We start from the raw sequence: 55,944 nt of genomic DNA, 5'->3' as shown, positions 1-55,944 counted from the left end.
TAGAGCTGCGTCGAGGTGCCGCGCGCGACCTCCGCCCACCAGGGCAGGAGTTTCGCGTAGTCGGCGGCGGCGAACCCGATGTTCCAGTAGAGCTGCGGGACGATGTAGTCGATCCAGCTCTCGCGCACCCACGTGCGCGTGTCCGCGTGCAGGTCGTCGTACGTCTGCACACCCGCCCGCGTGTCCGAGCCGAGCGGGTCGGTCGCGGCGTTGCGCCACACGCCGAAGGGGCTGATGCCGAAGCGGGCGCCCGGCCGGACCTCCTTGATGCGGGCCGCCGTCTCCCGCACCAGCCGGTCGATGTTGTCCCGCCGCCAGGCGGCCCGGTCCGGGAAGCCGGAGCCGTGCTCCTCGTAGGCCGCGTCGTCGTCGAAGCTCTGGCCCGCCACGGGGTAGGGGTAGAAGTAGTCGTCGAAGTGGACGCCGTCGACGGGGTACTTCGCCACCGCGTCGAGCATCGCGTCCTGCACGAACACCCGGACCTCGGGCAGCCCCGGGTTGTAGTAGAGCTTCCCGCCGTACGCCACCACCCACTCGGGGTTCTTCCGGGCGGGGTGCGAGGCGGCGAGCCGGGTCGGGTCGGTGTGCGCGGCGACCCGGTACGGATTGAACCAGGCGTGCAGGTGCAGGCCACGGGCGTGGGCCTCCTCGACGGCCGTGCCCAGCGGGTCCCAGCCCGGGTCCTTGCCCTGGGTGCCGGTGAGGTACTGCGACCACGGCTCGTACGGGGAGGGCCACAGGGCGTCCGCTGCGGGCCGGACCTGGAAGAACACGGTGTTGAGCCGACTGCGGACGGCCGTGTCGAGGTGGGTGAGGAGTTCGGAGCGCTGCTGCGCCGCGGTCAGCCCCGGCTTCGAGGGCCAGTCCCGGTTGGCCACGGTCGCGAGCCAGACGCCCCGCATCTGCGCGACCGGCGCCCCGCCCCGGTGCCCGGAGGCGGCCGACGCCGGAGGCATCATCGTGAAAGCCGACAGCGCCGCCACCGCGAACGCCCTGCGTGAGACTCGTCCCATCCGCATGCCCCAAAAAGCCGCGGATCCGCCCGGTCGCGGATCGCTCCGGGCCCAGCATGCCCGACGCGGACCCGACCCCCGCGATCGATCATCGATACTTGGGAGTAACGTGCACGAACGGAGCAGGCACCGGGATCCGGCGGACCTGCCCGGTCGTGGATCAGCAGCGAAAGGGACGATGTGACGGACATCCCAGCGGGAGACATTGCACGCGTCGGAGTCGTGGGCTGCGGTCAGATGGGCGCGGGGATCGCCGAGGTGTGCGCCCGGGCCGGCCTGGACGTCATGGTCGCCGAGACCACCGGCGAAGCCCTGGAGATCGGCCGCACCCGGCTGTTCAACTCCCTGGCCAAGGCCACCGAGCGCGGCAAGATCACCGAGGAGGAGCTCGAGGCCACGCAGGCCCGGCTGAGCTTCACCACGGACCTCGGCGAGTTCGCCGACCGTGACCTGGTGATCGAGGCCGTCGTCGAGAACGAGCAGGTCAAGACCGAGATCTTCCAGGTGCTCGACCAGGTCGTGACCCGGCCGGACGCGATCCTGGCCTCCAACACCTCCTCCATCCCGCTGGTGAAGCTGGCGGTGGCGACCGCGCGGCCCGACCAGGTCATCGGCATCCACTTCTTCAACCCGGCCCCGGTACAGAAGCTCGTCGAGCTGATCCCGGCGCTCACCACGTCCGAGGGCACGATCAGCCGCGCCCAGCTGTTCACGGAGAAGCTGCTGGGCAAGCACGCGATCCGCGCCCAGGACCGCTCCGGCTTCGTGGTCAACGCGCTGCTGATCCCGTACCTGCTCTCCGCGATCCGCATGTTCGAGACCGGCATCGCCAGCCGCGAGGACATCGACAACGGCGTGGAGATGGGCTGCGCCCACCCGATGGGCCCGCTGAAGCTGTCCGACCTGATCGGCCTGGACACGGTCGCCTCGGTCGCGCAGTCGATGTACGAGGAGTACAAGGAGCCCCTGTACGCCGCTCCCCCGCTGCTCCAGCGCATGGTCGACGCGGGCCGCCTGGGCCGCAAGACGGGCTCGGGCTTCTACACGTACGGCTGACCGCCCGGGTCGCACCCCGCCTCAGCGCCGCCGCTCCTCCGGCCACGGCCGGAACCGGCGGCGCCCCCATTCCGCCGCCTGCTCGTTGAGCCGGCGGCGCAGCCATCCCATCCACAGGGCGAGCGGAGTGGCCACGAGAGCGATGAGCAGCGCCGTGCCCCATCCCATGCCGCCGGAGGCGTACCGGAACACCACGACCAGCAGCGCGTAGAGCGCCAGCGCGTACGCCGCGTTCTTCTGCCCCTTCGTCATGCGGCCCGAGTACCCCCGCAGGCCGGTTACGGTGGGTCAGGTTTCGGCCAACCGGCGGGCCCGGCACCGGATCGGGTGCCGGGCCCGCGGCATTCACACACCGTGTGCGCGGCGGGCTCGCATATGCCCTCCGCACACTCTCCCCAGGCGCCCACCAGGCGAGTTGACTCCTCAGCGCATGCAAGGGATGTGCAACGACTACGGAAAGGAACGGACTCGTGACCGTCGATCCCGAGCATCCGGTCGTTCATGGAGAACTCGCAGAGTTACGACGCCGCCTCGATGTGGCGTACGCCCGCGTCGAGGGCGGCCTGGCGCTGCTCCGTCACCGCACCGAGGAGACCGCCAAGGAGATCGAGGAACTCAATACCCGGATCCACACGCTGGAGCACGCGCGCTGGCCGCTGCCCGCGGTCGCCGCCCTCACCGCCGTGGGTGCCCTCGTCGTCGCGATCTGGCAGGCGCTGGGACACTAGTTCAGGGCAATGTGTCCTGACCGAGCCTGAGATGGTGCAGCAGAAGTAACGCGGCCGCCATGTTGGCGGCCGGGACCTCCCCGCGGGCGACCATGTCGGGGACGAGCTTGAGGGGCACCCATTCCCGGCGGTCCGACTCGAAGTCGTCCACGGGGTGCCCGACGTACTCGCCCTCGTCGGCCCAGTACACGTGGTGCCGGGCGTCGGTGAGCCCGTTGGACGGCTCCACGCTCATGAGGTGGTGCAGGGGTCCCGGCCGCCAGCCGGTCTCCTCCTCCAGTTCCCTGGCGGCCGCGCGGGCGACGTCCTCGCCGTCCTCGACCACTCCGGCCGCGAGTTCCCACCCCCAGCTGTCCGTGATGAAGCGGTGCCGCCAGAGCAGCAGCACCTCGTTGGCCTCGTTCACCACCGTGGCCACGGCGACCGGCCGCAGCCGTATGAGGAAGTGGTCGAGGTGCCGGCCGTCCGGCAGTTCGACATCCGCGAGATTGACGCTGAACCAGCGGTTTGAGTACACACTTTGTTCGTTGTGTTTCGTCCACTGCACGGTTCTGCCACCTTCCGTCGAGTAAGGGGCAATATCGCAGCAGGGACGTAGGGACAGCAGGCGCACAGGAGGCGGCTCGGGATCAGGCGGACGCCGCCGTTCCCGTCTACAACGGTACGCGCAGTGCTCCGTCGATGAGTTCGGCGGCCTCGGCCGTACCCGCGCACCCGCTGCGCACGAGGTGCTCGCGCACCGCGCGCAGGCGGTCGCGCAACCGCTGGGACTCCATGCCACGGGCCTGCTCGGCCATCTGCACGGCGATGGCGACCGCCTTGTCGGCGTTGCCCTGCCGCAGCTCGATGGTGCTGAGCATCGCGAGCCGGTGCACACGCCCCCGGTCGTGCGCCGGGTTGTCGACGGCGGCCGCGGCATGCTCGCCGGCGGCCGCGATCTCCCCGAGGCTGAGCAGCGCCTCGGCCACCTGGACGTTGACCAGGCCCGGCTGGACATAGCCGGTCTCGTCGGGTTCGTAGCCGCGCCGGATGCGCTCGGCGGCCTGCTCGGCCCGGCGGATGCAGGACAGGGCGCTGCTGCCGTCGCCGAGATGCGCGTACGCCTTGGCCTGCATCGCGTAGAGGTCGGAGGCGAGCGCCGGGGTGATGTGCTTGCCGGCGGCCCGCAGCGCGGCCTCCGCGAAGGCCACGGCCTGCCGGTACTCCCGCATGAACAGCGACTGGTTGACCAGCAGGGCGATGACGTACGCCCCGAGCCCCCGGTCGCCGCTGGCCTTGGCGAGGCGCAGCGCCTGGTGGAAGTAGCGCTGGGCGAGCCCGTGCGCGTCGGAGTCGTAGGCGCAGATGCCGGCGACCGCCACCAGCCCGCCGGTGGCCCGGTGCAGTTGGCGGCCGGTCTCGTCGGTGTAGCTGCCGCGCAGCAGCGGGGCGGCCTCGGCGTTGAGGAAGCCGACGATCCGGGAGCGCGTCGCGATGCCCCCGGCCTTGCGGTACATCTGCTCGTAGTGGGTGCGGGCGGCCCGCAGCATCTCCAGGTCGCCCGGGGTGACCCGGTGTCTGCCGCCGCGGGAGACGTCGACGTCCTCGGGCGGGTTCTCCCACTCCCACACCGGCATCACGGCGGGCGTGCCGGTGAGCGCGGGGGCGCCCAGGATGTGCGGGCGCTGCTGCTGGTCGGAGCGCCACAGGGCGGTGGCCCGTTCGACGAACCCGGAGAGCGAGCCGGTGTGCGGTGCGGCCGGCTCGCCGGGCACGCCGAGGCCGATGTCGTCGAGGGTGACGTGCCGTTGCAGCCGGGCCGCGAGCACCTCGCAGATCAGGTCGGGCACTTGGCCCCGGGGACGCTGCCCTTTCAACCACCGGGCTACGGCGGTGTGTTCGTACCGCAGGGACAGGCCTCGCGCCCGTCCCGCCTGATTGACGTGTGCGGCCAGCCCCGCGTGCGAGATCCCCGCCTCGTCCAGGATCGCGTCGAGCAGAGTGTTGGGCTGCATGTGGGCCCCCCGGGTGGCTCGGTGCGGCCAGGTTAGTGGTTCCGGGTTCACACGGGGTGTGAACGGAGTGCCCGAATCCGCACTGTGTGCGCACTGTCGCTCTGTGTCGCCGACCGGTTGACTGAAATGCCTCGCAAGAGGCCGGCCGGGCCGCCGGCTCCCCCTCGTACAGTGCGGCGGCCCGTTCCCGCCGTCCGCCCGGCCGCCTGCCCGACACTCCGTGGCGGGGCGGACGGCTCGGCCGGGCGCGTCATCGCCGGTGGGTCAGGTGTACGTCGTCGCCTGCGGGTGCGTCGTGGCTGGTCGCGCAGTTCCCCGCGCCCCTGAGGCACGTACAGCGGCTGTTCGTGAAGACCATCAGGGCGATGTCGTCCGCAGGTGCGCCCCGCGTGTGGTGCCGGAGGGCAGCGCACACACAGTTCAGAACCGTCTGCGAGGAGAACGGCTGGTCCCGTACCGCACGCGTCAGGACGTCCGGCAGGGGAAAGAACCGGCCACGGGCGTCCCTCGCGTCCTGGGCACCGTCCGTGTAGAGGAACAGCGCGTCGCCGTGCTTCAGGTACCCCAGGCTCACGGCGGACAGCTCGGTCGGCAGCGGGAACAGGCCCAGTGGCGGGTACGGATCGGCCGGGGCGAGCTGGTCGGCGCCCGTGCCGCTCAGCCGGTACGGCCACGGGTGCCCGCAGTTCAGCGCGAGCAGCTCGCCGTCGGGCCGGATTTCCACGAGCAGCAGGGTCACGAACTCCTCGGTGTCGCCGGCCGGATGCTCCTGGCGCAGATGCCGGTCCAGGGCGCGTTCCAGCCGGCGCAGCACCGCGCCGAGGTCCTGCTCGTCGTGCGCGGCCTCGCGGAAGCAGCCGAGCACGGCGGCGACGGTCCCGAAGGCACCGATGCCGTGCCCGCGTACGTCACCCATCACGGACCGCACGCCGTACTCGGTGGCGACGACCTCGTACAGGTCGCCGCCGACCGCGGCCCCGCGCTCCGCCGTCACCTGGGCGGCGGCCACGTCCAGTCCGTCGACCCGCGCGGGCAGCGGCCGCAGCAGCGCGTCCTGCGCGGCCCCCGCGACCCGGCGCAGCTGACGCAGCTCCCGCAGCAGCGTCTGCCGCACATGGAGGACGAGCCCGGTCCCGACCGCGAAGAACACGGCGCTGGTGACGAGCCGCGCCTCCAGGTGGGTCTCCTGGGCGAGCGGACAGGCGAGCTTGTACGTGACGGCCGCCGCGCCCCACACCGTCGGCAGTCCGAGGCTGCGCACCCGGCCCTTGATGCGGATCATGCCGATGGCCCCCCAATAGGCCCTGACACACAGAATCGGACCGGCCCAGAAAGGCCGGTCCGATTCTGTTGGACAGTTCACCCGAAAAGGCAGGATCACCCACCATTACCACTCGAACGAGTGAGGTGACCCGCTCCGCAAGGGGCGCGCGGAACTGCGCGACCAGCCACGACGAACCCGCAGCCGAAGTCACCGCACAGCCCCCACGGCGCTAACTCCGCAACTCGGCCCCCACCCGCTCACCGGCGAGAGCGACGGCCGCGTCGCGAGCTGCCGACGCCTCGTCCACGGTCAGCGTCCGATCGGCCGCCCGGAACCGCAACGCGTACGCGAGCGACTTCCGTCCCTCGCCCAACTGCTCGGCGTTCTCGTACACGTCGAACAGCCGAATGGACTCCAGCAGCTCACCGGCCCCCTCGCGCAGGGCCTCCTCGACCTCCGCCGCCGGAACAACGGCGTCGACGACCAGGGCGACATCCTGCGTGGCCACGGGGAACGTGGAGATCCGCGGCGCCGCCACCGTGGCGTCCCCGGCGGTCTCCACCGCGTCCAGGTCGAGCTCCATCGCGCAGGTCCGCGCGGGCAGCCCCAGCGCCTTCACGACACGGGGATGCAGCTCACCGGCGTGGCCCACGACCCGCTCGGCACCGTCGACGGCGACGACCAGTTCGGCGCACCGCCCCGGGTGCCACGGCCCGTACTGCCCCTTGCGGATCACCAGCTCGGCACCGGCCTCACGGGCGACGGACCGCGCCGCCTCGACCGCGTCGGCCCAGTCCGCCGGACGGCCCTTGCCCCACCAGCCGGCCTGCTCGCGCGCACCGGCGAGGACGACGGCGACGTGCCGCGGCTGCTCGGGCAGGGCCGCGTTCAGCTCGGCGAGTTCCTCGTCGGTGGGGCGGCGGTCGACGGGGAGCACGGCGGCGACGCGCTGCTCCTCGCGCGGCCGGAAGACCAGGCCGGTCTCGAACAGCGCGAGGTCGTGCGAGCCCCGGCCGTCGTTGCGGCGCAGCGCGGCGAGCAGGCCCGGCAGCAGCGTCGTGCGCAGCGCGGGCTCCTCGTCGCTCAGCGGGTTGCTGAGCTTCACGACGCGGCGGGCCGGGTCGTCCTTCTCCAGGCCGAGCTGGTCGAAGACCTGCTCGCCGATGAAGGGGTAGTTCAGCGCCTCGACGTACCCGGCGCCGACCAGGGCGCGGCCGACGCGGCGGTGCAGCCGCTGCCGGTCGGTCAGGCCGAGACCGGCCGGCGGCTTGGGCAGCGTGGAGGGCAGGTTCTCGTAGCCCTCCAGGCGGATGACCTCTTCGGCCAGGTCGTTCGGGTCGGTGAGGTCGGGCCGCCAGGACGGCACGGTGACGATCAGCTCGTCCTGCCCGTACACGTCGCAGCCGATCTCCTGCAGCCGCCGGACGACGGTCTCGCGGCCGTAGGCGACGCCCGCGACCTTGTCCGGGTGGTCGGCCGGGATGGTGATGGTGCGCGGCGCGCTAGGCGCGATGACCTCGGTGACGCCGGCTTCGGCGGTACCGCCCGCGAGGAGGACCAGCAGGTCGACCGTGCGCTGCGCGGCAGCGGCGGCGGCCTGCGGGTCGACGCCGCGCTCGAAGCGGCGGGACGCCTCGGAGGACAGCTTGTGCCGGCGGGCCGTGCGCGCGATCGACACCGCGTCGAAGTGCGCCGCCTCGATGACGACGTCGGCCGTGGCGTTCTCCGCGTCGTCGTGGTCGGCGATCTCCGTGTCGGCGCCGCCCATGACACCGGCGAGCCCGATGGGGCCGCGGTCGTCGGTGATCACCAGGTCCTCGGCGTCCAGCGTGCGCTCGACGCCGTCGAGGGTGGTGAGCTTCTCGCCCGGCTCGGCCCGGCGCACGCCGATGGTGCCCTGGACCAGGGAGCGGTCGTAGGCGTGCAGCGGCTGGCCGAGCTCCATCATCACGTAGTTGGTGACGTCGACGGCGAGGGAGATCGGGCGCATGCCGACCTTCTGCAGTCGGCGCTGGAGCCAGATCGGCGAGCGGGCCTCGGCGCTCAGGCCGGTGACCGTGCGGGCCGTGAAGCGGTCGCAGCCGGTGGGGTCGGAGATCCGCACCGGGTGGCCGTAGGCGTTCGGGCCGGGCACGTCGATCAGCGCCGGGTCGCGCAGCGGCAGACCGTAGGCGATGGCGGTCTCGCGGGCGACGCCGCGGATGGACAGGCAGTAGCCGCGGTCGGGCGTGACGGCGATGTCGAGGACCTCGTCGACCAGCTCCAGCAGCTCGACGGCGTCCTTGCCGACCTCGGTCTCCGGGGGCAGCACGATGATGCCCTTGGTGCCGTCGTCGCCCATGTTCAGCTCGTCGCTGGAGCAGATCATGCCGCGGGAGATCCGGCCGTAGGTCTTGCGCTCGGCGATCTGGAAGTCACCGGGCAGGACGGCGCCGGGCAGGGCGACGACGACCTTGTCGCCGACGGCGAAGTTGCGGGCGCCGCAGATGATCTCCTGGGGCTCACCGGTGCCGTTGGCCTGGCCGACGTCGACGGTGCAGAAGCGGATCGGCTTCTTGAACTCCGTCAGCTCCTCGATGGTGGCCACCTGGCCCACGACCAGCGGGCCCTTGAGGTCGGCGCCGAGCTGCTCGACGGTCTCGACCTCGAGCCCGGCCGAGACGAGCTTCTCCTGGACGTCGCGGCCGGATTCCGTCGCCGGCAGGTCGACGTACTCCCGCAGCCAAGAAAGCGGGACCCGCATCAGATCTCCATCCCGAACGGCCGGGTGAACCGGACGTCACCCTCGACCATGTCTCGCATGTCCTCGACGTTGTGGCGGAACATCAGCATCCGCTCGATGCCGAACCCGAAGGCGAAGCCGCTGTACTTCTCGGGGTCGACGCCGCAGGCCGTGAGGACCCGCGGGTTGACCATGCCGCAGCCGCCGAGCTCGATCCAGCCCTCGGAGGAGCAGGTGCGGCAGGGGCGGTCGGGGTTGCCGACGGACTCGCCCTTGCAGACGTAGCAGAGCATGTCCATCTCGGCGCTCGGCTCGGTGAAGGGGAAGTAGTTCGGCCGCAGCCGGGTCTTCATGTCCTCGCCGAACAGGGCCTGGACCATGTGGTCGAGGGTGCCCTTGAGATCGGCCATCGTCAGGCCCTCGTCCACCGCGAGCAGCTCGATCTGGTGGAAGACGGGCGTGTGCGTGGCGTCCAGCTCGTCGGTGCGGAACACCCGGCCGGGGCAGACGATGTAGACCGGCAGCTCACGGTCGAGCAGGGCGCGCGCCTGCACCGGGGAGGTGTGGGTGCGCAGGACGACGCCGGAGCCGGACTCCTCGGTGCCCTTGGGACCCTGCACGAAGAAGGTGTCCTGCATCTGCCGGGCCGGGTGGTCGGGCAGGAAGTTCAGGGCGTCGAAGTTGAACCACTCCGCCTCGGCCTCGGGGCCCTCGGCGACCTCGTAGCCCATGGCCACGAAGACGTCCGCGACCCGCTCCATCATCGTGGTGAGCGGGTGCCGGGCGCCGGACGGGACGCGGTCGTACGGCAGCGTGACGTCCACCGCCTCCTCGACCAGCACCCGCGCGTCCCGCTCGGCCTCCAGCTCGGCCTGCCGGGCGGCGAGGCCCTTGTTCACGGCACCTCGGGCCTGGCCGACGCGCTTGCCGGCCTCGGCCTTGGCGTGCGGGGGCAGGGCGCCGATCTCGCGGTTGGCGAGGGCCAGCGGGGAGGCGGGGCCGGTGTGGGCGACCTTGGCCTCGTGGAGCGCGTCGAGGGAATCCGCGGCGGCGAAGGCGGCGAGCGCCTCGTCCCGCATGCGCTCGATCTCTTCCGGTTTCAACGTCTCGACCTCTACAGGGTCGTACGACTTATTCGGTGCCGACATCTCTTCCCGTGCTTCCGATTGGCTGGCTGAAGGTCCCCGTCACCGACTCCGACGGCCGTCTGCGGGACACAAAGGTGCCAATGGCCGAGTCTAACGGGGTGGAGGTGTACGAATGCGCCCGCGGGCTGCTCAGGCGAGATAGGCCGGAGCGCTCACGGGCAACGTAAATCGGAACTCGGCGCCGGCGCCGGGGGCGCGGCCGACCGTGATGGTGCCGCCGTGGGCCTCGACGATGCCCTTGACGATGTAGAGCCCGAGGCCCGTGCCGCCGCGCTTGCTGCCCCGCCAGAAGCGGGTGAAGACGCGGTTCATGGACTCCTCCGGGATGCCGGGCCCCTCGTCGCTCACCGTGACCGACGTGCCGGTGTCCTCGCCCTCGCGGGGGGACGCCGTGGCCGTGACGTCGATCGTGACAGTTCCCTCACCGTGCCGCACGGCGTTTTCCAGGAGGTTGCTGAGCACCTGGTCGATCTTGTCGGGGTCGGCCCACAGGTCGGGCAGCGGCTGCTGGACGCGCAGCAGGAACCGGTCGGCGGGCTGTCCGGCGGCGACGTAGGCCTGGATGTGCCGGCCGACGGCGGCGCCGATGTCGACGGGCTGGCGGCGCACCTCCAGGCGGCCGGAGTCGATCCGTGAGATGTCGAGCAGCTCGGCGATGAGCCGGGTGACGCGGTCGGCGTCGGCGTCGACGGTCTCCAGCATCAGCCGCTTCTGGTCGTCGGTGAACCGTTCCCACTTGGCGAGCAGCGTGGCGGTGAAGCCCTTGACGGAGGTGAGCGGGGAGCGCAGCTCGTGGGCGACGGTGGCGATCAGCTCGGCGTGGCTGCGCTCGGTGCGGCGGCGGGCCTCGGTGTCGCGCAGGGTGACGACCAGGCGGCGGACGGGTCCGGTGGGCCGGGTGCGGACGTAGCGCGCGGAGACCAGCACCTCGCGCCCGCCGGGCAGCAGCAGGTTGCGCTCCGGCTGTCCGACGCGGATGGCGAGACCGCCGTACGGGTCGGTCAGCTGCCACCAGCGGCGCCCTTCGAGGTCCTCTAATGGCAGGGCCTTCTCCAGCCGCTGCCCGAGGGCGTCGCGGGCGCGGACGGCGGTGATGCGCTCGGCCGCGGCGTTGAAACAGATGACGCGGCCCTGCTCGTCGGCGACGACGAGCCCGTCGGGCAGCTGGTCGGGGTCGATGCCGAGGCAGGCGGGATCACCGGGCGGCCGGGCCGCGGCAGGCGGGCTCCCGGCGTCCTGGGCTCCCGCGGCGCTGCTCGTGCCGACGCTCATCGCCGTACCCCACCTCCAAGGCTCCGCAGAGGGGTCCCTGAGCTGGTCACCCTACTAGTTCCCGGTGACGGAGCGGCACCCTCCGGAGGCGCGCTGTGCACGCGCCGACGCATAGAGACATACGGCGGCGGCGGTGGCGAGGTTCAGGCTCTCGGCCTTCCCGTGGATCGGGACGCGCACGACGGCGTCGGTGAGGGCGCGGGTCTCCTCCGGGAGGCCCCAGGCCTCGTTGCCGAAGACCCAGGCGGTCGGGCCGCCCATGGTGCCCTTGTCGAGCTCGTCGTCGAGGTCGCGGTCGCCGGCCCCGTCGGCGGCGAGGACGCGGACACCGGCGGCCCGCAGCGCTTCGACCGCGTGCTCGACGGGGACGCCGACGGCGACGGGCAGGTGGAACAGGGAGCCGACGGAGGCGCGGACGGCCTTGGGGTTGTACACGTCGACGGAGGCGTCGGTCAGCACGACGGCCTCGGCGCCGGCGGCGTCGGCGCAGCGCAGCACGGTGCCGGCGTTTCCGGGGTCCCGCACGTTCGCGAGCAGGGCGACCAGCCTGGGCCGGGCCTTCAGGACGTCCTCGAAGGGCGTGTCCAGGAAGCGGCAGACGCCGACGAGGCCCTGCGGGGTGACGGTGGTGGAGATGTCGGCGATGACCTGCTCGGAGGCGAGGTGGACCCGGGCTCCGGCGTCGCGGGCCGCCCCCACGATGTCGGCGTACCGCTCGGCGGCCTCCAGCGTGGCGAACAGTTCCACGAGCGTGGCCGAGCCCCCGGCGCGGTGCCCGGCCGCCTCCCGCACGGCCTGCGGTCCCTCCGCGAGGAACAGCCGCTCCTTCCCCCGGAAGTTCCGCTTGGCCAGCCGGCGTGCGGCGAGGACGCGGGCGGAGCGGGGGGAGATGAGCTCGGGGGTGGCAGGGGACATCCTGTTCGCTTTCTCAGTAGCTGCACAGCAGGACCCGCAGGCCATCCGGCCTGCGGGTCCTGTCAGTCACATCGGCTCGGAGCCGGCGTCAGGCCGCCTTGGGGGCGTTGACGTCGCTCGGCAGCGCCTTCTGGGCGACCTCGACGAGCGCGGCGAACGCACCGGCGTCGTTGACGGCCAGCTCGGCCAGGATCTTGCGGTCGACCTCGATGTTCGCGGCCTTCAGACCCTGGATGAAGCGGTTGTAGGTCATGCCGTTGGCGCGGGCAGCGGCGTTGATGCGCTGGATCCACAGCTGACGGAAGTCGCCCTTGCGCTTCTTGCGGTCGTTGTAGTTGTAGACCAGCGAGTGGGTGACCTGCTCCTTGGCCTTGCGGTACAGGCGCGAACGCTGACCGCGGTAGCCGGAGGCCTGCTCGAGGATCGCCCGGCGCTTCTTGTGGGCGTTCACTGCCCGCTTGACGCGTGCCACTTCTTAACTCCTTGTAGCGGGGCCGTGGGGGTCCTCACACGGCCCGAAATCGATTGGGTCCCGGTCCTGACGTGCGGCGCTCTCGCGCCGGGGCGTCACTTGCCGAGAAGCTTCTTGATCTTCTTGGCGTCGCCCGGGGCCATCTCGGCGTTGCCGGTGAGGCGGCGCGTCAGGCGCGACGTCTTGTGCTCGAGGTAGTGGCGCTTGCCGGCGCGCTCACGAAGCACCTTGCCGGAGCCGGTGATCTTGAAGCGCTTGCTGGAACCGCTGTGCGTCTTGTTCTTCGGCATAGCGCCGTTCTCTCCTCGTCGGTGGCGCTCCGGTGCCCGGTTGCGAGAACCGGGCACGGTGGAGCGTCGTCTTGTTTCGGTTGCTTCCTGGGACTGGCGTCCCGGGGGGTCACGCCTCGGCGGGCTCCTCAGCCGGCGCCTCGGCGTCCGCGGCGTTCTGCGACTTGCCGGGGTTGGCCTTCGCTTCCGCCTTGCGGGCTTCCTGCGCCTGGCGAGCCTCGGCCATCGCCTCGGTCTTCTTCTTGTGCGGACCGAGGACCATGATCATGTTCCGGCCGTCCTGCTTCGGGTTCGACTCGACGAAACCGAGGTCCTGGACGTCCTCCGCGAGACGCTGCAGCAGTCGGTAGCCCAGCTCGGGCCGGGACTGCTCGCGACCACGGAACATGATCGTGATCTTGACCTTGTCGCCCTGCTTGAGGAACCGGACGACGTGACCCTTCTTGGTGTCATAGTCGTGCGGGTCGATCTTCGGCCGGAGCTTCATCTCCTTGATGACCGTGTGCGCCTGGTTCTTGCGCGCCTCACGGGCCTTCATGGCCGACTCGTACTTGAACTTCCCGTAGTCCATGAGCTTGCACACGGGCGGACGGGCGTTCGCCGCGACCTCGACCAGGTCCAGGTCGTACTCCTGCGCAAGCTCCAGTGCCTTGGCCAGGGGGACGATGCCCACCTGCTCGCCACTGGGACCGACAAGTCGCACCTCGGGAACGCGAATCCGGTCGTTGATGCGGGGCTCGGCGCTGATGGATCCTCCTCGGTAGCACCACGCGACGGTCTGGCGGACGGCCGCGTAACGTCTCTTTTCGATAGACCTAACCGCGCCGAAGCACAAAAAATGCCCCGGACGATTCCCAGGCGGGGCTCCTCGAACTACCGGAGCACCGTCGCGGGGAAGCCGCGGGGCGCGCTTTCGGACGGATCGCCGCCGCTGGGACGGGACCGTCTGACCGGTGACCCGACGCCCTGAGGGCGGTCAGGTGGGAGTTCGAAAGCCTCCACTTGTGGGTCGGGCTCGCGGGCTGTGAGGCATACGGGTCCGACCGGTCGTTACACGAGGTTACCAGCAATGGCCAGGAAGGGCTAATTGGGGCGCGTCGGGGCCTGGTGCGGCGCGGCTCCGTCCTGCGCCTATCGTGTGGGGCATGAGTGAGACCCCTCCTGAGTCCCCCGACTTCGACGCCATGGCCCGCGACATCGCCGAGGTCCCGGCGGTCGAGGTGATCGTGACGGTCGCCGTCAACCTGATGAGCGCGGCCGCCGTGAAGCTCGGTCTGACCGAGGAGGGCGAGAAGCACAAGGACCTGGACGAGGCCCGCAAGCTGGTGCACGCGCTGGCCGGTCTGCTGGACGCGTCCGCGACCGAGATCAGCTCGTTCCACGCGGCGCCCCTGCGCGACGGCCTGAAGTCGCTGCAGCTGGCGTTCCGCGAGGCCTCCCTGGTCCCGGACGAGCCCGGTCAGGGCCCGGGTGAGAAGTACACGGGCCCGGTCTACGGCTAGTTCATCCGCGTACGTACAAGGGCTCGCCCGGGGGCGTCGCCCCGGCCGGCAGCAGTGCCAGGTCGAGGCCGCGCACCAGGCGGGCCCTCAGTGTTTCGTCGGCGGCCAGGCGCTCGGCGACGGCCCGGGCGGCTTCGGCGGGGGCCGCGGACGGGTCCAGGACCAGGGCCAGGGTGCCGTCGGCCTGGCCGGGGCCGAGGTGGGCGCGCAGGACGGCGGGCTCGGCGGCCACGGCCTCGCGCACGGCGTCGACGACGGCCGGGTCGGCGAGCGGGTCGGCGCTGGCGCGGCCCTCGGCGAGGGCGAGCAGGGCGGGGCCGGTCAGCTCGAACGGCACCGGTCCGGCCAGGTCCAGCACGACCGTGTCCGCCTTCTCGTGCGCGGCGGCCTGGAGGGCCTGGTGCAGGGGTACGGCGACGGGGCGGGCGGCCGGGTCCCAGCGGGCGAGGGAGTCCGTGGAGGTGAAGGCGGGCAGGGCGGTGCGGTTCCCGGCCTTCAGGGTCGGTACGGCCATGTCGCTGGTCTTCTCGCGGCGCAGTCCCCGCTCGTCCTCCTCGACCTCGCCGAGCACGGCGACGACGGGGACGAGCAGCCGGGCGCCCTTGAGCGCCTCCAGCACGGGTCCGACGGCGGTGCGGTCCTCGGACCAGGCGGCGAGGGCCGCGCTCAGCCGGGGGTCGGCGGAGCCGTCGTCGTCGGAGAAGCCGGGGTCGGGGATGTTCTTGTTCGCCACGGTCATCGACCCTATCGGCCGGGTGGCGCGCCCCGGGCGGCGGCTCAGAAGTCCTGGTCGCTCGTGCGCCGGCCGCACCACAGGACGACCGCCGCGACCAGCAGCACGCCGCCGGCGCCGCCCGCGAGGGGGGCGGCCCAGTCGGCGGTGCCGTCGCCGGAGGAGGCGGCGTCCGGGCCGCTGCCGAAGTACTTCTGGCCGTAGGACGCCGACTGGAGGCCCTCGGGCTTCAGTCGGGCGGCGGCCTTGATGGCGGCGGCCGGGTCGACGAAGCCGAAGCCGCGGGAGTCGTCGCGGCCGTCGACGGGGGCGTCGCGGGCGGTGTCCTCCAGGAGTTTCTTGATCTGGGCCGGGGTCAGGCCGGGGTGGGCGGCCTTGACCAGGGCGGCGGCGCCGGAGACGAAGGCGGCGGCGGCGCTGGTGCCCCAGCCCTCGTAGTACTTGTGGTCCGGGTCGGCGATGACGACGTCGACGCCGGGGGCGCTGACGGTGGCGTACCAGCGGCGGGTGGAGAAGGAGGCGCGGGTTCCGGCGCGGTCGACGGCGGTGGCGGCGATGACGCCCGGGTAGGCGGCCGGGTAGGAGATGCGGTCGCCCTTCTCGCCGCCGTTCCCGGCGGAGGCGACGACGACCACGCCCTTCTTCAGGGCGTACTGGATCGCCTGGTCCTCGCTGGGTTCGGGGTGGGCGGAGGCGGAGTCGTCGCCGAGGGAGAGGTTGATGACGTCGGCGCCGTGGTCGGCGGCCCAGCGGATGCCCTCGGCGAGGGCGTTGCCGCGGGTGCTGCGGGCCTTGGCGCGGGAGGGGTCGCCGTCCTCCAGGATCACGCGCACGGGGAGGATCTTCGCCTCGGGGGCGATGCCCATGACGCCGTCGGCGTTGCCCGGGCCGTGTCCGTGGCCGGCGATGATGCCGGCCATGGCGGTGCCGTGGCGGGCCCAGGCGCGGTCGCCGGGTTCGGCGCCGAAGCGGACCAGGTCCTTGCCGGGCAGGACGTTGCCGACCAGGTCGGGGTGGTCCGCCTCGACGCCGGTGTCCAGGACCGCGACGGTGACGCCCGCGCCCTTCGTGGTCTGCCAGGCCTCCTGCGTGTGCATGGCGTCCAGGGCCCACTGCTGGGCGCGGATGCCGTCCGCGTGGGCGGTGGCGGAGGGGACCAGGACGAGGCCGGCGGCGAGGAGGACGCTCAGGAACCCGCCCGCACGGGACGCGACGGCTTTCACGACGGCTGCTCCGTGTTTCACGACGGCTGCTCCGTGGCCGAGCGGACGTTCTTGCGGAGGCCGCGTTCGACGCGGTCGGCGAGGCCCTTCGCCTCGTAGCCGAGGCCGGCCTGGGCGGGGGCGGTAGTGGCGCCCGACTCCATGGCGTCCCCGGCGGGCTGGGGGTCGTCGACCGTACGGCCGTCGGCCCAGCCGGAGACGGCGTAGACGACGACCGGGGCCTCGGTGAGCACGGAGACCGTCCAGGCGGCGCGCTGCCTGGCCCCGAACTGCGCGGCGGGGGTGCCCTGCGCGGCGTAGGGCAGGGGCATGAGGTCGCTGCGGCGGTCCAGGCGCTCCTTGCGGAAACGGTTCGCGAGGGAGGCCATGCCGGGGGCGTCGGCCGTGGTGAAGAGCAGGCCGACGGTGGTCACGTAGCTCTCGGTGGCGTCGGTGTAGGTGGCGCGCAGGAGGCGTTCGCAGCCGACGGGGGCGAGGGCCTTGCGGAGCAGGGGGTCGAAGGCGTCCTTGCAGCCGCTGTCCGGGGCGACGGCGATCCGGGTCCAGGTGCGGTCGGCGCCGCCGGGGCCGGCGCCCTGGCCCTGCACGGTGGGCGGGAACAGCTGGTCGACCGGGACGCTGTGCCAGAGGCCGCCGGCCGCGGTGAAGGTGCTGCGCGAGCCCTCGCCGCCGGAGTCCCCGACCAGCCAGCTGCCGGTGACCGCGCCGGAGATGAGTCCGAGCCCGAGCACCAGGCAGACGGCGGCCGCGACGGCCTGCGACCTGCCGCGCCGCCCGAGCGGACGGGGCCGGGCGTCGCCGTCGTACCCCTCGGGCTCCCCGAACGAGACGACGGGCCGCGTGGCACCGGGCGTACCGCCGGGGGCCAGCGGGGCGCTCCAGGAGAGTGCCGGGTCGGGTGCGACGGGGGTGGTCTCCGGGGCGGGGCGGGGGGAAGGGGGGTTCGGCGAGACGTGCGGGGGCGACGGCGGGGCGGTGTGGGACTGCCGGTCGGCGGGGGACGGCGGGGCGAGGTGGGGCTGCCGGTCGGCGGGGGACGGCGGGGCGAGGTGGGGCTGCCGGTCGGCGGGGGACGGCGGGGCGTTGTGGGACTGCCGCTCGTGCGGAGGCGGCGGGGCGGTGTGGGACTGCCGGTCGGCAGGGGACGGCGGGGCGAGGTGGGGCTGCCGGTCGCGCGCAGACGACTGGGCACCGTGGGACTGCCGCTCGTGCGGAGACGGCGGGGCGATGTGGGGCTGCCGGCCGGGAGTCGACGGCAGGCGTATCCCGCGCCCGGCGGTCGAAGCGGCAGCGTCGGGACCGGAGCCGGCGGCAGCACCGGTCTGCGGCTCGCGCGTGGGGCGCGGCGGTGCGCCTGGCCGTACGGCCCCGGGTCGGCTTGCCGACGACATGGCCGACGTCCCCGGCGCACCAGGGATGTCGGGGCGGCCGAAGGATTCAGCGGTCTCGGCGGGTGACGGTTCCGCGGGGATTGGGCGCAGGCGAGCGGTCGTCTCGGACGCGTTCTCGTCCGGGGCGCCGGTACGGCGTGGCGTGGACAGGCGGAAGGGCCGCCCGACCGTCTCGGACGAGCCCCCGGCCTGGGTGTCCGCCCGGCCGGGCGCGGTGAGACGGTACGGCCGGTTCGTCCCCGCCGAGCCTTCGTCCGACGCCCCGGAGCCGCGCACGCGGCCGGACGAGCCCGACGACGTCCCCGACTGGGAGTCCGAGCGGTCGCGGATGACGCTGGGCGGCGTGTCCGGGAAACGGGCGGAGGCGGGGGGCGGGGGCAGGGTCGTGGAGTCGCTGCGCTGTGGGGCGGTGGTGCCGAAGCTCGGGAAGCGAGGGCGGCCGGAAGGGCCACCGGCCTGCCCGGAGGGCGCCGCACCGCTCCGAGTCGCCTGCCCCTGGTCCGGGCCGGCCCCGGTCGACGCGCCGCTCGGGCCGAAGCGTCCACCGGACGCCTCCCGGCCCTCGGCCGCGGACACGGACAGGGACGAGGCCGTGTCACGGTCCGAGGACGGCCGCGGCGCACCGGCCGCCGAACCCACACGGGCACTCGCATCCGAGCCGGAACCCGCACGGGGCCCGACGCCCGAACCGGAACCCGCACGGGACCCGACGCCCGAACCGGAACCCGCACGGGATCCAGCGCCCGAACCGGACTCCACACGGAACCCGACATCCGAACGGGACTCCGCACGGGATCCAGCGCCCGAACCGGACTCCACACGGAACCCGACATCCGAACGGGACTCCGCACGGGATCCAGTGTCCGAACCGGACTCCGCACGGAACCCGGCGTCCGAGCCGTCCGCGTTCGAAGTCCCGCGTCCGTCCGGCACCGGGGCGGAAGGGGCGGCGGTGCGCCCGTCCGCGTTGGTCGCCTCGGGTGGGTGGGGCGGGCGGGGTGGGGCGGAAGGGCGGGGAGGTGTCGAGGGGCGCGGGGGGAAGGAGGCGCGTTGCGCTTCCGTGCTCATGCACCCCCCGTTTCCTCGTACCCGGGCCGCTCGTTCTCGCGCGGGCCGGTGCTGTCCTGCCCGAGGCCCGGCACCGATTCGTCCCGGGCACACATACCCGTACGAACGGAGCGTCATCCCGGCACGGCTTTCCGGCCGGCGTCGTTCCGCCGTACGTGCGCGTCACTCTACGGCTTGTCCCTGGGCGAACGGGAACCAGTCCACGAGCCCGGGGCATCTGCCCGGAACGTCCCCCTACCCTGCGGTAATCCGGTCTGGCAGGCTGCGTTCATGACTGCGCGCGCCGCCGACCGGGCCCGTTACGACCGGGCCACCGCCCATCTCGACGCCCCTCTCGCGATCGTGGACCTGGAGGCTTTCGACGCCAACGCCGCCGACCTGGTCCGCCGCGCCGGGGGCAAGCCGATCCGCGTCGCCAGCAAATCCGTGCGGTGCCGGGCGCTGCTGGAACGCGTCCTGGCCCGGGACGGTTTCGCGGGGATCATGTCGTTCACCCTGGCCGAGTCGCTGTGGCTGGCCCGGTCGGGGTTCGAGGACGTGCTGCTCGCCTACCCGTCCGCCGACCGTGCCGCGTACGCGGAACTCGCCGGTGATCCCAAGCTCGCCGCCGCCGTCACCGTGATGGTCGACGACGTCGCCCAGCTCGATCTCATCGACGCCTCGCGGGGCGGCGGGCGTGAAGTCGTCCGCGTGTGCCTGGAGTTGGACACGTCCTTGAGGCTGCTCGGCGGGCGGGTGCGGGTCGGGGCCCGGCGTTCGCCGCTGCACTCCCCCGCCGAGGTCGCCGACGTGGCCCGGGCGGTGGCCCGGCGGCCGGGCTTCGAGGTCGTGGGGATCATGGCCTACGAGGGTCACATCGCGGGTGTCGGGGACGCGGTGGCGGGGCGGCCGCTGCGGTCCCGTGCCGTACGGCTGATGCAGGCGGCCGCCAAGCGTGAACTCGCCGAGCGGCGCGCCGAGGTGGTGCGCGCGGTGCGGGCCGTCGTGCCGGGGCTGGAGTTCGTCAACGGCGGGGGCACCGGCTCGGTGCAGCACACGGCGGCCGAGGACGCGGTGACCGAGATCGCCGCCGGGTCGGGGCTGTATGTGCCGCGGCTGTTCGACAACTACACGTCGTTCCGCGGCCGTCCGGCGGCCCTTTTCGCGCAGCCCGTCGTGCGGCGGCCGGGTGTCGGCGTCGTGACGGTCCTCGGCGGCGGGTATCCCGCCTCCGGTGCGGCCGGGCCCGACCGGTCGCCCGTGCCGTATCTGCCCGAGGGGCTGCGCTACGACCCGCAGGAGGGGGCCGGTGAGGTGCAGACGCCGCTGCTCGGCTCGCCCGCCGACGACCTGCTGATCGGTGACAAGGTGTGGTTCCGGCACGCCAAGGCCGGTGAGCTGTGCGAGCGGTTCGAAGCGCTGCACCTGGTCGAGGGGGAGGCGGTGACGGCGACCGTGCCGACGTACCGGGGCGAGGGCCACACGTTCCTGTAGCCCCGCGGTCGGTGCCGTTCAGTCCGACGGGCCGATGCTGCTGCCCACGCCGCCGCCCGTGTCCGCGTCGCCGAACGGCCGGATGCCCTTGGTGATGCGGTCCATGTCGGCGAGCGGCGGCCCGTCCTCGCCGGCGTCGAAGACGTAGCGGACGAGGACCGGTGACTCGGTGCCGACGCTGGAGGGGAAGACGAGCGACTGGACGTAGCCGCCCGGGCCCTTGGCGGTGTGCACGCGCCAGCGCACGAGGTACCCGGCGCGGCCGGCCACCGCGACCGGCCCGGACTTGACGACCTGGTGCGACTCGATGCCCCCGTGGAGTTCGCGGCCGAGTCTGTCGCGGTCGTAGGCCTCGTCCGCCGCGTCCTTGATGTCCGCCTCGGCGAGGGCCTCGGGGGACTTCTCGTCGTTCTCGGTCACGGTGCGGGAGAGGACGAGGCCGTGGCGGCAGAGGCCGACGCCGCCGGGGCAGTCGTAGGTGCCGTCCGTCGTCATCACGACGTCGTCCTGGGCGATGTGCTGCGGGCGGACCCAGCCGTCGAGCAGGGGGAAGGTGACGCCGTTGAGCTGGTCCTCGACGACGGCCGGGCCGGCGTCGGCGGATGTCTCGGAGGCGGACGCCCCGGGGGCCGGTTCCGGCGGGCCGGTCGGGGACGTGGACGCGGGGGCCGTCGGGGCGGACCTCGCGTCCGTGCCGCCGTCGCCGTCGAAGGCGACGGCCGCGGTGACGATCGCCGCGACGAGGACGGCTCCCGCGGCGGTGACCGCGACGGCCTTCGCCCGCCCGGTGCCGCCGCCCGGGGGCGGGGGCACCGGGCCGCCGGGGGCCTCGGGCGCGCGGCGGTGCTCGGTCCAGGCCGTGCCGTCCCACCAGCGCTGAAGGTGCGGTGCGTGGGGGTCGGGGTACCAGCCGGGCTGCGGCGTCATGCTCATCCCGGCACTGTAGGGCGAGTCACCGGCCGCACGGGTACGCCTTACAGGGGTGTGACGTACGCCCCCGCGATGCCGCCGTCCACCAGGAAGTCGGTGGCGTTGACGAAGGAGGAGTCGTCGCTGGCGAGGAAGGCGACGGCGGCGGCGATCTCCTCGGCCTCGGCGAAGCGGCCCAGCGGGATGTGCACCAGGCGGCGCGCGGCCCGCTCGGGGTCCTTGGCGAACAGCTCCTGCAGCAGCGGGGTGTTGACCGGCCCGGGGCACAGGGCGTTGACGCGGATGCCCTCGCGGGCGAACTGCACGCCCAGTTCCCGGGACATGGCGAGGACGCCGCCCTTGGAGGCGGTGTAGGAGATCTGCGAGGTGGCCGCGCCCATCCTGGCCACGAAGGAGGCCGTGTTGATGATCGAGCCCTTGCCCTGGCGCCGCATGTAGGGGATGGCGGCCTTGCAGCACAGGTAGACGGAGGTGAGGTTGACCTCCTGGACGCGCTTCCAGGCCTCCAGGCCGGTCTCCAGGATGGAGTCGTCGTCGGGCGGGGAGATGCCGGCGTTGTTGAAGGCGATGTCGACGCTGCCGTAGGTGTCGTAGGCGGTCCTGAAGAGGGCCTCGACCTCCTCGGGGTCGGTGACGTCGACCTTCACGAAGGTGCCGCCGGTCTCTTCTGCTGCGGCCTTGCCGCGGGTCTCGTCGACGTCGCCGCAGACGACGTGGGCCCCCTCGGAGGCGAGGCGGCGGGCGGCGGCGAGTCCGATGCCGCTGCCGGCTCCGGTGACGACGGCGGTACGGCCGACCAGGCGGCGGCAGATGCTTTCCTGAGCGGTCACTGTGCGGGGCCCTCCGTGCTGATGAAGACGTTCTTGGTTTCGGTGAAGGCGGCCAGGGCGTCGGGGCCGAGTTCGCGGCCGACGCCGGACTGCTTGTAGCCGCCGAACGGGGTCCAGTAGCGGACGCTGGCGTGGGAGTTGACGGACAGGTTGCCGGCGCGGACGGCCCGGGAGACGCGCAGGGCGCGGCCGACGTCCCGGGTCCAGATGGAGCCGGAGAGGCCGTAGGGGGTGTCGTTGGCGAGGCGGATCGCGTCCTCCTCGTCGGTGAAGGGCAGGAGGACGGCGACCGGGCCGAAGATCTCCTCGCAGGCCGCGGGCGAGTCGGGGCTCTCCTCGGTGAGGACGGTCGGCGGGAACCAGAAGCCGGGTCCCTCGGGGGCGCTGCCGCGCAGGGCCGGGGCGTCGTCGGGCACGAAGCTCCGGACGCGGTCCAGTTGCTGCCGGGAGATCAGCGGGCCCATCTGGGTCTTCTCGTCGGCCGGGTCGCCCACCACCACGGCGGACAGGGCGTCGGCGAGCAGGTCGCGGACCTCGTCGTAGACGGACTCCTGGACGAGGACGCGGGTGCGGGCGCAGCAGTCCTGGCCGGAGTTGTCGAGGAAGGAGAAGGGGTCGACGGCGGTCTTGAGGTCGGCGTCGGCGAAGACGATGTTGGGGCTCTTGCCGCCGAGTTCGAGGGTGACCGGCTTGACCTGCTCGGCGCCGAGCGCGGCGACGCGCGTGCCGGTGCGGGTGGAGCCGGTGAAGACGATCTTGGCTACTCCGGGGTGCCGGACGAGCGCGTCGCCGGTGATGTCGCCGCGTCCGGGCAGGACCTGGAAGAGGTGCTCGGGGAGACCGGCCTCCAGAGCGAGTTCCGCGAGGCGCAGGGCGGTGAGCGGGGTGGTCTCGGCGGGCTTGAGGATGACCGCGTTGCCCGCCGCGAGGGCCGGGGCGGTGCCCCAGGCGGCGATCGGCATCGGGAAGTTCCAGGGGGCGATCACGCCGACCACGCCGAGCGGTTCGAGGATGGTCACGTCCAGGCCGCCGGGCACGGGGATCTGCCGGCCGGTGAGCCGCTCCACTCCCCCGGCCGCGTAGTCCAGCAGGTCGCGGACGTTGCCGGCCTCCCAGCGGGCGTTGCCGATCAGGTGGCCGGCCTCGCGGACCTCCAGGCGGGCCAGTTCCTCCAGGTGCTGGTCGACGGTGGCGGCGAAGCGGCGCAGCAGCCGGGCGCGGTCCGCGGGGGCAAGAGCGGCCCAGATCCGCTGTGCCCTGGCGGCGTGGGTGACGGCCGCGTCGACGTCGGCCGGGCTCGCGCCGGCGACGGCGGCGACGACCTCCTCGGTGGCGGGGTTCAGTACGTCCAGAAGGTGCTCGGAAGACAACGGGGGCCTCACAGACGTTCGAAGGAGCGGCGCAGCTCCCAGTCGGTCACCGCGGCGTCGAAGGCGTCCAGTTCGACGCGCGCCATGTTGCGGTAGTGCGCGACGACCTCGTCCCCGAAGGCCGCCTTGGCGATGGCGCTGTGCTCCCAGAGTTCGGCGGCCTCGCGCAGGGTGGTCGGGACGTGGTCGAAGTCGGCGGTGTAGGCGTTTCCGGGGCAGGGCTCGGGCAGTTCCAGCTTCTGCTCGATGCCGTGCAGTCCGGCCGCGACCAGTCCGGCGACGGCGAGGTAGGGGTTGACGTCGCCGCCGGGCAGGCGGTTCTCGAAGCGCATCGAGCGGCCGTGGCCGACCACGCGCAGCGCGCAGGTGCGGTTGTCGTGGCCCCAGGCGACGGCGGTCGGGGCGAAGGAGCCGGGCTGGAACCGCTTGTAGGAGTTGATGTTGGGGGCGTAGAGCAGGGAGAACTCGCGCAGGGCGGCGAGCTGGCCGGCGAGGAAGTGCCGCATGACGTCGGACATGCCGCCGTGGTCGTCGGAGGATCCGGCCATGGCGTTGTTGCCGTCCGCGTCGGCGAGTGAGAGGTGGATGTGGCAGGAGTTGCCCTCGCGCTCGTTGTACTTGGCCATGAAGGTGATCGACATGCCCTCCTGGGCGGCGATCTCCTTGGCGCCGGTCTTGTAGACGCTGTGCTGGTCGCAGGTGACCAGGGCCTCGTCGTAGCGGAAGGCGATCTCGTGCTGGCCGGGGTTGCACTCGCCCTTGGCGGACTCGACGGTGAGGCCGGCCGCCGCCATCTCGTTGCGGATGCGGCGCAGCAGGGGCTCGATGCGGCCGGTGCCGAGGACCGAGTAGTCGATGTTGTACTGGTTGGCCGGGGTCAGGCCTCTGTAGCCCGCGTCCCAGGCCTGTTCGTAGGTGTCCTTGAAGACGATGAACTCCAGCTCCGTGCCGACCTGGGCGGTGTAGCCGAGTTCGGCCAGGCGCTCCAGCTGGCGGCGCAGGATCTGGCGCGGGGCGGCGACGACCGGGGAGCCGTCGTTCCAGGCGAGGTCGGCGTGGAGCATGGCCGTGCCCTCGTTCCAGGGGACGCGGCGCAGGGTGGTCAGGTCCGGGTGCATGGCGAAGTCGCCGTAGCCGCGGTCCCAGGAGGACATGGCGTAGCCGTCGACGGTGTTCATCTCGGTGTCGACGGCGAGCAGGTAGTTGCAGCCCTCGGTGCCGTGCCGGAGCACTTCGTCGAGGAAGAAGCGTGCGGCGAACCGCTTGCCCTGGAGCCGCCCTTGCATGTCGGGGAAGGCCAGGACGACAGTGTCGATCTCACCGCCGGCGACGAGGGCGTGCAGCTCCTCGACGCTCAGCGGGGGTGTGCGGTCTGCCACGGGAGAGCCTCCTTCGGCTACTTTCGGCGAGCCGGGAGCCATAAGGTATTGCGGAGAACCATTGCTTGGGAAGGGGGTACGGCCACATGCCGGAGAGAGCGGGCGGCGAGGTGCGGGACCGGCTGGCGCCGGTGCTGCGGCCGGTACGCGCGGGCAACGGCTTCGAGGAGGCCCTGGAGCAGATCCTCCAGATCCTGCGGCTGGGCCTGGTGGCGGGGGGCGAGCGGCTGCCGGCGGAGCGGGAGCTGGCGGAGCGGCTGGGCATCAGCCGGGTGACGCTGCGCGAGGTGCTGAAGGTGCTCCAGGACCAGGGGCTCGTCGAGTCGCGGCGCGGCCGCTACGGCGGGACGTTCGTGCTGCCGCGCACGGACGCCGGCGGCGAGGACGAACTGCGGCGGCGGGTCGCCGAGACCGACATAGAGGACGTGCTGCGCTTCCGGGAGGTACTGGAGGTCGGCGCGGCCGGGCTGTGCGCGGCGCACGGACTGGACGGGGAGCGGGCGGACCGGCTCCGCGAGGCGTTGGCGCGCACGCACGACGCGCCGCTCACCGAGTACCGCCGCCTGGACACGCTGCTGCACCTGACGCTCGCCGAGCTGTCCGGCTCCCCCACCCTCACGGCCCAGTACGCGGCCGTCCGCGCGACCGTCAACGACCTGCTCGACTGCATCCCGCTGCTCGTGCGCAACCTGGAGCACTCCCAGCAGCAGCACACCGCCCTGGTGGAGGCCGTGATCGAGGGCGACGCCGACCAGGCGCGGGAGATCATGCGCGAGCACTGCGGGGGCACGGCGGCACTGCTGCGGGGCTTCCTCGGCTGAACCGGGACGGTGAGCCGGGACGGGTCCCGGCGGGCCGAGGATTTACTGGCGATTAACGCACGGGTCTTGCCTTCCCCCGGTCGGCACCGCAAAGGTATGGCTCCATTCCATTGAGTCGTGCCCCGCTCGACCCCGTGACCGTCGCCGCCCGTGGGGAGAATGCCCATGTCCCAGGAACCGACCAGTACACCCGCCCCGGAGGGCGACGACTACCTGGAGCGCAGAGCGCTCCGCCGCGGCAGCGCCGGCTGGGTGCTGCTGACCGGCCTCGGCGTCGCCTACGTCGTCTCCGGTGACTACTCGGGCTGGAACTTCGGCCTGGCCGAGGGCGGCTTCGGAGGCCTGGCCATCGCCATGGTCCTCATGGGCGCGATGTACGCGTGCATGGTCTTCGCCCTCGCCGAGCTGTCCTCGATCCTGCCGACCGCGGGCGGCGGCTACGGCTTCGCCCGCCGGGCGCTCGGCCCCTGGGGCGGCTTCCTGACCGGTACGGCGATCCTCATCGAGTACGTCCTCGCGCCCGCCGCGATCGTCATCTTCATCGGCGACTACGTCGAGTCGCTGGGCCTGTTCGGCCTGGAGTCCGGCTGGCCGATGTACCTGGTCTGCTTCGCGATCTTCCTCGGCATCCATCTGTGGGGCGTGGGCGAGGCGCTGCGGTTCAGTTTCGTCGTCACCGGCATCGCGGTGGCCGCCCTGGTCGTGTTCGCGCTGGCCGCGCTGCCGGACTTCTCCTTCGCCGCGCTGGACGACATCCCGGTCGACGCCTCGGCCGCCGGGTCGAACTCCTGGCTGCCGTTCGGGCTGCTCGGCATCTGGGCGGCGTTCCCCTTCGGCATGTGGTTCTTCCTGGGCGTCGAGGGCGTGCCGCTGGCCGCCGAGGAGACGCGGGACCCGGCCCGTACGCTGCCCAAGGCGATCCGCTGGTCGATGGGCATCCTGGTGGTGCTGGCGGTGGTGACGTTCGTCGCGGCGGCGGGGGCGCGCGGCTCGGCCGCGATCCAGGAGGCGGGCAACCCGCTGGTCGAGGCGCTCCAGCCGGACGGCGAGGCCACGACCCTGAGCCGGATCGTGAACTACGCGGGCCTGGCCGGCCTGGTGGCGTCGTTCTTCTCCCTGATCTACGCGGGCTCGCGCCAGCTGTTCGCCCTGTCCCGCGCGGGTTACCTGCCCCGCTTCCTGTCCCTCACCAGCCGCCGCAAGGCGCCGTACCTGGGCCTGCTGGTGCCCGGCACGATCGGCTTCCTGCTGGCGGCGGTGTCGGGCGACGGCGCGCGCATGCTCAACATCGCCGTCTTCGGCGCGACCATCTCCTACGCGCTGATGTCGCTGTCCCACATCGTGCTGCGCCGCCGCGAGCCGGAGCTGCCGCGGCCGTACCGGACGCCGGGCGGGGTGCTGACCTCCTCGGTCGCCCTGGTGCTGGCCTGTGCGGCGCTGGTGGCGACGTTCCTGGTGGACGTGACGGCGGCGCTCATCGCGCTCGCGGTGTACGTGGTGGCCGTCGGGTACTTCGGTCTGTACAGCCGCAAGCGGCTGGTGGCGAAGGCGCCGGAGGAGGAGTTCGCGGCACTGGCGGCGGCCGAGGCAGAGTTGGCACGGGACTGAACGTCGACCGGGAGGGAGTCGCTGTGGCCAGGCCGTTGATCGGGGTCAGCACGTATCTGGAGGCCGGTGCCCGCTGGGGCGTGTGGGAGCTGGAGGCCGCCCTGCTGCCGGTCGGCTATCCCCGGCTGGTGCAGCGGGCGGGCGGCCTGGCCGCGATGCTGCCGCCGGACGCACCGGAGCGGGCCGTCGAGACCGTGGCCCGGCTGGACGCACTGGTCATCGCGGGCGGGCCCGATGTGGATCCGGTCCGCTACGGCGCCGAGCGCGAGCCCCGGACGGGGCCCCCGGCGCCGGAGCGGGACGCGTGGGAGCTGGCGCTGATCGACGCGGCGCTGGCGGCGGGTGTGCCGCTGCTGGGGATCTGCCGGGGCATGCAGCTGCTGAACGTCGCGCTGGGCGGCACGCTCGTGCAGCACCTCGACGGGCACGCGGAGGTCGTGGGCGTGTTCGGCGGGCACCCCGTCAAGCCGGTGCCGGGCACGCGGTACGCCGCGATCGTGCCGGAGGAGACGTCGGTGCCGACGTACCACCACCAGGCCGTCGACCGACTCGGCGAGGGCCTGCTCCCGTCGGCGTACGCGGCGGACGGCACGGTGGAGGCCCTGGAACTGCCGTCCGGCCAGGGCTGGGTGCTGGGCGTGCAGTGGCATCCGGAGATGGGCGAGGACGTACGGGTGATGCGCGCACTGGTGGAGGCGGCGGCAGCCGGCTGAACACCAGGGGGCTCCGCCCCCTGGACCCCGGCGCCACCCAGCCCGTCCGGCGTTTGGGCGGGGGCGAGAAACTCACCCCCGCGTCAACGCCAGTAGATCCCTGGCCGGACCGGTAGGCCGATGGCCCGTAGGCCACACCGCCCTCAGATCACGGGCCAGGGCCACCCCGTCCACCGGCACCCGCACCAACCGCCGCATCGCCAGCTCCTCCCCCACCGCCAGTTCGCTCAGCACCGCCGGCCCCGCCCCGCTCACCGCCGCCGCCTTCACCGCCGTCGTCGAGGACAGCTCGATGAGCGGCCGGGCCAGACCCCCCAGCGCCGCGTCCAGCACCTGGCGCGTCCCGGACCCCTTCTCCCGCAGGATCAGCGGTGTCGAGGCCAGTTCCTCCGCCGCCACCGGCCGCCGTCGGCGCCCCCATGCGTGCCCCGGCGCCGTCACCACTATCAGCCGGTCATGGGCGATGACCACCGAGTCCAGCCCGGTCGGCACCGTCAGCCCCTCCACGAAGCCCAGATCCGCCTCGTCCGACAGCAGCCGTTCCGCCACCACCGTGGAGTTGCCCGCGTGCAGGGACACCGCCGTGTCGGGCCGCTGCGCCCGCAGCGCGAGCAGCCAGCCCGGCAGCAGGTATTCCGCGATGGTCATGCTCGCCGCGACCCGCAGCCGGGAGTCCCGCCGGTCGCGCAGCGCCTGCGCCCCCACGTCGAACGCCTCCGCCGCCTCGACGATCCGCCGCGCCCAGTCCGTCACCAGCGCGCCGGCGTCCGTGAGCCGTGACCCCCGCGGCGAACGGTCGACCAGCGCCACGCCGAGCTGCCGCTCCATCGACCGGATCCGGCTGCTGGCCGCGGGCTGGGTGATGCCCAGCTCCCGCGCCGCCCCGCCGAGACTGCCGAGCCGCGCCACCGCCAGCAGCAGCTGCAGGGCACCGAGGTCGGGGACCCGGTGCGCCAGGGACCCGGCGACCGCCGGGCCGCCGCCCTGCTCATCCGTGTTGCTCATAAACCCAGCTTATGTCGCCATAGAGGCAAACTCCCTGGTGGTGCGCCTTCCCCGGCCCCACCGTAGGAGTCATGGTCACCGCAGCCCGGCCCCTCGCGTACCCCGTCTCCGTCCGCCGTCTCGGACCCAACTGGTACGCCCCCGTCATGGGCACCGCGGTCGTCGCCACCGCAGGAGCCGCCCTCCCGCCGCACGTCCCGGGGCTGCGCGGCGTGCTCGCCGGTGTCTGGGGGCTGTCCTTCGCCCTGCTCCTGACCGTGCTCGGCGCCCGTTGCGCGCACTGGGCCCGCCACCGCGACCAGGCCCGCGCCCACCTCCTCGATCCGGCGACGGCACCCTTCTACGGCTGTCTCGCCATGGCCCTGCTCGCCGTGGGCGGCGGCGCCCTCACCGTCGGCCGGGACGTGACCGGCGCGCGGGCCGGGGTCGTGCTCGGTGCCGTGCTGTTCGTCGCCGGTACGGTTCTCGGACTGGCCGCCGCCGTGGCCGTTCCGTATCTGATGGCCGTACGCCACCGGGTCGAGCCGGGGCAGGCGACACCCGTGTGGCTGCTGCCGCTGGTCGCGCCCATGGTGTCGGCCGCCGTCGGACCGTCCCTGGTGCCACAGCTGCCTCCCGGTCAGCCCCGCGAGACACTGCTCCTGGTCTGCTTCGCGCTGTTCGGGCTGAGTCTGCTCGCGACCCTGCTCATGCTGCCCCTGGTCTTCGCCCGGCTGCTCACCGGCGGGCCGTTGCCGCTCGCCCTCACCCCGACGCTGTTCCTGGTGCTGGGGCCGCTCGGCCAGTCCACCACCGCCGTCGGCGCCTTCGCGGACGTCGCCCCCGGGGTCGTACCGGAGCCGTACAGCCAGGGCTTCGGCGCCCTGGCCGTGCTCTACGGCGTGCCCGTCATGGGGTTCGCGCTGCTGTGGTTCTGCCTGGCCACCGCCCATGTGTGGCGCGCCCGGCGGCACGGGATGCGGTTCGCCATGACCTGGTGGTCGTTCACCTTCCCGGTCGGCACCTGCGTCACGGGCGCCGAGGCGCTCGGCCGGCACACCGGGCTGGTGGCCTACACCGGCCCCGCGGTGGCCCTGTACGCCGTGCTCGTCGTGGCGTGGGGCGCCGCCGCCGGGGGCACCCTGCGCGGGCTGGTCAGGGGCGAGCTGCTCGCAGGGCCCGGCCCAGTACCCGTGGTGCCTCGGCCAGCGACGGCCCGTACCACGTCAGGTGCCGTCCGCTGACGAGTGCGCAGGGCAGCCCGGGGAACGCCTCGGGGCCGTCCTCGGCGGTGAAGCGGTACGGCTCGTCCGGGAGGACCACCACATCGGGGGCGCCGGCCCGGAGTTCCTCCAGCGGCACGCGGGGATAGCGCTCGGGGTGCCGGGCGTACACGTGGTCGACACCGAGGCGGGCCAGGACGTCGCCCGCGAAGGTGTCGCGGCCCAGGACCATCCACGGGCGGCGCCAGACCGGCACGACCGCCGTCAGCCGGGCGGCCGGCCGGGGCAGGGACGACCAGGTGTCCTCGGCCTCGTCCAGCCAGCGCGGGCGGGCCGCCACCCCGCAGGCGTCCAGGACCCGGGCCAGTTCCCGGAAGGCCTGGGGCACCTCGCGGACCTCCGTGACCAGGACCTCGACGCCCGCCGCGCGCAGGGCCGCCAGGTCGGGTTCGCGGTTCTCCTCCTCGTTCGCGATCACCAGGTCGGGGGCGAGGGAGAGGATCCGGCCGGTGTCCGGGTTCTTCGTGCCGCCGACGCGTACGGCGTCCAGACCCGGCGGGTGCGTGCACCAGTCGGTGACGCCGACCAGCGTGCCGGGCGCCGAGCGGGCCACGGCCTCCGTCAACGAGGGGACGAGGGAGACGACCCTCACCGGCGTGGCCGGTCCCGGACCGCCTCGATGTGCTCCGCCACGGCGACCACGATCACCCGGGTGTCGGACTCCGCCGCCCGCCAGCGGTGCCGCACACCGCCGGTGAGGTACAGCGTGTCGCCCCGGCCGAGGCGGTAGGCGCGGCCCTCCGCCTCGATCTCCACCGCGCCGTCGGCGACGTACATCAACTGGTCGTTGCGGTACTGGAATTCACGGCCCGCGTCATGGTCGCCGGTGAACTCGGAGGCGTGCATCTGGTGGTGGCCGCGCACCAGGGAGCGGGCCCGGGGCCGGGGCAGCGGCTCGCTGTCGTCGGCGCGGACGACGTCCACGCTGCACGCCGGGTCGGCGGCGGCGAGGAGTTCCACGGCGGTGGTGCGCAGGGCGTCGGCGACCTTCTCCAGGGAGCTGCGGCTGGGCCGCGCCCGGTCGTTCTCGACCTGGCTCAGGAACGGGACCGACAGGCCGCTGCGCTCGGCCACGACGGCGAGCGTGAGGTCCAGCGCGCGGCGCCGCCGGCGCACGGCCGCGCCCACCCGCAGGGGCTGCTCTTTGTGGTCGCCCATCGCTCCGGCTCCCTCCTTCGCCCGTCGATCCGCTCCCTGCGCGCCGGTGTCCCGACGCACTCCTTCTGTTGAGTTGTCTGCACCCTACGCATGTTCGGCAAACCGTTTCATGCGCCCGTCACATCGACGTCATACGAGGTGACGCGGGACCTCACAGTTCGCGCCAGGGGATCCGCCGCCCAGCGGGACGGGCGGGAATTCCCCCCGTGGAAGGAACAGGGAGGGAGCGGGGGTTCGGGGGGTGGCGTAGCGCTCTGTGGTTGTCCGGATCCCGCTCGTGGGAACGGGGTGCGGGGCGGGACGCGGCGTGTCGCGCGTCCCACCCCGGAACCCTACTGCGGAGTCATCCGGTTCACCATGTCCGGATGCTCCTTGAGCCACGCGGCGACGGCCTCCTCCTCATGGCCCTGGCCGCGGTCCTTGATCTCGCTCTCCAGGGAGCCGAGCTCGTCCTCGCTCATCCTGAAGTTCTTGATCCACTTCGTGAGCTGCGGGTACTGCTCGGGGAACTTCTCGTTGGAGATGGTGCGGATCGTGTTGCCCTCGCCGAAGGCCTTCTTGGGGTCCTTCAGCTTGGTCAGCCGGTAGTCGCTGTACGCCCAGTGCGGCGACCAGAGGGTGACGGCGATCGGCTCCTTCTTGGCGTAGGCGCGCTTCAGCTCGGCCAGCATCGCGGGCGTGGAGCCGTCGACGACCTCGTACTCCTTGTCGAGGCCGTAGGCGGGCAGGACCTTGTTCTTCGCCAGGTCCATCTCGCCGGTGCCCGGCTCGATGCCGATGATCTTCCCCTTGAAGGTGCCGGCCTTGCCCTTGAGGTCCGCCAGGGAGTCGACGCCCTTCACGTAGGACGGTACGGCGATCTCCAGGGAGGTCGGTTCGTACCAGGTGCCGAGGTCCTTGAGGCGGTCCTTGTTCTTGTCCCAGTAGTTCTTCTGGGCGTAGGGCAGCCAGGCGTCGAAGTTCAGGTCGAGGTCGCCCGAGGCCAGGCCCGTGTAGACGGGGCCGACGTCCATCTGCTTGAGGTTCAGCCGGTAGCCGCGCCGCTCCAGGACGTTCTTCCACAGGTAGGTGACGGCGATGTCCTCGTCCCAGGGGAACCACGCCACGTCCAGGGGCCGCTTGGCCTCGGCGGGCGTGCTGCCCCCGGCGTTCTTCACCGGTGCCATCTTGTCGGCGAAGCCGGGGTGCTGCTTCAGCCAGGCGCGCACGGCCTCCTGCTGCTTGCCCTTGCCCGCCTTGTTGATCTCCGCTTCGAGGCTGGTGAGCTCCTTCTCGCTCATCTTGAAGTTCCTCAGCCACTGGGCGACCGTGGGGTCGTCCTGCGCGAAGCCCTTGCGGGACAGGCTGTGCACGCCGTCGCCCTCGCCCCAGGCGCCCTTGGGGTCCTTGAGCTTCTTGAGGTCGTAGTCGTTGTACGCCCAGTGCGGCGACCAGAGCGTGACGACGATCGGCTTCTTCTGTGCGTAGGCGCGCTTCAGCTCGGCCAGCATGGCGGGCGTGGAGCTGTCGACGACCTTGTACTCCTTGTCCAGGCCGTACTCCTTGAGGACCTTGCTCTTCAGCAGGGCCATCTCGCCGGCACTGGACTCGATGCCGGTGATCTTGCCGCCGAACTCGGAGGCCTTGCCCTTGAGGTCGGCCAGGGAGTCGATGCCCTTCATGTAGGAGGGCACGCTCAGCTCCAGGGACGTCTTGTCGTACCAGGCTCCGAGGTCGTCGAGCTGCTTGCCGTACTTCTTCCAGTACTGGGCGTGGGTCGTGGGCAGCCAGGCGTCGGTCTGGAAGTCGACGTCTCCCTGGGCGAGTGAGGTGTACAGCGGGCCCGCGTCGAACTGTTTGGCCTCGACCCGGTAGCCGCGCTGCTCCAGGACCTCCTTCCAGAGGAAGGTGGAGGCGACGCCCTCGTCCCAGGGGATGTAGCCGATGCTGATCTTCTTGCCCTGGCCGACGTCCTTGCCGCCGGCCGCGGCGGTGGCGCCGGTGCCGCTCCCGCCGAGGACGCCCATGCCGCCCGCGGCGAGCGCCAGGACGACGACGCCGATCACGGCGACGACGGGGCGGGGCCGGTACGACCAGATCTTCAGCCCCTGGGCGGCGCGCAGCTTGGCGGCGGCGCGGCGGCCGAGCGGGGAGACCTGGGTGCCGAGCGCGCTGGTCATGCGGTCGAGGTAGATCGCGAGGATCACGATGGCCACGCCGGCCTCGGAGCCGAGGCCCACGTTGAGCTGGCCGATGGCCTCGTTGACGTCGCCGCCGAGGCCGCCGGTGCCGACCATGCCGGCGATCGCTGCCATGGACAGGCCGAGCATGATGACCTGGTTGACGCCGGCCATGACGGTGGGCAGGGCGAGGGGGAGCTGGACGCGCAGCAGGGTGTTGCGGGGCGTGGTGCCGAACGCGTCGGCGGCCTCGACCAGTTCCTTGTCGACCTGCCGGATGCCCAGCTCGGTCATCCGCACGCCCGGGGCGAGCGCGAAGATCAGGGTGGCGACGATGCCCGCGGGGGCGCCGGTGCCGAAGAACAGGATCGCCGGGATGAGGTAGATCATCGCGGGCAGCGTCTGCATGAAGTCCAGGACGGGCCGGACCAGTGAGCTGACGCGGTCGGAGCGGGCCGCCCAGATGCCCACGGGCAGGGCGATCACCAGGGCGATGACGGTCGCCACGAGGACGAGCGCCAGGGTGATCATCGCGTTCTCCCACAGGTCGAGGGAGTCGATGAACGCGAACCCGGCGAAGGCGAGGACACCGGCGAGGGTGCCGCGCAGCCAGAAGGCGATCACGGCGAAGATGCCCGCGAGGAGCAGCGGTTCGGGGGCCTGGAGGACGGCGTTGATGCCGTCGTAGAGGCCGAGGAAGACGGTCTTGCAGAAGTCGAACAGCCACGCCATGTGGGTGGTGAGCCAGTCGACCGCGTCGTTGACCCAGCTGCCGAGCTGAATCCTAGGCACGGGCGATCACCTTCTCTCCGCCCTTGTCGCGCGGGGAGTCGCAGGGCCGCGGGACGGCGTCCCGCTCGTCGCCGAGGAAGCCGATCAGGCGCTGCCGGGGGACGATGCCGAGTTGCTTGTTGTCCTGGTCGACGACCGAGACCGGGTGGGAGAGCCGGGCGCTGATCGCGCACAGCTCGGTGAACGGGGTGTCCGGGGTGGCGGTCTCGCAGTGGCAGCCGGGGTCGTCGGCGGTGACCGAGGTGTCCATCAGCTCGCCCGCGGTCAGGACGCGGGAGCGGTCGACGTCCTGGGTGAAGGAGGCGACGTAGTCGCTCTCCGGGCGCAGCAGGATGTCCTGCGCGGTGCCGTTCTGGACGATGCGGCCGTCGCGCATGACGGCGATGCGGTCGCCCAGGCGCATAGCCTCGTTCAGGTCGTGGGTGATGAAGACGATCGTCTTCTTCAGCTTCTGCTGGAGCTCCAGCAGCTGGTCCTGCATGTCTCGGCGGATCAGCGGGTCCAGGGCGCTGAAGGACTCGTCCATCAGCAGCAGGTCGGCGTCGGTGGCGAGCGCGCGGGCGAGTCCGACGCGCTGCTGCATGCCGCCGGACAGCTCGTCGGGCCAGGACTTCTCCCAGCCGGCCAGGCCGCACAGGGCGAGCGCCTCGTCGGCGCGGCGTGCGCGCTCGGCGCGGGGCACGCCCTGCACTTCCAGACCGTAGGCGGCGTTCTCGCGCACGCTGCGGTGCGGGAAGAGCGCGAAGTGCTGGAACACCATGCTGATCTTCCGGGAGCGGACCTGGCGCAGCTCGCGGTCGGTCAGGGTGGTCAGGTCCTGGCCGTCGAAGCGGACATGTCCGGCGGTCGGTTCGAGAAGACCGTTCAGCATGCGCAACAGCGTGGACTTGCCGGAGCCGGACAGGCCCATGACGACGAAGATCTGGCCGGGCTCCACGGTGAAGGAGGCGTCGATCACGGCGGCGGTCGTGCCCTCGGCGCGCAGTTCCTCCCGGCCGGCTCCGTTCCTGAGCCGCTCGACCGCCTGGTCCGGTCTCCTGCCGAACACTTTGTACAGGCTCTCTGCCTCAAGGGTTGCTGACACGTGCACCTCTGTTTCCACGACGACGAAAACGCGGCGAGGCCGGGGCGCAAAACAGTTGAAATGCGCAACCGACCTCGCTCCGGGGCGGCGCCTACCCCGTGGCCGAAAACCAAACCCGGACGTGGGGCGCTTCACACAGAACGCGCACACCGCAACGCGTTGCGCGGCACGGCCGGCTGTCAGTGCCGTACGGCATGATGCGTGGCGTGACCGGACGACTGATGCTCCTCGACACCGCCTCCCTGTACTTCCGCGCCTACTTCGGCGTCCCCGACTCGGTCAGGGCGCCGGACGGCACACCGGTGAACGCCGTGCGCGGCCTGCTCGACTTCATCGACCGCCTGGTCAAGGACCACCGGCCCGACGAGCTCGTGGCGTGCATGGACGCCGACTGGCGTCCGCACTGGCGCGTGGAGCTGATCCCCTCGTACAAGGCGCACCGCGTCGCCGAGGAGCACGCCGCCGGGCCGGACGAGGAGGAGGTGCCCGACACGCTGTCGCCGCAGGTGCCGGTCATCGAGGCGGTGCTGGACGCGCTGGGCATCGCCCGCGTGGGCGTCGCGGGCTACGAGGCGGACGACGTCATCGGCACGTTCACGGCGCGCGCGAAGGGCCCGGTCGACATCGTCACGGGCGACCGCGACCTCTACCAGCTGGTGGACGACGCGCGCGGGGTGCGCGTGCTGTACCCGCTGAAGGGCGTGGGCACGCTGCAGCACACCGATGAGGCGGTGCTGCGTGAGAAGTATGGGGTCGACGGGAGCGGGTACGCGGATCTGGCCCTGCTGCGCGGCGACCCCAGCGACGGCCTGCCGGGCGTGCCGGGCATCGGCGAGAAGACGGCCGCCAAGCTGCTGGCCGAGTTCGGGGACCTGGCCGGGATCCTGGCGGCGGTCGAGGACCGGCGGTCGAAGCTGACGCCCACGCAGCGCAGGCGGCTGGACGAGGCGCGCCCGTACCTCGCGGTCGCGCCGAAGGTGGTCCGGGTCGCGGACGACGTACCGCTGCCGGACGTCGCCACGGCGCTCCCGAAGGCACCTCGTGACCCGGCGGCCCTGGAGGCGCTGGCGGCCCGCTGGGGTCTGGGCGGGTCACTGGAGCGTCTGCTGGCGACGCTGGCGGTGTGATGCGCCGGTAAGAGAGCGACGTGTCCTTCGCATACGAGAGGTGGGAACCGGGGGCGAGGTGCTAACTTAGGTAACCCTAACTATGCGATACAGGGAGGTCCTCATGGCAGAGCGACCGGGACGCCAGCCGCGCAAGGCGCACTCCGCTCAGGTCGTCCGCACCGAGCGCCTGACCCCGCACATGCAGCGCGTGGTGCTCGGTGGCGAGGGCCTCGCCGACTTCGCCGCGGACACCTGCACGGACCACTATGTGAAGCTGCTGTTCGCGCCCGGGGACGTGACCTACCCGGAGCCCTTCGACCTGCAGCGGATCCGCGAGGAGCTGCCCCGCGCACAGTGGCCGGTGACCCGGACGTACACGGTGCGCCAGTGGGACGCCGAACACCGCGAGCTGACCCTGGACTTCGTCATCCACGGCGACGAGGGCCTGGCCGGTCCCTGGGCCGCGCGCGTCCAGCCGGGCGAGACCGTGCGGTTCATGGGCCCCGGCGGAGCGTACGCGCCCGACCCGGAAGCGGACTGGCATCTGCTCGTCGGTGACGAGAGCGCCCTGCCCGCGATCGCCTGCGCCCTGGAGGCCCTGCCGCGCGGGGCCCGGGCGTACGCCTTCGTGGAGGTCTCCGGCCCCGAGGAGGAGCAGAAGATCGACTCGGACGTGGAGGTCGTCTGGCTGCACCGCGGTGACCGGCCCCTGGGTGAGGCGCTGGTCGAGGCCGTGCGGAATCTGGAGTTCCCCGAGGGCCGGGTACACGCCTTCGTGCACGGCGAGGCGCACTTCGTGAAGCAGCTGCGCCATCTGCTCCGGGTCGAGCGCCACGTCCCGCGCGCGGACCTGTCGATCTCCGGCTACTGGCGGCGCGGCCACGACGAGGACGGCTGGCAGGCCTCGAAGCGGGAGTGGAACGCGCGCATCGAGGCGGAGCAGGAGAGCACACCGGCCGCCTGAGGCAGCGGCCGGGAGGCACAGCCCGGGGGCAGGGGCAGCCCAAGGCGCGCGTGGCCCGTGCCCACGTCCAGCCAGCCGGGAGGCAGCCCGAGGGCAGGGGGAAGCCCGGCGAGACAGGCCGGGGGGGAGCGCGGCGAGACAGGCCGGGGGGGCAGCCCGGCGAGACAGCCGGGGGGGCAGCCCGGCGAGACAGCCCGGGGGGCAGCAGCTCAGTCCCCTCGCACGCGCGCGTGCAGATGCATGTCGTGCCAGCCGTCCGGCTGCAGGGCGGAGCTGCGCTTGGTGCCCTCCAGGGCGAAGCCGGTCCGTGCGGCGACCCGGCAGGACGCCGCGTTGCGCACGGCGTGCAGCAGCTCCAGCCGGTGGAAGCCGACCTCGTCGAGGGCCCAGCGGGTGAGCGCGGTCGTGGCCCGGGCGGCGACGCCCCGGCCCCGTGCCTCCGGGACGGTCCAGTACGCCACCTCCGCCGTCCCGTCGTCCAGCCGCATCTCGCGCAGCGCGACCCGGCCCAGCAGCGCGCCGGAGCCCGCGTCGACGACGGCCCACTGCGCCTCGCGCTCCTCCTCCCACGCCCGGTGCCAGTCCCGGATCCAGCCGGCGGTCTCCGCTTCGGAGTCGGCGGTCCGGGCGTGCCACTGGTGCATCACCGGATCCTGGAAGACCTCGTACACCGCGGGCGCGTCCTCGGCCCGCCAGGGGCGCAGGAGGAGTCCGCCGTCGGCGGGGAGGGTGGGCTGCGGACGGCGGGTGAGAGTCCCGGCGGTCAGGACCGGGCCGATGAGGAGAGGCATGCCCACATCCTGACAACCGGGCGGCAGGTGGCCCCAGCGGTTTTCCGCGGGTGCGCGCCGGCCTCGTACGCTGGGCCGCGATGAGACGCAAGACCCGCACCCCGCCCTCTCCCCTGCCGCAGCGCCACGGGGTGGACCCGGTGCGGGTGCGGCTGCCCGCCGCGGGCGCGTGGGCCACGGTGCGCGAGCATCTGGTGGAGCGGCTCTCCGGGGCGGGAGCCGGGGTCGTCGACGGGATGTTCGACGCGGGGCTGATCGTCGGGGCGGACGGACGGGCCGTGCCGGCGGACGCGCCGTTCGTGCCCGGCATGTTCGTGTGGTTCCACCGGGAGCTGCCCGACGAGATCCCGGTGCCCTTCCCGCTGGAGGTCGTGCACCGGGACGAGCACATCGTCGTCGCCGACAAGCCACACTTCCTGGCCACCACGCCGCGCGGCGCCCACGTCGCCGAGACCGCGCTGGCCCGGCTCCGCCGCGAGCTGGGCATCCCGGCACTCAGCGCCGCGCACCGGCTGGACCGGCTCACCGCCGGGCTCGTGCTGTTCACCGTGCGCCCCGAGGAACGCGGCGCCTACCAGACCCTGTTCCGCGACCGGCGGGTCCGCAAGGAGTACGAGGCCGTCGCCCCGTACGACCCCGCCCTCGCGCTCCCCCGGACCGTCCGCAGCCGGATCGTGAAGGAGCGCGGGGTGCTGACCGCGCGGGAGGTGCCGGGCGAGCCCAACGCCGTGAGCCGCGTCGAACTCGTCGAGCACCGTACGGACCGGGACGGCCCCCTGGCCCGGTACCGGCTTCTGCCCGGCACCGGGCAGACGCACCAGCTGCGCGTGCACATGACCGCGCTGGGCGTCCCGATCCTCGGCGACCCGCTCTACCCGGAGGTGACCGGGCCCGTGCCGGCCGGTGACTTCCGGCGTCCGCTCCAACTGCTGGCGCGGGGCCTCGCCTTCACCGACCCGGTCACGGGCGTGGAGCACCGGTTCCGCAGCGGCCGGGTGCTCGCGGCCTGGGCGTCGTACGACCGGTGGGCCGCCGGGACGTACGACGGCCCGTCACCCGGTCAGTAGCCGCGCCACCAGCTCAGGAAGCGTTGCCAGACGCCCTTGCGCCGGGGCGGCTGCGGCTCCTCCGACGCCGGCTGCGGCTGTACCGGAACCGGCTGGGGCTGCGGCTGCGCGGCGCCCGGCACGGCCTGGGGCTGCGCGGAGCCCGGTGCCGACGGGAGCTGCGCGGCCGCCGCCGTCGGCTGGGGCTGGGGCTTCGGCTGCACGGTGCCGATCTGCCAGTCGGAGCGCTGCGCCGGGACCGGCTTGTGGTTCGGCTGCTCCGACACGTCCTGCGGCGGCTTGGGCGAGAACTGCACCGGCATGCTCACCAGGTGCCGGGAGGCGATGGACGCCGTCCAGCGCAGGTCCTCCTCGTCGCAGTCGAGTTCGACGTCCGGCAGCCGCATCAGCAGCGCGTCGACGCCGACGTCGGCGATGGAGCGGCCGATGTCCTGGCCCGGGCACTCGTGCGGGCCGCCGCCGAAGGCGAGGTGGGAGCGGTTGCCCTGCATGCTGGCCTTCAGGTCGGGCCGCACCCGCGGATCGACGTTGGCCGGGAGCGGGGCGAACAGCAGCCCGTCACCCCGGCGGATGCGCTGCCCGCCCAGTTCGGTCTCCTGCTTGGCGAAGTAGGCGAAGACCGTGCTGAACGGCGGCTCGTTCCACAGCGACTGTTCCACCGCCTCCGGCACCGTCATCTGGCCGCCGTTGAGCTGGGCCCGGAAGCGCGGGTCGATCAGCACCGTGAGCAGCACGTTCGACAGCAGGTTGGTGGTGGCCTCGTAGGCGGCGAAGAGCACCAGGCGCAGGTGCTCCCTGACCTCGTCGTCGGTGAGCCGGGCCGGGTGGGTGATCAGGTAGCTGGCGAGGTCCTCCTCCGGCTGGGCGCGGCGGCGGGCGGTGAGCCGGCTCAGGGCGTCCATGACGTAGGAGTGGCTGGCGATCGCGGTCTCGGTGCCCTTGAGCGCGTCGCGGGCGGCCTCGACGATGCGGTCGTTGTACTCGCCGGGCATGCCGAGGATCTCGCACATCACCGCCATCGGCAGGTGCTCGGTGAACTGACCGACGAGGTCGGCCTCGCCCTTCTCGCAGAAGCGGTTGACGATCTGCTGTGTGCTGCGGTTGATGTAGCGGCGCAGGCTGCGGAAGTCGATGGTCGAGATGGCGCCCATGACCGCGCCGCGCAGCCGCTTGTGCTCGTCGCCCTCGGCGTGCGAGGCGATGGGCTGCCAGGCGATGTGCGGCATCAGCGGGTGGTCGGGCTTGACCAGGCCGTCCTTGAGGGGGGTCCAGATACGGCTGTCCCGGCAGAACTGCGAGGGCGAGCGCACCATGTGCAGGTTCTCGGCGTGGCCGAGGACGATCCAGATCGGCACGTCGTCGTGGAGCAGCACGGGCGCCACGGGCCCGTGCTGCTCCCGCAGTTGCTCGTACAGCGCTCCCAGGTCCTCCGCCTCGTGCAGCCGGTGCAGCCCCCCGGGCCCGAGGCCGTGCGCGGGGCAGCCGGGGGGCGGCCCGGGCCGGGTGTCGTCCGTACCGGTCGGGGCGTGGGATTCAGGCGTCACAGTGGTCGCTCCGAAACTTTCCAGGTGTCTGGGGGGAGATGTGGGGTGGGCCGGATACCGGTCAGGTGCGCGAGCCCGTCATGGCGAGGGAGTGCAGGAAGCGCATGAGGGTCATCAGGACGTCGCGGCTGGAGGCCCGGCGGCGCGCGTCGCACTCCATGATCGGGATGTCCGGGGAGAGGTCGAGGGCCGTGCGCAGCTCCTCGATGGGGTAACGGGGCGCGTCGGGGAAGGAGTTGATGGCGACCACGAACGGCACACCGCGTTCCTCCAGGCGCCCCATGACGTCGAAGCTGACCTCCAGCCGACGGGTGTCGACCAGCACCACCGCGCCGAGCGCGCCCTCGAACAGCCCGTTCCACAGGAACCAGAAGCGCTGCTGGCCGGGGGTGCCGAAGAGGTACAGCACGAGCTGGTCGGTGATGCTGATCCGGCCGAAGTCCATGGCGACGGTGGTGGCCGTCTTGGTGTCGGAGCCGAAGTTGTCGTCGACACCGATGCCGGCCTGCGTCATGGTCTCCTCGGTGGTCAGCGGTTTGATCTCGCTGACCGAGCCGACCATGGTCGTCTTTCCGACACCGAAACCCCCCACGATCACGATCTTGGCCGCGGCCTGTGTCGTGTGTGGCAACTGGTCCTCGGCCCGGGGGCCCGGGATGGTGTCAGAGCCTTTGAAGTCCATTCATCACCGCTTCGAGGAGGGAACGGTCGGGGACCGCCTGTCGTCGGACGATCGGGGAGCGCGCCTGCACCAGTTCGGCCGTCAGCAGCTCGGTGAGCAGCGTGCCCATCGCGCTGAACGGCAGACCGAGGTAGGCCGACAGCTCCGCCACGGAGAGGGGAGCGGCGCAGAGCCGGAGCAGCGCCGCCTGCTCGGGGGTGGCGGAGGGCGGCGGGTCTGCGGCACGCGCCACGATTAACGTCACCAGGTCCAGCTCGGCGCGTTCGCCGTCCGGGCCGGCCACCACGTACATGCGCTCCGGGTTCCCGGGTTTGTCCTCGCCCCGCTGGGAAGGCTGCGGGGCCGGTTCCGCCGCGGGGTTGCGCCTCTGGCGTTGCGGAGGCGTCATACGATCTGCCCGTTCCGCCGGGGCGGACTGGTCAGGTGTCCGCCGATCCGGACCACCAGGTCGCGCATCATCGCGCTCATCCGGCCCGGTTCGCACCGGACGTCGGAGAGCACCGCGAGGAAGGCGTTGGCGCCGGCGTTCATCAGGTAGAAGTAGCCGCGGTCGATCTCGATCATGACGAGCTTCATCTCGCCGTCGCCGACGGTGAGTTCCTGGCAGATGCTGCTCGCGAGGGACTGCAGGCCGGCGCAGGCCGCGGCGACGCGGTCGGCCGCGTCGGGCTCGCCGCCGTGGCGGGCGATGCGCAGACCGTCGGCCGAGAGCACCACGATCATCTCGATGCCCGGTACGCCGTCGGCGAGTTGCTTGAGCATCCAGTCGAAGTTGCCTCGCTGCTGGATCACTTGAGGTCCCCCTCGTCGTCGGCCTCGGTGGGAGCCGGGTCGTTGATCAGGTGCAGATACTTGGTCGGGTTCCGGATGAAGTCGGTCGGGTGGGTGCCGGGTTCGATGCCCTGCTTGAGTCCCTCCCAGAAGGCCTCCAGGCCCTTACCGGGGGCGTCGGGGGCCGACATGTCGCGCAGGGGCTTGATCTGCGGCTCGGGCTCCGCCGTGGCCCAGGGGTTGTGCTCGCCCCGTGCGGCGGCCTCCCGGTCGGCCTTCTCGTTGGCGGCCTGCTGGGCGAGTCGCTCGGAGAGCGGTGTCTTCACCCGGCTGCGGCGCTGCGGCAGGCCGTTCGCCGTCCACTCGGTGACCTCGGGGACGTCGTCGTCCTCCAGGGAGATCGTCGCGGGGATCTTCGGGCTGGTGGGGCGTCGCTTCTTCGGGGTGCGCTTCGGCCCCTCGGGAATGCCCACCTTCATGGGGATGCCGGTGGCGCCGATGCCGTGGGCGAGTCCGACACCGGGCTCGTGGGTGATCATCTCGCTCGGCACGATGAGGATGGCGCGGACGCCGCCGTACGCGGAGGCCCGCAGCGAGACCTGCATGTTGTACGCCGTGCAGAGGCGGCCCACGACGGCGAGGCCGAGGCGCGGGTGCTCACCGATGTCCTGGAGGTCGACGCCCGCCTTGGCGGCCTCCAGCATGCCCTCGATCCGGGCGCGCGCCTCCTCGTTGAGGTTGACGCCGCCGTCCTCGATCTCGATGCAGACGCCGGTCTGCACCTCGGTGGCGGTGACGTGCACCTTGGTCTGCGGCGGCGAGTAGCGCGTGGCGTTGTCGAGGAGCTCGGCGGCGGCGTGGATGACCGGCTCGACGTAGATGCCCTTGACGCTGACCTTCGCGATGGAGGACAGCTGGATGCGCCGGTACTCCAGGATGCGCGACATGGCGCCGCGCAGGGTGCTGTACAGGGACACCGGCTCGGGCCACTGCCGTCCGGGGCGGCCGCCGCCGAGGACGGAGACGGAGTCGGCGAGGCGGCCGATCAGGGCGTTGCCGTGGTCGATGCGCAGCAGGTCGTCGAAGACCTCGGGGTTGCGGCCGTGGTCCTCTTCCATCTCGCGGAGTTCTTCGGCCTGCTGGTGGATGATCGCCTGGACACGGCGGGCGACACTGACGAAGGAGCGCGCGGCGGCGTCCCGCATGGTCACTTCGCGGTCGACGATCCTCAGCACCGTCAGCAGCGTCTCGGCCTGCGGCGCGGGGAGGTCGCGGAACGCGGGGTTGGAGAGACCGAGCTTGCGAATCACCTCTCTGGGCGATTCTCCGGTGTGCAGCAGATCGAGCGCGGCGGGGACGATCTCCCGCGAGAAACGGACCAGTTCGTTCTCGTGGAGGGCGATCCGCTGTTCCAGCTGGGCGGTGTGGCGGGCGTGCTCCGCACGCTGGCTGCGCAGGGCACGGCTGCGGCGCACCGCCTCGGCCGCCGTCGCGATCACCAGCGCGGTGGCGAGACCGCCGCACCAGCCGACGGCGAGCCGGGCGGGCTCCGTCACCAGGGCGACGGCGGCTCCGGTCGCCGCCGCCATCACTATGGCCGGCAGCAACAGCACGCGTGTGTAGGGCAGTTCACGGCGACCTGGAGGGGATTGAACACTCACCATGTGGGCCTTCTGACAGGAGACGACTGAGGTTCGGGGGGACTCGCAAGTGGGTATGTCATGAAACTGTCGGGATCTTCCGCACATTGGGGAACAAGCGCACGAATTCATCTCAAGCCGGTGCGCTGCGGGCGAGCTTAGTCCGACCGGATCATCGCCGTGTCATATTCCGCATCTACCGGAAACCGGTCGCGAAGGGATAGTAAGCTCATTCATTTACACGCTGCGACACCGTTCGAATACGCCCAGTCACAGCGAACGGACATGCGAAAGCCCGCCCACCGAACGAGTGAACGGGCTTCGGTACAACGCCCCGTTTAAGGGGCGCGGGGAACTGCGCGAGCAACCACGACCAACCGGCACCCGCGCACGGACATCACCCCACCGACGAGTAGGCGACCACGCCCCGCAGCAACAGATCGACGGCCTTACGTGCGTTCTTCACGACACTGGAGCCCTGCGGCGCCGCGGCCGCGATCTGCCCCAGCACATCGATGACCTGCTTGCACCACCGCACGAAGTCCCCCGCCGGCATCTCCGCCTCGCGCAGCACCTCGTCGAGCCCCTTCCCGGAGGCCCACATGTACGCGGCCCAGGCGAAGCCGAGATCGGGCTCGCGCTGCCCGACCCCCTCGGTCTGGGTGATCCGGAACTCCTCCTCCAGCGCGTCCAGCCGCCCCCAGATCCGCACCATCTCGCCCAGCGCGGCCTTGGCCTTCCCCGTCGGCAGCTTCGGCGCCATCGCGTCGTCCCCGACGCGCGACTCGAAGACCAACGCAGAGACGCACCCCGCCAGTTCGGCCGGGCCGAGCCCCTCCCAGACGCCCTCGCGCAGGCACTCGCTGGCGAGCAGGTCCAGCTCGCCGTAGAGCCGCGCGAGCCGCTTGCCGTGCTCGGTGACCTCGTCGGCGCGCAGGTAGTCCAGCTCGGTCAGCAGCGCGACGATACGGTCGAACGTCCGGGCGATGGTGTTCGTACGGCCCTCGATGCGGCGCTCCAGCTGCGAGGTGTCGCGCAGCAGCCGGTGGTACCGCTCGGCCCAACGGGCGTGGTCCTCACGGTCGCTGCACCCATGGCAGGGATGCGCGCGCAGCGCCGTCCGCAGCCGGGCGATCTCGCGGTCGTCGGCCGCCTGGGAGCGCCGCTTGCGGTGCCGGTCGGCCGGGATGTGCCCGGCTTTGGTGCGCAGCGCGGAGGCGAGGTCCCGACGGGACTGCGGGGAACGGGGGTTGAAGGACTTCGGGATCCGCATCCGCTCCAACGGCTCGACCGGGACCGGGAAGTCGATGGCCGCCAGCCGCTTCACCTGCCGCTCGGCGGTCAGCACCAGGGGGCGCGGCCCGTCGTGGTGGTCGAAGCCACGATGGCCGTTCGAACGGCCCGCGGGCAGGCCCGGGTCCAGCACCAGTGCCAGGCCCGCGTACTTGCCCGTGGGCACGTGGATGACGTCACCCGGCTTCAGCTTCTCCAGCGCGACGGCGGCCTCCGCGCGCCGCTGGGCCGCGCCCTGCCGGGCCAGCTCGTTCTCCCGGTCCTTCAGCTCGCGGCGCAGCCGCGCGTACTCCTCGAAGTCGCCGAGGTGGCAGGTCATGGAGGCCTTGTAGCCCTCCAGGCCCTCCTCGTTGCGCTGCACCTGCCGCGAGATGCCGACAACCGACTTGTCGGCCTGGAACTGCGCGAAGGACGTCTCCAGCAGCTCCCGCGAGCGGTGCCGGCCGAACTGCTCGACCAGGTTGACCGCCATGTTGTACGAGGGCTTGAAGCTGGAGCGCAGCGGATACGTGCGCGTGCCGGCCAGGCCCGCCAGGTGCTCGGGGTTCATGCCGCGCTGCCAGAGCACCACGGCGTGGCCCTCGACGTCGATGCCGCGCCGCCCGGCCCGGCCCGTCAGCTGGGTGAACTCGCCCGGGGTGATGTCCGCGTGCTGCTCGCCGTTCCACTTGACGAGCTTCTCCAGGACCACCGAGCGGGCGGGCATGTTGATGCCGAGGGCGAGGGTCTCGGTCGCGAACACGGCCTTGACCAGGCCGCGCACGAACAGCTCCTCGACGACCTCCTTGAAGGTCGGCAGCATGCCCGCGTGGTGAGCGGCGATGCCGCGCTCCAGGCCCTCCAGCCACTCGTAGTAGCCGAGGACGTGCAGGTCCTCGCGCGGGATGGACGCCGTGCGCTCCTCGACCAGGGAGCGGACCCGGTGCCGCGCCTCCTCGTCGTTGAGCCGCAGGCCCGCGTACAGGCACTGCTGGACGGCGGCCTCGCAGGCGGCGCGGCTGAAGATGAAGGTGATGGCGGGCAGCAGCCCCTCGGCGTCGAGCCGCTCGATGACCTCGGGCCGGCTCGGCGTCCACACGCGGGAGCGCTGTCTGCGCTCGCGCTCGCGGTCGGCCTCGCGCAGCCGGCCGCGCCGGCGGTCCTGGTACGACGGCCGGCTCGCCTCCATCCGCGCCATGCGCGTCAAGTCGGGGTTGACGGCCTTCTTCTGGCCCTCGCCCTCCTCGAACAGGTCGTACATCCGCCGCCCGGCCAGCACGTGCTGGAACAGCGGCACGGGCCGGTGCTCGGAGACGATCACCTCGGTGTCGCCGCGGACCGTGTCCAGCCAGTCGCCGAACTCCTCGGCGTTCGACACGGTCGCCGAGAGGGAGACGAGCGTGACCGACTCGGGCAGGTGGATGATCACCTCTTCCCAGACGGCGCCCCGGAACCGGTCGGAGAGGTAGTGCACCTCGTCCATGACCACGTAGCCGAGGCCCAGGAGCGTCTGGGAACCGGCGTACAGCATGTTCCGCAGCACCTCGGTGGTCATCACGACCACCGGGGCGTCGGAGTTGACGCTGTTGTCGCCGGTGAGCAGGCCCACCTTGTCCGTGCCGTAGCGGCGGCACAGGTCGGCGTACTTCTGGTTCGACAGCGCCTTGATGGGTGTCGTGTAGAAGCACTTCTTGCCCTGCTGGAGGGCGAGATGGACGGCGAACTCGCCGACGATCGTCTTGCCGGAGCCGGTGGGCGCGGCGACCAGCACGCCCTTCCCCGCCTCGAGCGCCTGGCAGGCCTCGATCTGGAAGGGGTCGAGGCCGAAGTCGTACATCTCGCGGAAGGAGGCGAGCGCGGTGGCCTGCTCGGCAGCGCGCTTACGAGCTGCCGCGTACCGCTCGGCCGGGGAGAGATCCTCTGTCATCGTGCTTTCGAGCGTACCGGGCCGCACTGACAACAGGACGATCATTATCCGGATCACTGGCTGGCGACCGACCGTGCACAACTGGCCAGAAAGCGCTTGCTGTCCTCGATCGGATCGAATTAATGTCCCGCCGTGCGCTGCTCGGTGATCATCCTGACGACCACCTCACCGAGCGGACGCCCAGACCACAGCGGTGACCTGATGCGAATGAGGGGAACATGAAGATCGCACGACGTCTCGGTGCACTCGCGGGCACGACCGCGGTTCTGGTGGGGTTCGTCGGCACTACGCCGGCTGCCGCCGCCGCTGACGCCGTACACCGGGGCAGCACCACCTGCTACAACTGGTCCTGGGGGGACGGCACCATCTCCTGGACGGTCTACGCCAGCAACACCTGCAGCTCCAGCAAGGGCCTGCAGTGGACGACCGAGAGCGGTGCCATTGCCTGCATGTGGGTGGCAGGCAGGGACCAGGAACATCACAAGTACGCCTCGAAGCCGAGGTCCAGCACCTTCAAGGACGTGAACAGCTGCCCTCCTGGAACGGGTGACTGACCCAGGCGCCGGCACATGAGAGGTGCCCCCACCCTTGCTGGGTGGGGGCACCTTCTCTTTGCCGCTTCATTCCCGTCCGGACGGCTCACGCCTCGACACCTACGTGACGTCGTCGTAGCCGTTCACATGGTCTCGGGCGGCGTCCGCCTGGCGTGGAAGGGCGGGAGCAGTCGTCACCGCTTCCACCTCACCGATGCTCTCCGGGGTGAGATCGAGCTCCGAGGCCTCGTCGTCGGCCGGTCCCTCCGCCTCGCGGCGGGCACGTCGCCGGTCGTTCGCGAGGGCGATCGCGCAGGCGCCGAAGTACAGCACCCAGATGGGGCCGGCCAGGGCCAGCATGGAGATCGGGTCGGTGCTGGGGGTTGCGATCGCGGCGAACACCGTGATGCCCATGATCATGCCCCGCCACCAGCCGGCCATCCTCTTACCGGCGAGGATGCCGCCGAAGTTCAGCATGACCAGCAGCAACGGCAGCTCGAAGGAGAGACCGAAGACGATGATCATCCGCATGACAAGCTGCAGCAGATCATCGAGGGGGAGCTGGTTGTCGCTGCCGATGATCGAGAACTCGAGCATCACGGACGCCATCTTCGGCAGCGACCAGTACGCGAAGTACGCCCCCATGAGGAACAGCGGGAAGCCCGCGGCCACGAAGGCCAGTGAGTACTTCTTCTCGTGCCGGTGCAGGCCTGGCGCCACGAAGGCCCACAACTGATACAGCCACACCGGGGCCGCGAGGGCCACACCAGAGGAGAGGGACACCGTGAGAGCGAGCGTGAACGGGCTCAGCAGACCGTTCTGGACGATCCGCGCGCACTGGGTCTCCTCGGTACCCTTCGCCAGTTCGGCGAAGCTGTACTGGCATCCCACCGCATCCAGGATGGGATCCGTGAAGAACTGGATGATGTCCTTGTAAAAGAAAGCGGCGACGATCGTCGTGACGACGATCGCCAGCAAACTCTTCACGAGCCGGTTGCGGAGCTCGCGAAGGTGCTCCGCGAGGGGCATCCGCCCCTCGGGATCCTTCTCCTTCTTGCGGGCAGACTTCAGCAACCCACGTTCCCATCTCGTGCGGCGGGCCGGAGGTCACCGGCCCTGCGTCAGCGCTTGGTCGTGTCCGTCGGCTCGTTGACCGGGCGCGAGCTGGTCACATCACCGGGGGCGGCCTGGATGGTGCGCTGCGCGGGCTCGTCGTTGTTGGGCGGGCCGGCCGGGGTCGTGGACGACTTGTTCTCGTCCTTCATCGCCTTGGCCTCGCTCTTGAGGATGCGGGCGGACTTGCCGAGCGACCGAGCCATGTCCGGAAGCTTCTTCGCGCCGAACAGCAGGATGATGACGACGAGGATGAGAATGATCTCGGGGGCTCCGAGCCTTCCGAACATAAGTCTTTACCTTCTCACCGAGGCGGCTGTGGTGGGGTGCTGTCCGACCGGTCGGACATATGTCCGAACGATCGTGTCGACAGCGATCGTAACGCTCGGGGGTGAACGTGAGGCAATCCCTCTGCATCCCCTGTGCGTACTCCCGTCCGCGGCCAGTGCCTCGTTAACCGGGCCGCGACCAGCAGAGTACCTGTCCGAACCGTCCAGGTGACAGGGCAAAGTGTCCCGAAGCGCAACTCACGGCCCCCTCCCGGACGGCTCACAGCGCGTCCACGGACCGGGCCGCGCTCTCCGCCGCCCGCTCCAGGTCGTCGGCGGCCCGGCTGATCCGGCGCGCCGAATCCGTGACCTGCCTGCCCAGGCGCTGTGCCTCCACGAAAACCCGCACGGCGAGCACCCCCAGCACGGCGAGACCCAGGAAACCCACGGCAACCGCGAACATCGGCCAGAACATGACGCCGAGCCTAGACCTTTCCCGGAGCTCGTCCCGCTAGAGGGTCGAGTGCAGCCGCAGGGTGCGCACGCCGCCGCCGGTCAGCAGCTCCACGATCCGCTCCCCCGCCGGCTTGCGGACCGACGCGCCGCACTCCGGGCAGGTGAAGGAGTAGAAGGTGGTGCGGCTGGTGGCGCCGATGGCGAGGCGCAGGGCGCCCGCGGTGAGCTCGAAGCGCCCCCGGCAGTCCGGGCAGCCCGCCCTGAAGACCACCGGGGACACGCTCCTCATGCCGGCGAACGCGGACTCCACCGTCATGCCCCGCGCACCGGACGTCGCCGACTCGCTCACAGACCTCGCTCCTCTTCCTGGGGTCGTTCGCCTCCGGGGGCACCGCGGCCGGTGTGCGGGGCGGCCCGGCCGGGCCGCCGACGCCGGTGGGCGCCTGTGGCTCACTCGCGTCTGCCGTCCGGACCCGCGTGCACCGCGTGCGGCGCCTCGGCGGTCTCCACCGCGTCGGCCGCCTCGATCCCGTCGTACGCCGCCAGCGCCTCGCGGGCCGCCTGCCGGGCGCTGTCGGCCAGCTCCGGCGGGGAGACGATCCGGCCGTCCCGCCCCAGCCGCAGCGCCAGGCGCCGCAGCGACGCCGGGTCGGGCGTCCGCAGGGTGATACGCAGCCCGCCGTCCGGCAGCTCATCCGCACTGTCGTGCGGGTAGTACTCGGCGACCCAGCGGCCGCCGGGGCCGACCTCGACCACGACCTCCGGGTCCTCGGCCGCGGGCTGCACCAGCGCCTCGGACAGGTCCCGCAGCTCGATCTCCGGCGGCGCCGACGGCTCGTCCAGGATCTTGATCTCGGCGACCCGGTCGAGCCGGAACGTCCGGCGCGCCTCGGAGCGGCGGCACCATGCCTCGACGTAGGTGTGCCCGACGCTGACCAGGCGGATGGGGTCGATCTCCCGCTCGGTGACCTCGTCGCGCGCGGGCGAGTAGTAGCGGATCCACAGGCGGCGGCGCTCGGCGATCGCCCGGTCGACGTCCGCGAAGACACCGCCCTCGGACTCGAAGGTCACCGACAGCCGCGAACTGGCACCGGCCGCCTCGCCGGCCGCCGTCTCCACCTTGGCCGTGGCCCGCAGCAGCGCCTGCCGGTCGCTCTCGCGCAGTCCGGGCAGCGTGGCGACGGCCCGGGCGGCGACGAGCAGCGCGGTGGCCTCGTCGGCGGCGAGTCTGAGCGGTTCGGCGGCCTCCGCCGCGAGAGCGGCCGGGTTGTGCCACCAGATGCGCTCGCCGTCGGTGTCGATGTCGAGGAGGTCGCCGCCGCGGAAACTCGTGCCGCACATGGGCAGCACGTCGAGGTCGGAGACCAGCTCGTCCTCGGTGATGCCGAAAGCGCGCGCGACGTCCTCGACCCGGGCCCCGGGGCGCTCCCTCAGATACGTCACCAGGGAGAGCATCCGCCGGGTCTGGTCGATGGCGTTCACGGGCCTGACCGGTTTGCCTGCCACTGTCTTCCCCGCTCCCCCTCAGCCCTTGGCCACGGCCCGCAGCCGGTCCACCACGTCGGCCCGCAGCTCGGCGGGCTCCAGGACGACCACGTCCGGCCCGAACTCCACCAGCCAGGCGTCCAGCCCGTGGCCGTACGGAATCTCCAACTCGTCCCAGCCGTCGCCGAGTTCCCGGACGGAGGTGGCCTTCGCCCGAAGGGGGTAACCGGCGTCCGAGCGCAACCGGATCCGCGCCGAGCGGTCGGCGATCTCCCCGGCCCAGCTCGCGACGGTCTCACGGACGGTCACGACGTCCGGCACGTCAGCGGTGTAGCGGCCGCCGCGCGAGCGGACCTTGCCGGTGATCCGGGACAGCCGGAACACCCGCTCGGCGCCCCGGTCGCGGTCCCAGCCCGCCAGATACCAGTGGCCCCGCCAGCACTCCAGCGCCCACGGCTCCACGTGCCGCTGCTCGGGGCGCGCGGCCGTGGCCTTGCGGTAGTCGAAGACGACGGGCCGCCGGTCCCGGCAGGCCAGCATCAGCGGCTCGAAGGCCGCCTCATGCACCGGAATGCGCGGCTCCAGCGCGCCGTGCGGACCGTACGGGTCGACATCCTCCGGGAGTCCGGCCGCGCGCAGCTTCTGCAGTGCGCCGCTGGCCGCGCCGGCGAGCCGGGCCTGCTGCCACACCTTGGCGGCGAGCCCCAGCGCGGCGGCCTCCTCGGCGTCCAGGGTGATGGGCGGCAGGCGGTTGCTGTCGCGGCGGGCCAGGTAGCCGATCTCGCCGTCGAGGCTCTCGACCGTCTCGATGACGAGTCCGAGTTCGCGCAGATCGTCCTTGTCGCGCTCGAACATGCGGTTGAACGAGTCATCGGAGCCGGACGCGCCGTTGCCCGGCCCGAAGGCCTCGACGTAGGCCTCGATGGAGTCACGCAGCTCGCGCTTGCTGAGCGGCCGCCGCGTCCCGAGCAGACACAGCGCCAGGTTCATCAGCCGCTCGGCCTTGGCAATGGCCATCGACGCGCTTCGCCTCCCTATGGTGCTTACGAGCGATGACCGTACCGCCACAGGGTGGCACGGCAAAAGCCGAGGGCCCATGCCCGAGCAGGCATGGGCCCCACGTGATCGAGTCTGTCCGAACCTTGCTCAGACTCCGAGCAGGTCGACCACGAAGATCAGCGTCTCGCCGGGCTTGATCAGAGGGGACGGGCTCTGGTTGCCGTAGGCGAGGTGGGCGGGGATCGTCAGCTGGCGGCGGCCGCCGACCTTCATGCCCTGCACGCCCTGGTCCCAGCCCTTGATGACCCGGCCGCCGCCCAGCGGGAAGCGGAACGGGGTGCCGCGGTTCCAGCTGGCGTCGAACTCCTCACCCGTGCTGAAGGCGACACCCACGTAGTGCACGGTGACGGTCTGGCCGGCCTGCGCGACCGGGCCGTCGCCTTCCCAGATGTCCTTGATCTCGAGGTCCGCCGGGGGCTCGCCGCCCGGGAAGTCGATCTCGGGCTTGTCGATGCTCACGTCTGCTGCTCCTGCTTGTCTGCGGAAAGGCGAACACGCACAGTCTTACATCCCCCGCACGTCACAGCTTCGCGAGGATGTCCACCGAGAAGACCAGCGTGGAGTCCTTCTTGATGCCGCTGCCCTGCGGCGGGTTGTCGCCGTAGCCCAGCTCCGGCGGGATGACGATGAGGACCCGGCTGCCGACCTTCTTGCCGGTCAGGCCCTGCGCCCAGCCCTTGACGACCTGCTGGAGCGAGAACGACACCAGCTGCTTGTTGGCGTACGAGGAGTCGAACTCCTTGCCGCCGTCCCACAGCACGCCCTTGTACTGCACGAGGACGCTGTTCTCGGCGGCGACCTCCTCGCCGTCGCCCTCCAGGACGTACTCCGCGACGAGCTTCTTCGGGGCGGCCTTCTCGGGCACCTCGATGGAGGGGGCCTTGCCGTCGGTGTTGGTGCCGACCTTGGGGAGGTCCGCGTTGTCCTGCGGGACCTCCTTGCCCTTGGCGGAGCTGGTGGCGTTGAACGCGTCCTGGATGTCGACGACGAAGACCAGCGTGTCGGTGCCCTTGATGCCCGCCTGCGGGTTGCCCTGCGTGCCGTAGCCCCAGGTGGGCGGGACGGCCATCTCGACGCGGCTGCCGGCCTTCTTGCCCGCCAGCGCGTACCGCCAGCCGTCGATGATCTGGCCCTGGGTGAGCTGGATGGCGAGGCGGGCCTTGCGGTCGTAGGAGTTGTCGAAGACCTTGGCGGTGTTCCAGACCTGGCCCAGGTAGTTCGCCACGACGAAGTCGTTCTCCGCGACGGCCTTGCCGCTGCCCGCGATCAGGGTCTTCACCGCGAGCTGCTTCGACGGCTCGCCGCTGCCCTTGGCGACCGTCGGCTTCTCGTCGAACTTGGTGCCCGCGGTGACCGCCGGCAGCGGACCGTCGACGATCTTCGGCGGCGGGGCCGCGGACGGGGCCGACGGCGAGGGCGACGGGCTGTCGCTGGCCTTGCTCGAGTCGGACTTGTCGTCACCGCACGCGGCGAGCGTGGCCAGTCCTGCGGGTACGGAGATGAGTAGTGAGCGTCGGCGCACTGTGGGGGCCTCGTAATCGGTCGATCTCGTTGATGGCGTGCGCGCAACTCTACGGCGTGAGAAGGGCGCCGCACTTGTAACGTACGGCGCCCGTGTGGCGTTCCGGCGATTTTCCCGCCGGCGCAATTCCTCACATTCCGGCGATCAGCTTCTCCACCCGGTCGTCCACGGAACGGAACGGGTCCTTGCACAACACGGTGCGCTGGGCCTGGTCGTTGAGCTTGAGGTGAACCCAGTCGACCGTGAAGTCACGGCGCTGCTCCTGGGCCCGGCGGATGAAGTCGCCGCGCAGCCGGGCCCGAGTCGTCTGCGGCGGGACGGACTTGCCCTCGAAGATCTTCAAGTCGTTGCAGATGCGGGCGGCCTGGCCCTTCTTCTCCAGCAGGTAGTACAGGCCGCGACGGCGGTGGATGTCGTGGTAGGCGAGGTCTATCTGCGCGACCCGCGGATGCGACATGGTCATGTTGTGCTTGGCCCGGTACCGCTCGAGGAGCTTGTACTTCATGACCCAGTCGATCTCGGTGCCGATGCGGTCGAGGTCCTCAGACTCGATCGCGTCCAGCGTGCGGCCCCACAGCTCCAGGACCTGCTCGACGGTGCCGGTGCGGATGCCGCGGCGCTCGCAGAAGTCCAGGGCCTTCTCGTAGTACTCGCGCTGCACCTCCAGGGCGGAGGCCTCGCGTCCGCTGGCCAGGCGGACCTTGCGGCGGCCGGTGATGTCGTGGCTGACCTCGCGGATCGCCCGGATCGGGTTCTCCAGGGTGAGGTCGCGCATCACCGTGCCCGCCTCGATCATGCGCAGCACCAGGTCGGTGGCGCCGACCTTGAGCAGCATGGTCGTCTCGGACATGTTCGAGTCGCCCACGATGACGTGCAGGCGGCGGTAGCGCTCGGCGTCCGCGTGCGGCTCGTCGCGGGTGTTGATGATCGGCCGGGAGCGGGTGGTCGCCGAGGAGACGCCCTCCCAGATGTGCTCGGCCCGCTGGCTGACGCAGTACACGGCCCCGCGCGGCGTCTGCAGCACCTTGCCGGCGCCGCACAGCAGCTGTCGCGTGACCAGGAACGGAATCAGGATGTCCGCGAGACGCGAGAACTCCCCGTGCCGGGCCACGAGATAGTTCTCGTGGCATCCGTAGGAGTTGCCCGCCGAGTCGGTGTTGTTCTTGAAGAGGTAGACGTCGCCCGCGATTCCCTCCTCGTGCAGGCGTCGTTCGGCGTCCACCAGGAGTCCTTCGAGAATGCGCTCGCCCGCTTTGTCGTGGGTGACCAGTTCGATCACGTTGTCACATTCCGGTGTCGCGTATTCCGGATGTGATCCCACGTCGAGATAGAGGCGGGCGCCGTTTCGCAGAAAGACATTGCTGCTGCGGCCCCATGACACGACACGGCGGAAGAGGTACCGCGCCACCTCGTCAGGAGACAGGCGGCGCTGTCCCCTGAACGTGCACGTGACGCCGTACTCGTTCTCCAGCCCGAAAATGCGGCGGTCCATGAGGGAACATTACGCCCGATCCCCTGAACTGAAACGGGGTTCGAGGGCACGGTTCGGATCATTTTCCGAACCGGCGGCAACGACCGCTCCCCCACCCGGAGCTGCGAGTACCCGCGCCGTGGCGCTCAAAACCAGCAGGGACACGGCACCCGCGACACCCGGCACGGCGAAGCCCCACTGGGCGCCGCCCGCCTCTACGACGGGTCCCGCGACGCCCGTTCCGACCGAGTGGCCCACGGTGAACGTCGTCACCAGCCAGGAGAACGCCTCGGTGACCGTGCCGCGCGGGGCGTGCCGGTCGACCAGGACGAACGCGCAGGCGATGGCGGGGGCGAGGAAGACCCCGGCGAGCGCGGTCAGCGCCACCATGGGCACGGCGTCCGGCATGAGCAGCAGCGGCAGGTAACAGACCACCAGAAGCGCCACCAGCACCCGCAGTCTCCGCGCGGGCTCACCGGCCCACTGCCGGGCCCCGTAGACGGTGCCGCCGACCAGCGCCCCGAACCCCAGGGCCGCCATCAGCCAGCCGTACACCGCGTCACCGCCGTGCGCGTCCGCGTAGGGCACCGAGGCGACCGTGATGGACCCGAGCGCCATCCCGATGAACAGGAACGCCGCCAGCAGCGCCAGCAGCCCCGGTGAGCGCAGCGCGCCGAGCCAGTGCGCCTCGCGCGGCGCCGACCGCCACGCGCGCGAGGGCGGCGACACCACGACGGACAGCGCCCCCAGCACCCCGACGACGTTCAGCACGAGCAGTGCGGCCTGGGCCGACCACAGGGACACGCACAGCGTCACCAGCAGCGGCCCGACGGTGAACATCACCTCCTGGGCCACGGCGTCCATGGCGTACGCCGTGTGCACCTGGTCCTCCCG

Annotated in this window: 53 protein-coding genes (2 of these 53 running past the window's edge); 12 read left to right on the top strand and 41 right to left on the bottom strand. The window is 71.9% G+C overall.

Annotation, left to right across the window (positions count from 1 at the left end; genetic code table 11):
* Positions 1–1,019 carry the 5' portion of a family 10 glycosylhydrolase gene (locus ABZ386_RS22190; protein ID WP_358965621.1) on the bottom strand. Its footprint begins 217 nt before the window's first position, so only the first 1,019 of its 1,236 coding nucleotides appear in the window; the start codon lies at positions 1,017–1,019; its stop codon lies off the left edge, out of view.
* 174 nt (positions 1,020–1,193) lie between these two features.
* Here ABZ386_RS22190 and ABZ386_RS22185 point away from each other — a divergent pair, with 174 nt between their 5' ends.
* The gene (locus ABZ386_RS22185; protein WP_358965620.1) at positions 1,194–2,069 is read left to right on the top strand and encodes a 3-hydroxybutyryl-CoA dehydrogenase; all 876 of its coding nucleotides are present in this window, start codon (positions 1,194–1,196) and stop codon (positions 2,067–2,069) included.
* Between the two features lie 21 nt (positions 2,070–2,090).
* On the opposite strand, the gene ABZ386_RS22180 is transcribed toward ABZ386_RS22185, so the two are convergent.
* Positions 2,091–2,321 carry a hypothetical protein gene (locus ABZ386_RS22180; RefSeq protein WP_355727045.1) on the bottom strand — a complete coding sequence of 77 codons (231 nt, stop codon included), beginning with the start codon at positions 2,319–2,321 and terminating at the stop codon, positions 2,091–2,093.
* A 218-nt stretch (positions 2,322–2,539) separates the two neighbouring features.
* Here ABZ386_RS22180 and ABZ386_RS22175 point away from each other — a divergent pair, with 218 nt between their 5' ends.
* The gene (locus ABZ386_RS22175; protein WP_114251021.1) at positions 2,540–2,797 is read left to right on the top strand and encodes a hypothetical protein; all 258 of its coding nucleotides are present in this window, start codon (positions 2,540–2,542) and stop codon (positions 2,795–2,797) included.
* 1 nt (position 2,798) lies between these two features.
* On the opposite strand, the gene ABZ386_RS22170 is transcribed toward ABZ386_RS22175, so the two are convergent.
* From ABZ386_RS22170 to infC, 10 genes are all read right to left on the bottom strand, one after another.
* Positions 2,799–3,344 carry an NUDIX hydrolase gene (locus ABZ386_RS22170; RefSeq protein ID WP_010045251.1) on the bottom strand — a complete coding sequence of 182 codons (546 nt, stop codon included), beginning with the start codon at positions 3,342–3,344 and terminating at the stop codon, positions 2,799–2,801.
* A gap of 106 nt (positions 3,345–3,450) precedes the next feature.
* Positions 3,451–4,791 carry a transcriptional regulator gene (locus ABZ386_RS22165; protein ID WP_351342653.1) on the bottom strand — a complete coding sequence of 447 codons (1,341 nt, stop codon included), beginning with the start codon at positions 4,789–4,791 and terminating at the stop codon, positions 3,451–3,453.
* Positions 4,792–5,041: 250 nt separating this feature from the next.
* The gene (locus ABZ386_RS22160) at positions 5,042–6,073 is read right to left on the bottom strand and encodes a PP2C family protein-serine/threonine phosphatase (protein WP_358965619.1); all 1,032 of its coding nucleotides are present in this window, start codon (positions 6,071–6,073) and stop codon (positions 5,042–5,044) included.
* A 211-nt stretch (positions 6,074–6,284) separates the two neighbouring features.
* Positions 6,285–8,798 (bottom strand): phenylalanine--tRNA ligase subunit beta, encoded by a 2,514-nt coding sequence (pheT, locus tag ABZ386_RS22155; protein WP_358965617.1) that lies wholly within the window; start codon positions 8,796–8,798, stop codon positions 6,285–6,287.
* Positions 8,798–9,925 (bottom strand): phenylalanine--tRNA ligase subunit alpha, encoded by a 1,128-nt coding sequence (gene pheS / locus ABZ386_RS22150; RefSeq protein ID WP_114251025.1) that lies wholly within the window; start codon positions 9,923–9,925, stop codon positions 8,798–8,800. The genes pheT and pheS overlap by 1 nt, the downstream gene beginning before the upstream one ends.
* Before the next feature lie 129 nt (positions 9,926–10,054).
* Positions 10,055–11,197, bottom strand: coding sequence for an ATP-binding protein (locus ABZ386_RS22145; protein ID WP_358965615.1), 1,143 nt, complete (start codon positions 11,195–11,197; stop codon positions 10,055–10,057).
* Between the two features lie 54 nt (positions 11,198–11,251).
* Complete coding sequence (locus tag ABZ386_RS22140) at positions 11,252–12,112, bottom strand: RNA methyltransferase (RefSeq protein WP_114251027.1); 861 nt, start codon at positions 12,110–12,112, stop codon at positions 11,252–11,254.
* 88 nt (positions 12,113–12,200) lie between these two features.
* On the bottom strand, positions 12,201–12,584 hold the full coding sequence (rplT, locus tag ABZ386_RS22135) for a 50S ribosomal protein L20 (protein WP_010045263.1): 384 nt from the start codon (positions 12,582–12,584) through the stop codon (positions 12,201–12,203).
* A 95-nt stretch (positions 12,585–12,679) separates the two neighbouring features.
* Entirely contained in the window at positions 12,680–12,874 is a 195-nt protein-coding gene (gene rpmI / locus ABZ386_RS22130) for a 50S ribosomal protein L35 (protein WP_057614273.1), read from the bottom strand.
* Between the two features lie 109 nt (positions 12,875–12,983).
* Complete coding sequence (gene infC, locus ABZ386_RS22125; RefSeq protein ID WP_232840736.1) at positions 12,984–13,622, bottom strand: translation initiation factor IF-3; 639 nt, start codon at positions 13,620–13,622, stop codon at positions 12,984–12,986.
* A gap of 397 nt (positions 13,623–14,019) precedes the next feature.
* Between infC and ABZ386_RS22120 the strand changes: the two genes are divergently transcribed.
* Entirely contained in the window at positions 14,020–14,376 is a 357-nt protein-coding gene (locus ABZ386_RS22120; RefSeq protein ID WP_031114676.1) for a DUF1844 domain-containing protein, read from the top strand.
* Position 14,377: 1 nt separating this feature from the next.
* Here ABZ386_RS22120 and ABZ386_RS22115 read toward each other — a convergent pair whose 3' ends face one another.
* The 3 genes from ABZ386_RS22115 to ABZ386_RS22105 are packed head-to-tail and all read right to left on the bottom strand — an operon-like array spanning position 14,378 to position 18,299.
* Complete coding sequence (locus tag ABZ386_RS22115; RefSeq protein WP_351342662.1) at positions 14,378–15,109, bottom strand: SseB family protein; 732 nt, start codon at positions 15,107–15,109, stop codon at positions 14,378–14,380.
* A 44-nt stretch (positions 15,110–15,153) separates the two neighbouring features.
* Positions 15,154–16,332 (bottom strand): type VII secretion-associated serine protease mycosin, encoded by a 1,179-nt coding sequence (gene mycP, locus ABZ386_RS22110; protein WP_358965681.1) that lies wholly within the window; start codon positions 16,330–16,332, stop codon positions 15,154–15,156.
* A gap of 17 nt (positions 16,333–16,349) precedes the next feature.
* Entirely contained in the window at positions 16,350–18,299 is a 1,950-nt protein-coding gene (locus tag ABZ386_RS22105) for a hypothetical protein (protein ID WP_358965613.1), read from the bottom strand.
* Between the two features lie 762 nt (positions 18,300–19,061).
* On the opposite strand from ABZ386_RS22105, the gene ABZ386_RS22100 reads away from it, so the two are divergent.
* Entirely contained in the window at positions 19,062–20,264 is a 1,203-nt protein-coding gene (locus ABZ386_RS22100) for an amino acid deaminase/aldolase (RefSeq protein WP_351342666.1), read from the top strand.
* Positions 20,265–20,282: 18 nt separating this feature from the next.
* On the opposite strand, the gene ABZ386_RS22095 is transcribed toward ABZ386_RS22100, so the two are convergent.
* The 4 genes from ABZ386_RS22095 to ABZ386_RS22080 are packed head-to-tail and all read right to left on the bottom strand — an operon-like array spanning position 20,283 to position 24,773.
* Positions 20,283–21,191 (bottom strand): DUF2510 domain-containing protein, encoded by a 909-nt coding sequence (locus tag ABZ386_RS22095; protein ID WP_351343006.1) that lies wholly within the window; start codon positions 21,189–21,191, stop codon positions 20,283–20,285.
* A gap of 47 nt (positions 21,192–21,238) precedes the next feature.
* Positions 21,239–22,024 (bottom strand): 3-oxoacyl-ACP reductase, encoded by a 786-nt coding sequence (locus ABZ386_RS22090; protein WP_351342668.1) that lies wholly within the window; start codon positions 22,022–22,024, stop codon positions 21,239–21,241.
* Positions 22,021–23,394, bottom strand: a complete 1,374-nt coding sequence (locus ABZ386_RS22085) for an aldehyde dehydrogenase family protein (protein WP_351342670.1) — start codon at positions 23,392–23,394, stop codon at positions 22,021–22,023. Before ABZ386_RS22085 ends, ABZ386_RS22090 begins: the two co-directional genes overlap by 4 nt.
* Positions 23,395–23,402: 8 nt before the next feature.
* Positions 23,403–24,773 (bottom strand): glutamine synthetase family protein, encoded by a 1,371-nt coding sequence (locus ABZ386_RS22080; RefSeq protein WP_356502234.1) that lies wholly within the window; start codon positions 24,771–24,773, stop codon positions 23,403–23,405.
* 86 nt (positions 24,774–24,859) lie between these two features.
* Between ABZ386_RS22080 and ABZ386_RS22075 the strand changes: the two genes are divergently transcribed.
* From ABZ386_RS22075 to ABZ386_RS22065, 3 genes are all read left to right on the top strand, one after another.
* On the top strand, positions 24,860–25,594 hold the full coding sequence (locus tag ABZ386_RS22075) for an FCD domain-containing protein (RefSeq protein ID WP_351342674.1): 735 nt from the start codon (positions 24,860–24,862) through the stop codon (positions 25,592–25,594).
* A 165-nt stretch (positions 25,595–25,759) separates the two neighbouring features.
* Complete coding sequence (gene eat / locus ABZ386_RS22070) at positions 25,760–27,202, top strand: ethanolamine permease (protein ID WP_351342676.1); 1,443 nt, start codon at positions 25,760–25,762, stop codon at positions 27,200–27,202.
* A 23-nt stretch (positions 27,203–27,225) separates the two neighbouring features.
* Positions 27,226–27,915, top strand: a complete 690-nt coding sequence (locus tag ABZ386_RS22065) for a gamma-glutamyl-gamma-aminobutyrate hydrolase family protein (RefSeq protein WP_358965612.1) — start codon at positions 27,226–27,228, stop codon at positions 27,913–27,915.
* A 72-nt stretch (positions 27,916–27,987) separates the two neighbouring features.
* Here ABZ386_RS22065 and ABZ386_RS22060 read toward each other — a convergent pair whose 3' ends face one another.
* Entirely contained in the window at positions 27,988–28,920 is a 933-nt protein-coding gene (locus ABZ386_RS22060) for a LysR family transcriptional regulator (protein ID WP_355713235.1), read from the bottom strand.
* A 71-nt stretch (positions 28,921–28,991) separates the two neighbouring features.
* On the opposite strand from ABZ386_RS22060, the gene ABZ386_RS22055 reads away from it, so the two are divergent.
* Complete coding sequence (locus tag ABZ386_RS22055) at positions 28,992–30,143, top strand: TDT family transporter (protein WP_355713232.1); 1,152 nt, start codon at positions 28,992–28,994, stop codon at positions 30,141–30,143.
* On the opposite strand, the gene ABZ386_RS22050 is transcribed toward ABZ386_RS22055, so the two are convergent.
* The 4 genes from ABZ386_RS22050 to ABZ386_RS22035 all read right to left on the bottom strand — a co-directional run bounded on the left by ABZ386_RS22050 (position 30,055) and on the right by ABZ386_RS22035 (position 35,375).
* Positions 30,055–30,774, bottom strand: a complete 720-nt coding sequence (locus ABZ386_RS22050) for a helical backbone metal receptor (protein ID WP_358965610.1) — start codon at positions 30,772–30,774, stop codon at positions 30,055–30,057. The genes ABZ386_RS22055 and ABZ386_RS22050 overlap by 89 nt on opposite strands.
* Positions 30,771–31,340: an XRE family transcriptional regulator gene (locus ABZ386_RS22045; protein WP_356525038.1), complete on the bottom strand. Its 570-nt coding sequence runs from the start codon at positions 31,338–31,340 to the stop codon at positions 30,771–30,773. Before ABZ386_RS22045 ends, ABZ386_RS22050 begins: the two co-directional genes overlap by 4 nt.
* Positions 31,341–31,672: 332 nt before the next feature.
* Positions 31,673–34,291 (bottom strand): ABC transporter permease/substrate binding protein, encoded by a 2,619-nt coding sequence (locus ABZ386_RS22040; protein ID WP_358965608.1) that lies wholly within the window; start codon positions 34,289–34,291, stop codon positions 31,673–31,675.
* Positions 34,284–35,375, bottom strand: a complete 1,092-nt coding sequence (locus tag ABZ386_RS22035; protein ID WP_351342689.1) for a glycine betaine/L-proline ABC transporter ATP-binding protein — start codon at positions 35,373–35,375, stop codon at positions 34,284–34,286. Before ABZ386_RS22035 ends, ABZ386_RS22040 begins: the two co-directional genes overlap by 8 nt.
* Positions 35,376–35,572: 197 nt before the next feature.
* Here ABZ386_RS22035 and ABZ386_RS22030 point away from each other — a divergent pair, with 197 nt between their 5' ends.
* Positions 35,573–36,502 (top strand): 5'-3' exonuclease, encoded by a 930-nt coding sequence (locus ABZ386_RS22030; RefSeq protein WP_356617504.1) that lies wholly within the window; start codon positions 35,573–35,575, stop codon positions 36,500–36,502.
* Between the two features lie 103 nt (positions 36,503–36,605).
* Positions 36,606–37,448: a siderophore-interacting protein gene (locus tag ABZ386_RS22025; RefSeq protein WP_356617470.1), complete on the top strand. Its 843-nt coding sequence runs from the start codon at positions 36,606–36,608 to the stop codon at positions 37,446–37,448.
* A gap of 209 nt (positions 37,449–37,657) precedes the next feature.
* Here the strand turns inward: ABZ386_RS22025 and ABZ386_RS22020 are convergent, their stop codons facing one another.
* Positions 37,658–38,239: a GNAT family N-acetyltransferase gene (locus ABZ386_RS22020; RefSeq protein WP_351342695.1), complete on the bottom strand. Its 582-nt coding sequence runs from the start codon at positions 38,237–38,239 to the stop codon at positions 37,658–37,660.
* Between the two features lie 80 nt (positions 38,240–38,319).
* Here ABZ386_RS22020 and ABZ386_RS22015 point away from each other — a divergent pair, with 80 nt between their 5' ends.
* Positions 38,320–39,306, top strand: coding sequence for an RluA family pseudouridine synthase (locus tag ABZ386_RS22015; protein WP_358965606.1), 987 nt, complete (start codon positions 38,320–38,322; stop codon positions 39,304–39,306).
* Here the strand turns inward: ABZ386_RS22015 and ABZ386_RS22010 are convergent.
* From ABZ386_RS22010 to ABZ386_RS21985, 6 genes are all read right to left on the bottom strand, one after another.
* Positions 39,300–40,850, bottom strand: a complete 1,551-nt coding sequence (locus ABZ386_RS22010; protein ID WP_351342699.1) for a cytochrome P450 — start codon at positions 40,848–40,850, stop codon at positions 39,300–39,302. The two genes, ABZ386_RS22015 and ABZ386_RS22010, sit on opposite strands and share 7 nt — an antisense overlap.
* A 61-nt stretch (positions 40,851–40,911) precedes the next feature.
* Positions 40,912–41,532 carry an ATP/GTP-binding protein gene (locus ABZ386_RS22005; RefSeq protein ID WP_351342701.1) on the bottom strand — a complete coding sequence of 207 codons (621 nt, stop codon included), beginning with the start codon at positions 41,530–41,532 and terminating at the stop codon, positions 40,912–40,914.
* Entirely contained in the window at positions 41,513–41,920 is a 408-nt protein-coding gene (locus ABZ386_RS22000; protein ID WP_351342703.1) for a DUF742 domain-containing protein, read from the bottom strand. The genes ABZ386_RS22005 and ABZ386_RS22000 overlap by 20 nt, the downstream gene beginning before the upstream one ends.
* Positions 41,917–42,324 (bottom strand): roadblock/LC7 domain-containing protein, encoded by a 408-nt coding sequence (locus tag ABZ386_RS21995; RefSeq protein WP_333934552.1) that lies wholly within the window; start codon positions 42,322–42,324, stop codon positions 41,917–41,919. The genes ABZ386_RS22000 and ABZ386_RS21995 overlap by 4 nt, the downstream gene beginning before the upstream one ends.
* Positions 42,321–43,967: an ATP-binding protein gene (locus ABZ386_RS21990; RefSeq protein WP_358841160.1), complete on the bottom strand. Its 1,647-nt coding sequence runs from the start codon at positions 43,965–43,967 to the stop codon at positions 42,321–42,323. The genes ABZ386_RS21995 and ABZ386_RS21990 overlap by 4 nt, the downstream gene beginning before the upstream one ends.
* 373 nt (positions 43,968–44,340) lie before the next feature.
* Positions 44,341–47,187: a DEAD/DEAH box helicase gene (locus tag ABZ386_RS21985; RefSeq protein WP_355713204.1), complete on the bottom strand. Its 2,847-nt coding sequence runs from the start codon at positions 47,185–47,187 to the stop codon at positions 44,341–44,343.
* 173 nt (positions 47,188–47,360) lie between these two features.
* On the opposite strand from ABZ386_RS21985, the gene ABZ386_RS21980 reads away from it, so the two are divergent.
* Positions 47,361–47,696: a hypothetical protein gene (locus ABZ386_RS21980; RefSeq protein ID WP_114251051.1), complete on the top strand. Its 336-nt coding sequence runs from the start codon at positions 47,361–47,363 to the stop codon at positions 47,694–47,696.
* Between the two features lie 99 nt (positions 47,697–47,795).
* Here the strand turns inward: ABZ386_RS21980 and tatC are convergent, their stop codons facing one another.
* The 10 genes from tatC to ABZ386_RS21930 form a co-directional block, all read right to left on the bottom strand.
* Positions 47,796–48,749, bottom strand: coding sequence for a twin-arginine translocase subunit TatC (gene tatC, locus ABZ386_RS21975; RefSeq protein ID WP_351342710.1), 954 nt, complete (start codon positions 48,747–48,749; stop codon positions 47,796–47,798).
* A 47-nt stretch (positions 48,750–48,796) separates the two neighbouring features.
* A complete protein-coding gene (gene tatA / locus ABZ386_RS21970; RefSeq protein WP_031114631.1) occupies positions 48,797–49,078 on the bottom strand; it encodes a Sec-independent protein translocase subunit TatA in 282 nt (93 codons plus the stop codon).
* 259 nt (positions 49,079–49,337) lie between these two features.
* On the bottom strand, positions 49,338–49,532 hold the full coding sequence (locus ABZ386_RS21965; protein WP_351342713.1) for a hypothetical protein: 195 nt from the start codon (positions 49,530–49,532) through the stop codon (positions 49,338–49,340).
* 36 nt (positions 49,533–49,568) lie between these two features.
* Positions 49,569–49,862: a hypothetical protein gene (locus ABZ386_RS21960; protein ID WP_114251054.1), complete on the bottom strand. Its 294-nt coding sequence runs from the start codon at positions 49,860–49,862 to the stop codon at positions 49,569–49,571.
* A gap of 101 nt (positions 49,863–49,963) precedes the next feature.
* Positions 49,964–51,019, bottom strand: a complete 1,056-nt coding sequence (locus ABZ386_RS21955) for a WYL domain-containing protein (RefSeq protein WP_114251055.1) — start codon at positions 51,017–51,019, stop codon at positions 49,964–49,966.
* A gap of 18 nt (positions 51,020–51,037) precedes the next feature.
* Complete coding sequence (locus tag ABZ386_RS21950) at positions 51,038–52,015, bottom strand: WYL domain-containing protein (RefSeq protein WP_351342717.1); 978 nt, start codon at positions 52,013–52,015, stop codon at positions 51,038–51,040.
* Between the two features lie 129 nt (positions 52,016–52,144).
* Positions 52,145–52,516, bottom strand: a complete 372-nt coding sequence (locus tag ABZ386_RS21945; protein WP_020274869.1) for an FKBP-type peptidyl-prolyl cis-trans isomerase — start codon at positions 52,514–52,516, stop codon at positions 52,145–52,147.
* A 61-nt stretch (positions 52,517–52,577) separates the two neighbouring features.
* Complete coding sequence (locus ABZ386_RS21940; RefSeq protein WP_351342719.1) at positions 52,578–53,579, bottom strand: FKBP-type peptidyl-prolyl cis-trans isomerase; 1,002 nt, start codon at positions 53,577–53,579, stop codon at positions 52,578–52,580.
* A gap of 130 nt (positions 53,580–53,709) precedes the next feature.
* The gene (pafA, locus tag ABZ386_RS21935) at positions 53,710–55,071 is read right to left on the bottom strand and encodes a Pup--protein ligase (protein WP_114251058.1); all 1,362 of its coding nucleotides are present in this window, start codon (positions 55,069–55,071) and stop codon (positions 53,710–53,712) included.
* A 9-nt stretch (positions 55,072–55,080) separates the two neighbouring features.
* Positions 55,081–55,944, bottom strand: the 3' portion of a protein-coding gene (locus ABZ386_RS21930) for an MFS transporter (RefSeq protein ID WP_351342722.1). The gene runs 396 nt beyond the window's last position; only the last 864 of its 1,260 coding nucleotides appear in the window; its start codon lies beyond the right edge, outside the window — the gene reads right to left on this strand; the stop codon is at positions 55,081–55,083.

The organism is Streptomyces sp. NPDC006140 (genome assembly GCF_040628815.1).
Classification (GTDB): domain Bacteria; phylum Actinomycetota; class Actinomycetes; order Streptomycetales; family Streptomycetaceae; genus Streptomyces.
This window is presented reverse-complemented; position numbering and strand designations above follow the sequence as displayed.

Excerpts from the sequence above, each read along its gene's own strand:
- ABZ386_RS22180 (WP_355727045.1), bottom strand. The coding sequence starts at position 2,321 with ATGACGAAGGGGCAGAAGAACGCGGCGTACGCGCTGGCGCTCTACGCG.
- ABZ386_RS22165 (WP_351342653.1), bottom strand. The coding sequence starts at position 4,791 with ATGCAGCCCAACACTCTGCTCGACGCGATCCTGGACGAGGCGGGGATC.
- ABZ386_RS22160 (WP_358965619.1), bottom strand. The coding sequence starts at position 6,073 with ATGATCCGCATCAAGGGCCGGGTGCGCAGCCTCGGACTGCCGACGGTG.
- pheT (WP_358965617.1), bottom strand. The coding sequence starts at position 8,798 with ATGCGGGTCCCGCTTTCTTGGCTGCGGGAGTACGTCGACCTGCCGGCG.
- pheS (WP_114251025.1), bottom strand. The coding sequence starts at position 9,925 with ATGTCGGCACCGAATAAGTCGTACGACCCTGTAGAGGTCGAGACGTTG.
- ABZ386_RS22145 (WP_358965615.1), bottom strand. The coding sequence starts at position 11,197 with ATGAGCGTCGGCACGAGCAGCGCCGCGGGAGCCCAGGACGCCGGGAGC.
- ABZ386_RS22140 (WP_114251027.1), bottom strand. The coding sequence starts at position 12,112 with ATGTCCCCTGCCACCCCCGAGCTCATCTCCCCCCGCTCCGCCCGCGTC.
- rpmI (WP_057614273.1), bottom strand. The coding sequence starts at position 12,874 with ATGCCGAAGAACAAGACGCACAGCGGTTCCAGCAAGCGCTTCAAGATC.
- ABZ386_RS22120 (WP_031114676.1), top strand. The coding sequence starts at position 14,020 with ATGAGTGAGACCCCTCCTGAGTCCCCCGACTTCGACGCCATGGCCCGC.
- ABZ386_RS22100 (WP_351342666.1), top strand. The coding sequence starts at position 19,062 with ATGACTGCGCGCGCCGCCGACCGGGCCCGTTACGACCGGGCCACCGCC.
- ABZ386_RS22095 (WP_351343006.1), bottom strand. The coding sequence starts at position 21,191 with ATGACGCCGCAGCCCGGCTGGTACCCCGACCCCCACGCACCGCACCTT.
- ABZ386_RS22075 (WP_351342674.1), top strand. The coding sequence starts at position 24,860 with ATGCCGGAGAGAGCGGGCGGCGAGGTGCGGGACCGGCTGGCGCCGGTG.
- eat (WP_351342676.1), top strand. The coding sequence starts at position 25,760 with ATGTCCCAGGAACCGACCAGTACACCCGCCCCGGAGGGCGACGACTAC.
- ABZ386_RS22060 (WP_355713235.1), bottom strand. The coding sequence starts at position 28,920 with ATGAGCAACACGGATGAGCAGGGCGGCGGCCCGGCGGTCGCCGGGTCC.
- ABZ386_RS22055 (WP_355713232.1), top strand. The coding sequence starts at position 28,992 with ATGGTCACCGCAGCCCGGCCCCTCGCGTACCCCGTCTCCGTCCGCCGT.
- ABZ386_RS22045 (WP_356525038.1), bottom strand. The coding sequence starts at position 31,340 with ATGGGCGACCACAAAGAGCAGCCCCTGCGGGTGGGCGCGGCCGTGCGC.
- ABZ386_RS22030 (WP_356617504.1), top strand. The coding sequence starts at position 35,573 with ATGCGTGGCGTGACCGGACGACTGATGCTCCTCGACACCGCCTCCCTG.
- ABZ386_RS22025 (WP_356617470.1), top strand. The coding sequence starts at position 36,606 with ATGGCAGAGCGACCGGGACGCCAGCCGCGCAAGGCGCACTCCGCTCAG.
- ABZ386_RS22020 (WP_351342695.1), bottom strand. The coding sequence starts at position 38,239 with ATGCCTCTCCTCATCGGCCCGGTCCTGACCGCCGGGACTCTCACCCGC.
- ABZ386_RS22015 (WP_358965606.1), top strand. The coding sequence starts at position 38,320 with ATGAGACGCAAGACCCGCACCCCGCCCTCTCCCCTGCCGCAGCGCCAC.
- ABZ386_RS22005 (WP_351342701.1), bottom strand. The coding sequence starts at position 41,532 with ATGGACTTCAAAGGCTCTGACACCATCCCGGGCCCCCGGGCCGAGGAC.
- ABZ386_RS22000 (WP_351342703.1), bottom strand. The coding sequence starts at position 41,920 with ATGACGCCTCCGCAACGCCAGAGGCGCAACCCCGCGGCGGAACCGGCC.
- ABZ386_RS21990 (WP_358841160.1), bottom strand. The coding sequence starts at position 43,967 with ATGGTGAGTGTTCAATCCCCTCCAGGTCGCCGTGAACTGCCCTACACA.
- ABZ386_RS21985 (WP_355713204.1), bottom strand. The coding sequence starts at position 47,187 with ATGATCGTCCTGTTGTCAGTGCGGCCCGGTACGCTCGAAAGCACGATG.
- ABZ386_RS21980 (WP_114251051.1), top strand. The coding sequence starts at position 47,361 with ATGAAGATCGCACGACGTCTCGGTGCACTCGCGGGCACGACCGCGGTT.
- tatA (WP_031114631.1), bottom strand. The coding sequence starts at position 49,078 with ATGTTCGGAAGGCTCGGAGCCCCCGAGATCATTCTCATCCTCGTCGTC.
- ABZ386_RS21965 (WP_351342713.1), bottom strand. The coding sequence starts at position 49,532 with ATGTTCTGGCCGATGTTCGCGGTTGCCGTGGGTTTCCTGGGTCTCGCC.
- ABZ386_RS21950 (WP_351342717.1), bottom strand. The coding sequence starts at position 52,015 with ATGGCCATTGCCAAGGCCGAGCGGCTGATGAACCTGGCGCTGTGTCTG.
- pafA (WP_114251058.1), bottom strand. The coding sequence starts at position 55,071 with ATGGACCGCCGCATTTTCGGGCTGGAGAACGAGTACGGCGTCACGTGC.